54 protein-coding genes, 1 tRNA gene, 1 other RNA gene and 1 pseudogene (1 of these 57 running past the window's edge) are annotated in these 57,671 nt (G+C 31.5%); 25 read left to right on the plus strand and 32 right to left on the minus strand.

All coding sequences use genetic code 11. From position 1 onward, the window contains the following. From coaD to O9267_RS03145, 3 genes are all read right to left on the minus strand, one after another. Positions 1-282, minus strand: a 282-nt coding sequence (coaD, locus tag O9267_RS03135; RefSeq protein WP_298175876.1) for a pantetheine-phosphate adenylyltransferase, incomplete at its 3' end; no start/stop codon positions are given. After that, positions 282-893, minus strand: coding sequence for a hypothetical protein (locus tag O9267_RS03140; RefSeq protein ID WP_298175878.1), 612 nt, complete (start codon positions 891-893; stop codon positions 282-284). The genes O9267_RS03140 and coaD, both read right to left, overlap by 1 nt. A 2-nt stretch (positions 894-895) precedes the next feature. Then, complete coding sequence (locus O9267_RS03145) at positions 896-1,882, minus strand: D-alanine--D-alanine ligase (protein ID WP_298175881.1); 987 nt, start codon at positions 1,880-1,882, stop codon at positions 896-898. Between the two features lie 83 nt (positions 1,883-1,965). Here O9267_RS03145 and O9267_RS03150 point away from each other — a divergent pair, with 83 nt between their 5' ends. Together O9267_RS03150 and O9267_RS03155 are read left to right on the plus strand one after the other, a co-directional pair. Further along, entirely contained in the window at positions 1,966-2,610 is a 645-nt protein-coding gene (locus O9267_RS03150) for a PASTA domain-containing protein (protein ID WP_298175883.1), read from the plus strand. Further along, complete coding sequence (locus O9267_RS03155) at positions 2,600-3,640, plus strand: RluA family pseudouridine synthase (RefSeq protein WP_298175885.1); 1,041 nt, start codon at positions 2,600-2,602, stop codon at positions 3,638-3,640. The genes O9267_RS03150 and O9267_RS03155 overlap by 11 nt, the downstream gene beginning before the upstream one ends. A 99-nt stretch (positions 3,641-3,739) precedes the next feature. On the opposite strand, the gene O9267_RS03160 is transcribed toward O9267_RS03155, so the two are convergent. The 6 genes from O9267_RS03160 to O9267_RS03185 form a co-directional block, all read right to left on the minus strand. Beyond that, positions 3,740-4,282, minus strand: a complete 543-nt coding sequence (locus O9267_RS03160) for a hypothetical protein (protein WP_298175887.1) — start codon at positions 4,280-4,282, stop codon at positions 3,740-3,742. A gap of 64 nt (positions 4,283-4,346) precedes the next feature. Then, positions 4,347-4,640, minus strand: coding sequence for a hypothetical protein (locus O9267_RS03165; protein WP_298175890.1), 294 nt, complete (start codon positions 4,638-4,640; stop codon positions 4,347-4,349). Between the two features lie 351 nt (positions 4,641-4,991). Then, the gene (locus tag O9267_RS03170; RefSeq protein WP_298175892.1) at positions 4,992-6,050 is read right to left on the minus strand and encodes a nucleoid-associated protein; all 1,059 of its coding nucleotides are present in this window, start codon (positions 6,048-6,050) and stop codon (positions 4,992-4,994) included. 87 nt (positions 6,051-6,137) lie between these two features. Continuing rightward, entirely contained in the window at positions 6,138-6,533 is a 396-nt protein-coding gene (locus O9267_RS03175) for a four helix bundle protein (protein ID WP_298175894.1), read from the minus strand. Positions 6,534-6,583: 50 nt separating this feature from the next. Further along, entirely contained in the window at positions 6,584-7,123 is a 540-nt protein-coding gene (locus O9267_RS03180; protein ID WP_298175895.1) for a hypothetical protein, read from the minus strand. Between the two features lie 167 nt (positions 7,124-7,290). Next, entirely contained in the window at positions 7,291-7,746 is a 456-nt protein-coding gene (locus O9267_RS03185) for a YciI family protein (RefSeq protein WP_298175896.1), read from the minus strand. 127 nt (positions 7,747-7,873) lie between these two features. Here O9267_RS03185 and O9267_RS03190 point away from each other — a divergent pair, with 127 nt between their 5' ends. The 8 genes from O9267_RS03190 (at position 7,874) to O9267_RS03225 (ending at position 14,818) form a co-directional block, all read left to right on the plus strand. Further along, positions 7,874-10,042, plus strand: a complete 2,169-nt coding sequence (locus O9267_RS03190) for a TonB-dependent receptor (protein WP_298175898.1) — start codon at positions 7,874-7,876, stop codon at positions 10,040-10,042. A gap of 41 nt (positions 10,043-10,083) precedes the next feature. Continuing rightward, positions 10,084-10,488: a DUF2141 domain-containing protein gene (locus O9267_RS03195; protein ID WP_298175900.1), complete on the plus strand. Its 405-nt coding sequence runs from the start codon at positions 10,084-10,086 to the stop codon at positions 10,486-10,488. A gap of 170 nt (positions 10,489-10,658) precedes the next feature. Then, on the plus strand, positions 10,659-11,285 hold the full coding sequence (locus tag O9267_RS03200) for a hypothetical protein (protein ID WP_298175902.1): 627 nt from the start codon (positions 10,659-10,661) through the stop codon (positions 11,283-11,285). 133 nt (positions 11,286-11,418) lie between these two features. Continuing rightward, a complete protein-coding gene (locus O9267_RS03205) occupies positions 11,419-12,780 on the plus strand; it encodes a 2TM domain-containing protein (RefSeq protein WP_298175904.1) in 1,362 nt (453 codons plus the stop codon). A gap of 2 nt (positions 12,781-12,782) precedes the next feature. Continuing rightward, the gene (locus tag O9267_RS03210; protein WP_298175906.1) at positions 12,783-13,085 is read left to right on the plus strand and encodes a 2TM domain-containing protein; all 303 of its coding nucleotides are present in this window, start codon (positions 12,783-12,785) and stop codon (positions 13,083-13,085) included. A gap of 2 nt (positions 13,086-13,087) precedes the next feature. Next, positions 13,088-13,402, plus strand: coding sequence for a 2TM domain-containing protein (locus O9267_RS03215; RefSeq protein WP_298175908.1), 315 nt, complete (start codon positions 13,088-13,090; stop codon positions 13,400-13,402). Beyond that, positions 13,393-14,058: a DUF2306 domain-containing protein gene (locus O9267_RS03220; protein ID WP_298175910.1), complete on the plus strand. Its 666-nt coding sequence runs from the start codon at positions 13,393-13,395 to the stop codon at positions 14,056-14,058. The genes O9267_RS03215 and O9267_RS03220 overlap by 10 nt, the downstream gene beginning before the upstream one ends. A gap of 4 nt (positions 14,059-14,062) precedes the next feature. Beyond that, complete coding sequence (locus O9267_RS03225; RefSeq protein ID WP_298175912.1) at positions 14,063-14,818, plus strand: LytTR family DNA-binding domain-containing protein; 756 nt, start codon at positions 14,063-14,065, stop codon at positions 14,816-14,818. 128 nt (positions 14,819-14,946) lie between these two features. On the opposite strand, the gene O9267_RS03230 is transcribed toward O9267_RS03225, so the two are convergent. Then, positions 14,947-15,585 (minus strand): DUF1801 domain-containing protein, encoded by a 639-nt coding sequence (locus O9267_RS03230; protein WP_298175914.1) that lies wholly within the window; start codon positions 15,583-15,585, stop codon positions 14,947-14,949. A 133-nt stretch (positions 15,586-15,718) separates the two neighbouring features. Between O9267_RS03230 and O9267_RS03235 the strand changes: the two genes are divergently transcribed. Further along, positions 15,719-16,558 carry an NAD(P)H-hydrate dehydratase gene (locus O9267_RS03235; protein WP_298175916.1) on the plus strand — a complete coding sequence of 280 codons (840 nt, stop codon included), beginning with the start codon at positions 15,719-15,721 and terminating at the stop codon, positions 16,556-16,558. A 2-nt stretch (positions 16,559-16,560) separates the two neighbouring features. On the opposite strand, the gene O9267_RS03240 is transcribed toward O9267_RS03235, so the two are convergent. The 5 genes from O9267_RS03240 to O9267_RS03260 form a co-directional block, all read right to left on the minus strand. Then, positions 16,561-17,415 carry a L,D-transpeptidase gene (locus O9267_RS03240; RefSeq protein ID WP_298175918.1) on the minus strand — a complete coding sequence of 285 codons (855 nt, stop codon included), beginning with the start codon at positions 17,413-17,415 and terminating at the stop codon, positions 16,561-16,563. Between the two features lie 75 nt (positions 17,416-17,490). Beyond that, positions 17,491-18,780 (minus strand): threonine synthase, encoded by a 1,290-nt coding sequence (gene thrC / locus O9267_RS03245; protein WP_298175920.1) that lies wholly within the window; start codon positions 18,778-18,780, stop codon positions 17,491-17,493. A 151-nt stretch (positions 18,781-18,931) separates the two neighbouring features. Next, positions 18,932-19,852 carry a homoserine kinase gene (locus O9267_RS03250; RefSeq protein WP_298175922.1) on the minus strand — a complete coding sequence of 307 codons (921 nt, stop codon included), beginning with the start codon at positions 19,850-19,852 and terminating at the stop codon, positions 18,932-18,934. Positions 19,853-19,894: 42 nt separating this feature from the next. Further along, the gene (gene thrA / locus O9267_RS03255; protein ID WP_298175924.1) at positions 19,895-22,342 is read right to left on the minus strand and encodes a bifunctional aspartate kinase/homoserine dehydrogenase I; all 2,448 of its coding nucleotides are present in this window, start codon (positions 22,340-22,342) and stop codon (positions 19,895-19,897) included. A 96-nt stretch (positions 22,343-22,438) separates the two neighbouring features. Then, positions 22,439-22,855: a GxxExxY protein gene (locus O9267_RS03260; protein ID WP_298175926.1), complete on the minus strand. Its 417-nt coding sequence runs from the start codon at positions 22,853-22,855 to the stop codon at positions 22,439-22,441. A 507-nt stretch (positions 22,856-23,362) separates the two neighbouring features. On the opposite strand from O9267_RS03260, the gene hutH reads away from it, so the two are divergent. Continuing rightward, the gene (gene hutH / locus O9267_RS03265) at positions 23,363-24,865 is read left to right on the plus strand and encodes a histidine ammonia-lyase (RefSeq protein ID WP_298175928.1); all 1,503 of its coding nucleotides are present in this window, start codon (positions 23,363-23,365) and stop codon (positions 24,863-24,865) included. Between the two features lie 3 nt (positions 24,866-24,868). Then, positions 24,869-25,171: a DUF962 domain-containing protein gene (locus O9267_RS03270; RefSeq protein WP_298175930.1), complete on the plus strand. Its 303-nt coding sequence runs from the start codon at positions 24,869-24,871 to the stop codon at positions 25,169-25,171. 258 nt (positions 25,172-25,429) lie between these two features. On the opposite strand, the gene O9267_RS03275 is transcribed toward O9267_RS03270, so the two are convergent. The 4 genes from O9267_RS03275 to O9267_RS03290 are packed head-to-tail and all read right to left on the minus strand — an operon-like array spanning position 25,430 to position 28,991. Then, the gene (locus O9267_RS03275; RefSeq protein ID WP_298175932.1) at positions 25,430-27,487 is read right to left on the minus strand and encodes a carboxypeptidase-like regulatory domain-containing protein; all 2,058 of its coding nucleotides are present in this window, start codon (positions 27,485-27,487) and stop codon (positions 25,430-25,432) included. Between the two features lie 23 nt (positions 27,488-27,510). Beyond that, positions 27,511-27,879, minus strand: coding sequence for a DUF1304 domain-containing protein (locus tag O9267_RS03280; RefSeq protein WP_298175934.1), 369 nt, complete (start codon positions 27,877-27,879; stop codon positions 27,511-27,513). 12 nt (positions 27,880-27,891) lie between these two features. Then, positions 27,892-28,473, minus strand: a complete 582-nt coding sequence (locus O9267_RS03285) for a TMEM175 family protein (RefSeq protein WP_298175936.1) — start codon at positions 28,471-28,473, stop codon at positions 27,892-27,894. Positions 28,474-28,475: 2 nt separating this feature from the next. Next, positions 28,476-28,991 carry a YetF domain-containing protein gene (locus O9267_RS03290; protein ID WP_298175938.1) on the minus strand — a complete coding sequence of 172 codons (516 nt, stop codon included), beginning with the start codon at positions 28,989-28,991 and terminating at the stop codon, positions 28,476-28,478. An 86-nt stretch (positions 28,992-29,077) separates the two neighbouring features. Here O9267_RS03290 and yaaA point away from each other — a divergent pair, with 86 nt between their 5' ends. Then, complete coding sequence (yaaA, locus tag O9267_RS03295) at positions 29,078-29,836, plus strand: peroxide stress protein YaaA (protein ID WP_298175940.1); 759 nt, start codon at positions 29,078-29,080, stop codon at positions 29,834-29,836. Positions 29,837-29,904: 68 nt separating this feature from the next. Beyond that, positions 29,905-31,074, plus strand: coding sequence for a C1 family peptidase (locus tag O9267_RS03300; RefSeq protein ID WP_298175942.1), 1,170 nt, complete (start codon positions 29,905-29,907; stop codon positions 31,072-31,074). 158 nt (positions 31,075-31,232) lie between these two features. Here O9267_RS03300 and O9267_RS03305 read toward each other — a convergent pair whose 3' ends face one another. The 4 genes from O9267_RS03305 to O9267_RS03320 form a co-directional block, all read right to left on the minus strand. Further along, complete coding sequence (locus O9267_RS03305) at positions 31,233-31,802, minus strand: aminodeoxychorismate/anthranilate synthase component II (protein ID WP_298175944.1); 570 nt, start codon at positions 31,800-31,802, stop codon at positions 31,233-31,235. A 75-nt stretch (positions 31,803-31,877) separates the two neighbouring features. Beyond that, the gene (locus O9267_RS03310) at positions 31,878-32,441 is read right to left on the minus strand and encodes a YceI family protein (RefSeq protein WP_298175945.1); all 564 of its coding nucleotides are present in this window, start codon (positions 32,439-32,441) and stop codon (positions 31,878-31,880) included. Positions 32,442-32,469: 28 nt separating this feature from the next. After that, positions 32,470-33,102 (minus strand): NAD(P)H-dependent oxidoreductase, encoded by a 633-nt coding sequence (locus tag O9267_RS03315; RefSeq protein WP_298175947.1) that lies wholly within the window; start codon positions 33,100-33,102, stop codon positions 32,470-32,472. 6 nt (positions 33,103-33,108) lie between these two features. Then, positions 33,109-33,567, minus strand: a complete 459-nt coding sequence (locus O9267_RS03320; RefSeq protein ID WP_298175950.1) for a MarR family transcriptional regulator — start codon at positions 33,565-33,567, stop codon at positions 33,109-33,111. Positions 33,568-33,759: 192 nt separating this feature from the next. Here O9267_RS03320 and O9267_RS03325 point away from each other — a divergent pair, with 192 nt between their 5' ends. Then, positions 33,760-34,074 carry a rhodanese-like domain-containing protein gene (locus tag O9267_RS03325; protein WP_298175952.1) on the plus strand — a complete coding sequence of 105 codons (315 nt, stop codon included), beginning with the start codon at positions 33,760-33,762 and terminating at the stop codon, positions 34,072-34,074. Between the two features lie 38 nt (positions 34,075-34,112). Here the strand turns inward: O9267_RS03325 and O9267_RS03330 are convergent. From O9267_RS03330 to O9267_RS03345, 5 genes and pseudogenes are all read right to left on the minus strand, one after another. Next, a tRNA-Tyr gene (locus O9267_RS03330) sits at positions 34,113-34,193 on the minus strand. A 134-nt stretch (positions 34,194-34,327) separates the two neighbouring features. Beyond that, positions 34,328-34,738: pseudogene (locus O9267_RS14595) on the minus strand (TlpA disulfide reductase family protein); the annotation flags it as partial. Positions 34,739-34,753: 15 nt separating this feature from the next. Beyond that, a complete protein-coding gene (locus O9267_RS03335) occupies positions 34,754-35,509 on the minus strand; it encodes a DUF4369 domain-containing protein (RefSeq protein WP_298175953.1) in 756 nt (251 codons plus the stop codon). A 164-nt stretch (positions 35,510-35,673) separates the two neighbouring features. Then, positions 35,674-36,071: a transfer-messenger RNA gene (ssrA, locus tag O9267_RS03340) on the minus strand. Between the two features lie 91 nt (positions 36,072-36,162). After that, on the minus strand, positions 36,163-37,362 hold the full coding sequence (locus O9267_RS03345; RefSeq protein WP_298175956.1) for a serine hydrolase domain-containing protein: 1,200 nt from the start codon (positions 37,360-37,362) through the stop codon (positions 36,163-36,165). Between the two features lie 199 nt (positions 37,363-37,561). Between O9267_RS03345 and O9267_RS03350 the strand changes: the two genes are divergently transcribed. The 9 genes from O9267_RS03350 to O9267_RS03390 all read left to right on the plus strand — a co-directional run bounded on the left by O9267_RS03350 (position 37,562) and on the right by O9267_RS03390 (position 54,692). Continuing rightward, a complete protein-coding gene (locus O9267_RS03350; protein ID WP_298176264.1) occupies positions 37,562-38,764 on the plus strand; it encodes an NAD(P)-dependent oxidoreductase in 1,203 nt (400 codons plus the stop codon). Between the two features lie 74 nt (positions 38,765-38,838). Beyond that, the gene (locus O9267_RS03355) at positions 38,839-41,586 is read left to right on the plus strand and encodes a histidine kinase (RefSeq protein ID WP_298175958.1); all 2,748 of its coding nucleotides are present in this window, start codon (positions 38,839-38,841) and stop codon (positions 41,584-41,586) included. A 248-nt stretch (positions 41,587-41,834) separates the two neighbouring features. After that, on the plus strand, positions 41,835-44,810 hold the full coding sequence (locus O9267_RS03360) for a SusC/RagA family TonB-linked outer membrane protein (protein WP_298175960.1): 2,976 nt from the start codon (positions 41,835-41,837) through the stop codon (positions 44,808-44,810). A 40-nt stretch (positions 44,811-44,850) separates the two neighbouring features. Further along, positions 44,851-46,302, plus strand: coding sequence for a RagB/SusD family nutrient uptake outer membrane protein (locus O9267_RS03365; RefSeq protein ID WP_298175962.1), 1,452 nt, complete (start codon positions 44,851-44,853; stop codon positions 46,300-46,302). 41 nt (positions 46,303-46,343) lie between these two features. Then, on the plus strand, positions 46,344-47,258 hold the full coding sequence (locus O9267_RS03370) for a LamG-like jellyroll fold domain-containing protein (RefSeq protein WP_298175964.1): 915 nt from the start codon (positions 46,344-46,346) through the stop codon (positions 47,256-47,258). An 80-nt stretch (positions 47,259-47,338) separates the two neighbouring features. Next, on the plus strand, positions 47,339-48,748 hold the full coding sequence (locus tag O9267_RS03375; RefSeq protein ID WP_298175966.1) for a glucoamylase family protein: 1,410 nt from the start codon (positions 47,339-47,341) through the stop codon (positions 48,746-48,748). A 9-nt stretch (positions 48,749-48,757) separates the two neighbouring features. Continuing rightward, positions 48,758-51,058 (plus strand): beta-glucosidase BglX, encoded by a 2,301-nt coding sequence (gene bglX / locus O9267_RS03380; protein ID WP_298175968.1) that lies wholly within the window; start codon positions 48,758-48,760, stop codon positions 51,056-51,058. Between the two features lie 76 nt (positions 51,059-51,134). Continuing rightward, a complete protein-coding gene (locus O9267_RS03385; protein WP_298175971.1) occupies positions 51,135-53,024 on the plus strand; it encodes a discoidin domain-containing protein in 1,890 nt (629 codons plus the stop codon). Positions 53,025-53,255: 231 nt separating this feature from the next. Further along, positions 53,256-54,692, plus strand: coding sequence for a sugar MFS transporter (locus tag O9267_RS03390; RefSeq protein WP_298175973.1), 1,437 nt, complete (start codon positions 53,256-53,258; stop codon positions 54,690-54,692). A gap of 178 nt (positions 54,693-54,870) precedes the next feature. Here O9267_RS03390 and creD read toward each other — a convergent pair whose 3' ends face one another. The 4 genes from creD to O9267_RS03410 form a co-directional block, all read right to left on the minus strand. After that, positions 54,871-56,217, minus strand: coding sequence for a cell envelope integrity protein CreD (gene creD, locus O9267_RS03395; protein WP_298175975.1), 1,347 nt, complete (start codon positions 56,215-56,217; stop codon positions 54,871-54,873). Between the two features lie 107 nt (positions 56,218-56,324). Continuing rightward, a complete protein-coding gene (locus O9267_RS03400) occupies positions 56,325-56,780 on the minus strand; it encodes a Coq4 family protein (protein WP_298175978.1) in 456 nt (151 codons plus the stop codon). Positions 56,781-56,833: 53 nt separating this feature from the next. Continuing rightward, the gene (locus O9267_RS03405) at positions 56,834-57,130 is read right to left on the minus strand and encodes a transcriptional regulator (protein ID WP_298175980.1); all 297 of its coding nucleotides are present in this window, start codon (positions 57,128-57,130) and stop codon (positions 56,834-56,836) included. A 48-nt stretch (positions 57,131-57,178) separates the two neighbouring features. Next, positions 57,179-57,671 carry the 3' portion of a hypothetical protein gene (locus tag O9267_RS03410; RefSeq protein ID WP_298175982.1) on the minus strand. Its footprint extends 116 nt past the window's final position, so 493 of the gene's 609 nt are visible here — the last part of the coding sequence; its start codon lies off the right edge, out of view; its stop codon occupies positions 57,179-57,181.

A 57,671-nucleotide genomic window follows, 5' to 3' on the forward strand; every position in this document is an offset into this window, starting at 1 on the left:
ATCGGCAGGATTTCTTAAGCCACGCAAGATGAACTCTGCTTTTTCTTTTTTGCATAAATCAATAGTCAAACCTTCGTAAGTGATAACTTTTACTTTTGGCTCATCTTTAAAAGCTTCTTCGATAAAGCGTTTTCTGTCTTCAAGCGAAAACATGTATTTTTTTTCGGCATTGATTCCAATAGCAACAATCACTTCATCAAATAGTGAAATGCCTCTTTTGATAATGTCATAATGACCGTTAGTTATTGGGTCAAATGAACCTGGAAATATAGCTTTTTTCATTAGTCTCTATTTATTTCGTATATTGTGTTATTGTTGTACATATTTGATAACTCCTTTTTAGAAAATGTTTTTGGAGTGTTATAATTTTTTTCAATATTAATTTCCTCTAAACCTTTATAACTTGTCAATTTATATTTGTTTAATAACACAATAACACTATCTTTTTTTACATTTTCAACTTTTAAAGTTGTGTATTCGCCATTAAAGTTAGCTTTATAAATATCGTTCTTTTCAGGGTTTCTAATATAAACTTTTTCCAACTTTGTCATTTCAAATCCTGTATAAATGGCAAATGATACAATGGAAATTAAAACAAAAAAAACAGTAAACTGCCATAATGGTGTATTAATAGGTCTTTTCTCTTTTTCATAATTTATAGCTTGTTTAATATCTAGACTAGACTTATTCAAGCCAAATTCTATATGGCAATTATTACAAAATAGTTTAGTAATTTTTCTTTTAGGTAACATTGGAATCAAAAGAAAACTAACTATTCCTCCATAAATTCGATATTCTAAATTTCCTTTTTCTTTACATTTTGGACAACTGAATTGATTTAACTTTCCAGTTTGGAGCAATTTATCATTAACTTGCAAATGTACTTCAACCATTTTTATTTCTTCCAAATAGGTTTTCTTTCCAAAGCTAATTTAATTTCGTTATCCAACAAATCGCTCATTGGCATTTTTGAATAGTCAGCTTGTTGCGGAAAAATACTTTGCGGCGATAATCCCGGATTGGTATTGATTTCGATAAAATGCGGAATGTCATTCATAATAATAAAATCAGTTCTCGAAAAACCTGACATTCCTAGTGATTCATATACTTTTTTGGCGGTTTCTTCAACTCTAGTTTTGATTTCTTCGGTTAAATCGGCTGGCGTTACTTCTTCCGATTTTCCTAAATATTTAGCTTCATAATCAAAGAATTCGTTTTGCGAAATAATTTCAGTTATGCCCATTACTTTGGTTGCTCCATTGTATTTGATTACACCAACCGAAACTTCTCTTCCTTTTAGATAGGATTCTATCAAAATATCGTTGTCTTCTGCAAAGGCAAATTCTAAGGCTTTTGGCAAATCATCTAACGAGTTTACTCTCGAAACACCTAGTGAACTTCCAGATTGATTGGGTTTTACAAAAAAAGGCAATCCTAATTCTTTCACGATTTTATCGCCATCAATTTCATTTCCTTTAGATAAATAAATAGAATTAGCTTTCGGAATATTGAATTTTGATAAAACCGAAAGTGTATCACGCTTGTTAAATGTCAAACTCGATTGGTAAAAACTGCAACCAGTGTATGGCAATTCAAGTAATTCCCAATACGCTTGCATGTGTCCATCTTCGCCTGGTGTGCCGTGAATGGTATTTACGGCAACATCAAATTGTATCGTTTGATTGTCTTTTGTAAAAGTAAAATCAGCCTTATTAATTGGATATTTTTGTTGGTCAATCAAGCAATACCAACCTTCATTTAGTATGTGAACTTCAAAGGGTTTGTACTTGTTTTTATCAATATGATTTAAAATAAGTTGACCACTTCTAAGCGAAATTACCGATTCGTCAGAGTATCCACCCATTACAACAGCTACATTCATTGTATTTTTTTATTTAATTACTATACAAAAATAGCACAATTGTTGAAACTAAAAATTATATCTTTGCGATAAATATATTTTTTATGAGTTTACGAAATTATTTTACGAGTAGAGTATTTTTTATGCAAATGTTAGCAGCAATAGTAATTGTCTGCGTTATTTCCTATTTGTTTTTTCATTGGTTAACTTTTACTACCAATCATGGTGAGGAAATTACGGTTCCTAATTTGGCAAAATTAACCGAAGAACAAGTCGAAGAAAAACTAGATGATTTAGATTTAGATTACGTTTTGTTAGACAGTGTTGATTACAATAAAGATTTCCCTAAACACACAGTTGTAGAGCAAGATCCTTTGCCTGGCGCAAAAGTAAAAGAAGATAGAAAAGTATATATCAAAATTAATTCTTCTGGATTTAAAATGGTGACAGTGCCTAATTTAGTTCAAAAAACCTATCGTCAAGCGGTTCCAACGTTGCGTTCTCTTGGTTTAGAAGAAGGCGAAATCACCTATAAACCAGATATGGGGAAAGACATGGTTCTTGAAATGCGTTACAACGGAAAAAAACTAAATCCGGGAACGAAAGTCTTTAAATCATCCAAAATCGATTTGGTTTTAGGTGACGGAAAAGTACAATTTGAAGAAATGGAGCAAGATACAACGGCAACTTCTACCGAAACGCCTGTTGAAGAACCTCAAACAGAAACACCACCAACCGATGGACAATAATCAGATTGACGAAATTGTAGAAGACGAATTATTCGAACACTACCGATTTGATGTGCCCAATGGTCAAGCCTTGTTGCGAATAGACAAGTATTTGATGAATTTGATTCCGAATGCTACTCGTAATAAGATACAAACGGCAGCTACTAATGGCGATATTTATGTAAATGATATTCCAGTAAAATCGAATTATAAGGTAAAACCTTTGGATGTAATTCGTATTTTGTTGTCGCATCCACCATTTGAAAACCGTGTTGATCCCGAAGATATTCCGCTAGATATTGTTTATGAAGACGATGCGCTGTTGCTTATCAACAAACCGCCAGACTTTGTAGTGCATCCAGGTCACGGAAATTATACAGGTACATTGGTGAACGCATTGGCATTTCATTTTGAAAACCTGCCGATGAATAGTTCCGAACGACCAGGATTGGTGCATCGTATCGATAAAGACACTTCTGGATTGTTGGTTATTGCCAAAACCGAAGCGGCTATGACGCATCTTGCCAAACAATTTGAAGCCAAAACTTCTGAAAGAGAATACATTGCACTTGTTTGGGGAAATGTAAAAGAAGATGAAGGCACAATAGAAGGCAACATTGCACGCCACGTAAAAGACCGCATGCAAATGGCTGTTTTTGCTGATCCAGAAATAGGAAAACCGGCAATTACTCATTATAAAGTTTTAGAGCGTTTTGGATATGTTACGCTGGTTTCGTGCATTTTGGAAACTGGAAGAACGCACCAAATTCGTGTGCACATGAAACACATAGGACATACTTTATTCAACGATGCGCGTTATGGCGGCGATTTGATTCTGAAAGGAACTACTTTTACCAAATACAAGCAGTTTATTGATAACTGTTTCAAGATATTGCCACGACAAGCACTTCATGCCAAAACACTAGGATTTATGCATCCTACAACTGGCGAAATGATGCGATTTGACACCGAACTTCCTCAAGATATGCAAGATTGTATCGAAAAATGGCGCGGTTATTCGCAGAGCAATGCTAGTGAGGAAGAAGAGTAGGGTTTCGGTTTCTTTTTAGATGTTGATTCTTAAAATGTTTATTTTGTTACTGACACGAGCAAGATGCTCGCGCTAGCTGGGGATTTTGTTTTAGAATTATTACTTACCTGTTTCAATTTCATTAAAAATAGTAATTAGTTCATTTTTCACTCTTTTTTTTTTTGAAATTGAAACCCTATATGGCAAGAAAACAAAGGCAATAAATATAAAAAGTATAAAAAATATAGTTTGAAAATATTGATTTAGTATTGATTCAATAAGTATTGTTATTCCAATCACTGAAAGTATTGATAAAAAAATAATTCTTAGAATAAAAGAAAATGTTTCTGGTGCAATAATAAAAGTTTTAATTTTAAGATTTGAACCAACTTCGTTTATTTCTATTTCTGCTAAGTAGGTGCTTATTGTAAAATTTGAAACTTGAAATTTTTGTCTAAATTTTATTTTGTTTTGGTCAATTTTCCCGATGTATTTTTTATGACTTGCAACAAAAAGATCTAAAGCAGAAAAGACTCTATAAGAAGTATCATGTTTGATTAAATAGTTGAATTTCTCTATGAAAGCTTCTTTATTAGCTTTAATTTCATATTCAAAAACTTCTTGAAGATTGTATTTTTCTCGTATTCTATTTAAGAATTTCATGCATTGTTTTTAATTTTACTTTACTGGCAAGGTGTTCACGATAGCTAGTGATTTATATTTTGAACTAATAGCGTTTATAAATCTCAATTAAAAAATAACTAATAATAAATAGAAAAACACTGCTTATAGTTAATCCAATAATTTGTTCTATCGAAGCTCCTTCTTTTAAACCTGCTATGGTATATACAGCGCCAATTATAGCCAATCCGAAAGAGATTAGTATGAAAACTCCAATCAGTAAACTCCAAAATTCAGCATTCATTCCAGAAATCATAACTTGAAAAATTATAGCAACCACAAAAATAACTATTGCAAGAATGGAATAATTTAATCCTCTTTTTGATTTAGAATTTTGCATATTTTTGATTTAGAATTTTGTCTATTAAACGAGCCTATATTTTAAATCACAAACCAAACTCACTTAATACATATCCTACAAATATAAAAAAATCCTTACTTGAAAAAGTTCAAGTAAGGATTTAATTATTAACATTATATGGTTTAAAATTCCAAATAACAAAAAACAAATTCCAAATGTTTTGGTAAACCGTTATTGCATCAGTTTTTCATAGGTTCTCGATACAATTTTGCTCCACTGCGTTCCACAAAATCACTCGAAGTGACGATAAGGAAAGTAGATGTTGGGTTACAAATCTGCTTTCAGCTATCTACAAACTACTTTCTTCCAACTTCCAACTTCCAAATCAAACTAAGACTTCTGTTCCTTATTAAAGTAAACCAAGTAGTAATACATTTGTTTTTCTTCGTCCCAGCCTTTTTCTACATATTTCTCGGCGCTTTCTGGGTTGATGAAATCTAGTTTTATCTGAATATTGGTATCCAAGTTGATGACGTTTTTTATCGATTTTCGGGCATCACTTACCGCGGCATTGGCAATAGGGAATGAGGTAATATCTTCGATTGAGTATTTTTCGCCTTTATCAACCTTGTAGTTTTTGAATTCCGAAATCAAATCGGGATTGTCTATTACTTCGTTCATAAAATTGGTTTCTTCAAACGCATCGTTTTTGGCAAAATAATTCACAGAACGGTTCATGAACATTACTTCTTCTTTTTTATCTTCTGCTGGCAAAACAACATCTTTGGCAAATCCTTGACAGAATTTTAAATACTTTTTGGTAATAAAGTTTTCGTCTTCAAAAGCATCTACACTCAAGAAATGCTCTAACCAATAACGCGCATCGTAGCGATTGCTATCAACCGTTAGGATTTTGTATCCTTCTTCTTGTTTGTAGTTAAAGATAAGACAACCTTTATCTAGTTTGTTAAGGTTAATTCCGTGTTGCAAATGCATTTCGAGGTTAGAACCTTTTTCTTCAAACTTTAAAAAGTCGCTTTGAATTTCACTTTTAAAAATTCCAATAGCATCCACCACATTATTGTCGATGTTGATATTGGTTAAATAGGTAACATAAACTTCACCATTCTTAATGTGCGGATGATTGGATTGCTCAAACAAATGTTGCGTAATCTTTTTAGAAACGTCATGAATATTTGAAGGATTAGCAAAAACTTCTGCCGAAAAATTATACATTTCGTTGTAATCTAAGTCAATTTCGTGTGCAAACTGATAATAGTTTTCTTCTTTATCACGAAAAGGTTTCAAGAAAAACTCTTTCAATAACGGAGTAATTTCGTCGTTGATAGCAAAAGTGTTTTCCGATAAAAAGATAGCTTCGTTACGGCTTTTATTTCCAACTCTGTGAATAGATAAGCTGTCGATGTGTGTGTTATATAGGTTGATCATTTTTTTATTTGTTTAAGGGTTTAAAAGTTTAAATTGTTTAAAAGTTTAAAGTTGTTTAAACGTTTAAGGTTGTTTAATTTTGTTTTTTTAGGAGTCTATAAACTTTGTCCCTTTGTAATCTTTTTTGTTTAAATAGGTTATAAAATTGTGTATTTTGATGCTTAATTTTTCGTAATCAGAAACTAAAACGGTTAACTTTTGTTCGTCAATATACTCATTATCAAAAACCCGGTACAACTGTGATCTTGATTCACCAGCGGAACCTTTGGCAACAGATAAAAATTGACGAAACTCTCCATTTCCATTTCTTTCAAATCCTTCGGCAATATTGTCCATTATTGAACCAGATGAATCTTTAATTTGGTCTTTAAGTTTAAAATCGTTTCTTAAATCAGTTGTTTTACTAATTAAAATTATTTCTTTTGAAAGTCTTCTTGCTTCTATCCAAATTTCTAAATCTTCAAACTTTTTCACAGTAGCCATAAAACAACTTTAAACAATTTTAAACAAAATTAAACAAATTTAAACTTTTCTTAATTCCAGTTCTCCTCAAATCCGTAATCTTCAAAGCTGTCATCAGTTCCAAAAGCATCTAAATCATCTTCGTCTAGGTCGTCTTCAAATTCGTTATAAGCTTCTTCATCATCTTCTGCAATAAAGTGTTTTTCCATTGCTTCTGCTGGCATTTCGCCGTGTGAGAATAACAAATCTGGATAAGTAACACCAGCTTGAACTTCTTCAACTGCAGCCAATTCTACTAGGAATGTCCACATATTGATAAAGTCGTACACATAAATAATTTTGGTATTTTCCTCGTCCAGAATATCAGATAATTGGTAATCGCTCATAATACGGTTTTCACCCGGAACATCACCAGCATCAAACATCGGAATTTCATCTTCTTGATTCCATGTATCGTCACATGTATAAAACGAAGCTACTTCTAGTCCGTCAAATCCAAAACCGTTTACAATGGCATTGTGTAAATCCTCTAAAGTAGCGTCTTCTTGTATGGCAATATCTCTGAAAACATCCTCTTCGGCATCGAGAATTACTCTAAATTTATAAATCATAATCTTTATTTTTTTCGAATGCCAAAGGTAAAACTAAATTTCAGATTTCAGATTTCAGATTTCAGATTGTTGATAAGATTTTTTGTGTAGTAATGGCAAAGAAAGATTTACTCGAATTCCACGAATTTTCACAAATAAATCTTTATTTCGGTCACCAATTATTTGAATTACATTTTTGTTTTGACGATTTTTTTGTGCAATTCTTTTACTTTGCCCAATGTGGCACTACCGTACCAAGGTGTTAGTTCGGCTTCAAACATTTTGGCTTTTACAGCAGGATCTGAGTTAACCAAAATTTCGGCTTCTTCTATTGTGGTACAATTAAAAATGAAAATGCCTCTATAATTTCTGTCGTTTTTTCTAAACGGACCAGCTACTATCATTTTATTTTCATCGGCAAGTTTTTTCATATTTAGCATATGGCCATCAAAAAGTTTTTGTTTTTCTTCGGGTGTTGCTGTTGTGTTAGAACCTGTTTTTAGGATACAAAATACATACGCTTTCATTCCATATTGGTCAGCACCTAGTTCAGAGGCAAGACTTTCATCATATTCTGTATTTTCTTGTGCAAAGCTTAGACTAAAAGTAAATAAGGTGGCAAGGATAATAAGTTTTAGTTTCATGTTTTTTAAAATTTTATTCAAATATACAATTCATCCTTAAAATTCTACAATTCGGTAAACATAAGTTTCATAGATTTGTTTTTTGCTGCAACTTTGCTTCATCAAAACAAAACAAAACAAAACAACAATGCAATCAACAAATCAACAATCAACAAACAATCAGTGGTTACTACTAATCGCTTTAGTATTAGTAAGTATTTCAGGATTTTCACAATCTATTATTTCAGGAACTGTTTTAGACAACAAAAACAAACCAATTGAAGGTGCTAACATTTTTATAGAAGGAACTTATGATGGAGCAACTTCTAACGAAAAAGGACAATTCAGTTTTACTACCGATGCAAAAGGTAATCAAGTGTTAGTGGCAAGTTACTTAACATTCGAAACTTTAAAAATGCCAATTGTTGCCGAAGATTTTAAAGAAAAAACAATCAAACTGAGAGAAAGTGTCAATTCACTTGATGCCGTAATTATTACTGCAGGAACTTTTGATGCAGGCGAGAAAGCACGAGTTTCCGTATTGAAACCGCTCGACATTGTTACAACGGCTGGTTCTAATGGTGATATTGTTGCAGCTCTGCAAACATTACCAGGAGTAAATACAGTAGGCGAGGATGGACGACTTTTTGTTCGTGGTGGCGAAGCAGATGAAACTCAAACTTTTGTTGATGGAATTAGAGTAGCACAACCTTATGGAGCAACAACACAAAACTTACCAACTCGCGGACGATTTTCGCCGTTTCTTTTTAGTGGTATGTCATTTTCTACTGGTGGTTATTCAGCCGAATATGGCGAAGCTTTATCAAGTGTATTGTTGTTAAACACTAAAGAAGAAGAAACTCAAGAAAAAACAGATATTTCGCTTATGACAGTTGGTTTAGGATTGGCAAATACACAAGTTTGGGGCAAAAATTCGTTGAGTGTTAATACGGCTTATATCAACTTAGCACCATATCAATTAGTTGTACCTCAAAATATCGAATGGAACAGACCATTTCAATCGCTTTCTGGTGAAGCCGTTTACCGTCATAGTTTTGCCAACGGAATGTTCAAAATGTATGCAGCTTTTGATGCATCAGATTTTGATATCACACAAGAAACTATAAACGAACCCTATAAAACACGTGTAGATTTGAATAACAATAATTTCTATTTGAATTCGTCGTACAAAGGAAATTTTGGAGAAGGTTGGCAATTGACTACTGGCTTGAGTTTGGGTTACAGTAAAAACAAAGTTAATTTAGCATCCAACTTAATCAACAATGATGAAACAGCTTCACACTTGAAATTGAAACTTAAAAAATCATTTTCAGACAGAATTAAGTTGACTTTTGGAGCTGATTATTTCATTACCCAATTTGACGAAAATTTTAATGCAATATTTGATTCTGGTTACGATGCAAATATTGGTGCTATTTATGCCGAAACAGATATTTTCTTTTCCAAAAAACTAGCGGCTAAAGTTGGTTTTAGAGCCTCTAATAACGATTATTTAAAAGAAACGGCTGTTTCACCTAGAGCTTCACTGGCATACAAATCGGGTAAGTTTTCACAGTTTTCACTTGCTTACGGAAGTTTTACACAAGCACCTAGACAAGAGTATTTGAAATATGCCGATTATTTAACAAGTGAAAAAGCGGCACATTATATTTTGAATTACCAATACAGCAGAGAAAGAAGAACTTTTCGCTCAGAAATTTATTTAAAAGAGTATTCAGATTTGGTAAAGTATAATGGCAATTTTGCACAATTTGATAGCAGTTACAATAATAATGGTGACGGTTTTGCAAAAGGATTAGACGTTTTTTGGCGTGACGGAAAAACATTCAAGAATTTAGAATATTGGGTTTCATATTCGTATATCGATACTGAAAGAGATTATAAAAATTTTACAGATAAAGTTACACCCAATTTTGTTGCCGATCATTCGCTTTCATTAGTTGGAAAATATTGGATAGACAAATGGAAATCACAATTGAGTATTACACAAAGTATTGCTTCTGGACGACCATATAATAATCCTAATGAAACCGCTTTTATGAACGGAAAAACAAAAGCTTACAATACTTTAAGCATGAGTTGGGCGTATTTAATTACAACACAAAAGATTTTGTATTTATCGGTATCAAATGTCTTGAATACTCAAAATGTTTTTGGTTATGAATATGCAAACAATCCTGTGAATGGAGTTTATAACAGAAGAGAAATAATACCAGCAGCCAATCAGTTTTTCTTTGTTGGTTTTTTCTGGACTATAAGTGATAATAAAAAAGACAACCAGTTGAATAATTTGTAGAGTGATTAGTGAATAGTAAATAGTAATTAAATTAATAAGATATGAAAAATATAATTTTAGCTTCGTTTATAGCAGTTAGTGCATTTGTATCTGCTCAAGTAAATATTAAAGTAGAAGTTACTGGATTAAAAAATAACAAAGGACAAGTTATGATTGGACTTTATAATTCGGAAAAAGATTTTCTGAAAAAAACATTCAAAGGAAATGTTGTTCTTATAAAAGATAAAAAAGCGACTGTAACTTTTGCAAATTTACCAAAAGGAGAATATGCAGTTAGCATTTTTCATGATGAAAACAATAATGGAAAAATGGATTCTAATTTTATGGGAATTCCCAAAGAAGAGTATGCTAGTTCAAATGGAGCAAAAGGTTTTATGGGACCACCTAAATACAAAGATGCAAAGTTTATAGTAAAAGAAGACAAAACGATTTTGCTAAAAATTTAGTCTAATCAACAATTCATCATCAAAAAACGACAGTTCAGTCAGAATAAGTTTTACAACAATCAAAAGCATTCTATTTTTACATCAGAAATCAAAACAAAATCAATATCAATAACAAACTCAATATCAATATCAAAAAACAATTTTAACATTAAATTTAAAAATTAAAAATCATGACAAAAATTATCACTTCATTCGTATTTTTTCTTGCAACAGTAGTAACTGCAAATGCACAACAATTTGAACAAGGAATGGGCAAAGCCTTTGGGTTATGGAAAGAAGGAAAATCGGCAGAAGCAACTGCAATGTTTGAAAGAATTGCTTCGGCAGAAAAAAACAGTTGGTTGCCAAATTATTACGTAGCTTTAGTTAACACAACCGAAGCTTTCAATCCGGCAAACAGAGAAAAAGTTACTGCTTTACTTACCAAAGCGCAAGATGCTTTAGATGTTGAACTGGTAAAAGAGCCAAACAATGCTGAGCTTATGGTTATGCAAGCCTTGCTTCACACTGCTTGGGTAGCCTATGACCCAATGACCAACGGAATGAAATTATCTGGAACAATCATGGAATTGTACGGAAAAGCAATAGCTATCGATCCAAAAAATCCTAGAGCCGTTTTTGGTAAAGCAGAATATGAAATTGGTGGTGCTAAATGGACAGGAGCCGATGTAAAAGCACTTTGTAAAGATGTAGAACATTCAATCGAACTTTTTACTAACTTTAAACCAGAAACACCATTTCATCCAACTTGGGGATTTGATAGAGCGCAAGAAACAATGAAAAACTGTGGTAAATAATTAGAAGCGAATGGTTCGGGAGTTTTCAGTAATGGTAATTCCCGCTGCCTTTCCAAAACTCGCTAAAGAAGCGAGGTTTTTCCCTAGCATCGGGGCTATTTAGCAAATCATTTGAATAGAAAATAAAGTAAAAATGACACAAAAACTAATAAAAGAAATACCAAAAGCATTACTAATAAGTTTTATAATTTTTTTAGTTTTATTGTTTATTGAGTTTCTAATTGGTGGTATAAAATTTGACAATCCAAGTGAGTTAGGATATTCTATCGGAATGCGATTCTTTTATTCCATTGTTTATAGTATGTCGTTGTATTTGGTAAACGCAATTTTATTTATCAAACTAGATGCTTTTTTTGGAGAAAACCGATTTTCACCTAAACGTTTGATAATAGGCTTTGTGTTATCTTTTTTCCTTACATTATTTGTAATTTTCTTATTGCGAATTTTTGAAGATGTAATAATTGAAAAAAGAACTTTTGAATATTTTATTCAAAACGAAAGAGCAGCAAATTATATTGTTTCTTCTGTTATAGCAATTGTTGTCCTGTTGGGTATTCATACTTTTTATTTTTACAAAGCTTACAACGAAAATAGAGTTAAAGAACAAAAAATAATTGCTGGAACGGCTAACGCTAAATTTGAAAGTTTAAAAAATCAAATTGATCCACATTTTCTTTTTAATAGTCTAAATGTGTTAAGTTCATTGATAGAGGAAAATCCAGATAATGCTCAACAGTTTACAACTTCGCTATCCAAAATCTATCGGTATGTTTTAGAACAAAAAGACAAAGAATTGGTAACCGTAGCAGAGGAATTAGCTTTCGCAAAAACGTATATGAACTTGCTCAAAATGCGTTTTGAAAATAGTATTACATACGAGATTCCAACAGGTTTTGACAATCCTGAAGCTAAAGTGGTTCCGTTGTCATTGCAATTGTTATTAGAAAATACAATAAAACATAATGTGGTAAGTGAAAATAAACCACTGAATATCAAAATTTATATAAAAGATAATTTCCTAGTTGTGGAAAATAATCTACAAAAGAAGGAAGTATTACAAGACCGAAAAGGTGTCGGATTGCAAAATATAGTAAGTCGTTACGCCATTCTTTCAGAACGAAAAGTGTTGATAGACGAAAATGAAGAAACATTTGCAGTGTACCTTCCAATTTTAACAAAACAAATTAGTATCATGGAAACATCAAATACATTTAACGAAAACACATCTTATTTAAGAGCTAAAGAACGTGTAGAGAAACTAAAAGGTTTTTACGGAAATTTAGCTTCTTATTGCACAGTAATACCAATTTTAATATTCATTAATTTAACTACAAATAGCAACGGATTTCAATGGTTTTGGTTTCCAATGTTGGGTTGGGGTTTGGGTTTGACTTTTCATGCTTTTGAAACTTTTGGATATGGAAAAACTTGGGAAGAAAAGAAAATACAAGAAATATTAGACAAACAAAAAAACACCAACAACAAATGGAACTAATTATGGACTCAAATCAAGATTTTGAAAACTATCAAAAAGCAAAAAAACAAGTAGAAGAAATCAAAGGATTTTATTCGCACCTGCTTTCTTATGTGTTGGTTATGCTAGTTTTAGCGGGTATTAATATAAAATATTCGCCTAGTCATATTTGGTTTTTTTGGCCATTACTGGGTTGGGGTTTAGGATTGTTTTTTCATGCGGTAAAAGTCTTTAATTGGTTTCCTTTTTTGAGTAAAAATTGGGAAGAAAAAAAATTGCAGCAATTTATGGATGAAGAAAAAAATAGATCAAAAAAATACGAGTAATCATGACATCACAAGAACAAATTCAATATGAAAATGCACTTAAAAGAGTAAAAAAAGTTAAAGGTTTTTATACTCATTTAATAGTTTATGTAGTAATAAATATAATGATTATTATTGTAAATATTCAAAATCTTGATAAAGAAGACAGTTATTTTCAGATAGAAAATTTCTTTACTGCTTTCTTTTGGGGAATTGGACTTTTATCGCATGCACTTTCAGTTTTTGGTCCAAATTTATTTCTAGGAAAAGATTGGGAAGATAAAAAAATTAAAGAATTGATGGAAAAAGAAAATAGTAATCAACAAAAATGGCAATAATGATAAATTTGGAATATATTTTTAAAATTTTGCTTGTAATCCACATTATAGCAGGAAGCATTGGTTTAATTACTGGAACTATCAATATTGCTAGAAAAAAAGGGGATAAATTGCATAAAAATGTTGGTTTGTTTTTTCTTTACGGAATGGTAATCAATGGAATTGCAGGTTTATTGATGACATTAATTCACAGTAATCCATTCTTGTTTATCGTTGGAATTTTCTCAATTTATATGGCAGCAACAGGTCAACGATATCTTTCATTAAAAAAAATATTGAAAGGCGAAAAAGCCAAAACAATCGATTGGATTTTAAGTACATTAATGTTACTTTTTGGAATCGGATTTTTAATATATGGAATCCTTATTTTGCTTTCAAGTAATAATTTCGGAATCGTATTATTAGTTTTTGGATTTATCAGCATTTCAATGGTTTATCAAGATTTCAAAAATTATAAAGGTCAAAATTCAATAAAAAATTTTTGGTTATTGATACACATTCAGCGAATGATTGGTTCATACATTGCCGCAGCTACAGCCTTTTTAGTGGTAAATAATACGATCTTGCCAGGATTTGTAGCTTGGCTTTTACCAACAGTAATTCTAATACCATTAATATTTAAATGGTCAAATAAATATAAAATCGTTTCAAAATAAGCATATGAACATAATAATAATCGAAGATGAAAAACCAGCTGCAAGATTGTTGCAACGAAAGGTTGAAAAATTAGGATTGCAAGTCAATCAAATGCTTCATTCCGTGGAAGAATCAATCAATTGGTTTCAAAATAATCCACATCCTGATTTGATTTTTCTTGATATTCAACTTTCCGATGGTTTGTCTTTTGAAATTTTTGAAGCAATTGATATAAAAAGTGCTGTGATCTTCACAACTGCTTATGATGAATATGCTTTGCGAGCTTTTAAACTAAATAGTATAGATTATTTGCTAAAGCCAATTGACGAAGAAGATTTGGAAACGGCCATTTCTAAATTCAAAAATCAATTTCAAAAAAGTTCTATTGCTTCATTAGATTTTGAAATGATCAAAAAAATGTTGATCAATCCAATTGATAGAGAATACAAAAAGCGATTTACTATCAAAATGGGACAACAACTTAAGATGATTAATATTGATGAGGTTGAGTGCTTTTTTAGCGAAAACAAAGGCACTTATTTACACACTTTCGACAATAGAGATTACTTGCTAGACAACACATTAGAGCAACTAGAAACCGAACTCAATCCAGAAGATTTCTACCGAGTTTCAAGAAAATTCATTATTCCTTTGAAAGCTATTAAGGAAATTCAGCTTTATAGCAATTCACGTTTAAAAGTAATTTTGCCAACCTACAAAGAGGATGAGGTTATTGTAAGCCGTGAAAAAGTAGGAGATTTTAAAACTTGGTTAGGGTAGAAGATTTTAAATTGATTTTTTTTAGGAGCTATTTCCAGCTATCCACTCTATCTTTTTCTTTTTAAAGAAAAAAGAAAAAGGATGCCGTTCCTATCTGGGCTAGGGCATTGTAGTTAATATGTATGTTTTTATTTCCCATTTTTATGAGAGCCGTCACAGTTAGGAAGCCTTTTTGATAATCCGCAGACGCAATCATTTATTCCTTTTCCGTTTAGAATTCGTTGGATATATTTTTCAATTCTAGCTACTTTTGTTGAAGATTGTTTTGGTTCAGAAAAAAACATATTGTAAGCTCGTTGTCTTCCTGGTGTTAATGCTTCAAAAGCAGTTTTGAATCCTAAATCTTGGCTAAATTTGGTCAAAAGTTCTTCAGGAAATTCGAGCTCAGTATTTTTATCAAAAGTTACTTTCAAACCAGCCTTTTCCACTTCAATTGCTTCGTAAATATAGGCTTTTAAGACGCTTTCTAATTCAATAATTTGATTAACATTGGTAAATTTAGCAAAACGAGCAGATTGAGAGTTTTCTCCAGGTTTGACCAAAATACTATTGGTGTCACTTAATAACACTCCTTTAAAAAAAGTAAGCACACAATAGTCTTTGAATTCACCTATTATGACAATATTTTTTTGTTTAAAAGTATAGCAAGGCGAATTCCATTTAAAATCTTCTGTTAGCTGACAGTCAAGTAGAATTAATCTTAATTTTTCCATTTCTGCCTGCCATCTTTTTGCATTGCTTAAAAAGTCATCAACTTTTGGATTCATCTTATTTTTTTTAAACTTAGTATTACAAATATATCGAAAACTTAGAAATAAATTAATTCTATAAAAGAATCTTTTTGGGAATCAAAATTCATAAATTAGCAGTAAATTTATAGCAATAAAAGCAATCAGGATAATGATTAAAGTAACCAGAGAATTCATTCTTAACTTATACAAACCAATAGCAAAAGACACTCACAAAGGAATTCAAGGGCACGCACTTTTGATTGGTGGAAGTTATAGCAAAATGGGTTCTGTATGTTTGTCAAGCAAAGCTGCTTTGAGAACTGGTTGTGGATTGGTTACTGCTTTTATTCCAAAATGTGGTTATGAAATTGTTCAAATCTCAACTCCTGAAGCAATGGTTTTGACTGATGAAAATGAAAAGGTGCTTTCAAATATCATTTATAATTTTGAACCAAAAGCCATTGGAATAGGCATGGGAATAGGGCAAGACGTAGTTACCGAAAAGGCATTTTATAATTTTTTGCTCAATAACAAAACCGATTTACTTGTTGATGCTGACGGATTAAATATTTTGTCAAAAAACAAAAATTGGTTATCACTTTTACCGCCAAAAACTATTCTAACGCCACACAAAAAAGAACTCGAAAGACTAATTGGTACTTGGCAAACAGAAGAAGAAAAGTTGGAAAAAATCATCCAGTTTTCTTTGGAAAATGATTTGATTATTGTTGTAAAAGGCGCACCAACTTTAATTATTAGTGATTCTGAAATTTACCAAAACACTACTGGAAACCAAGCCTTAGCAACAGCAGGAAGCGGCGATGTTTTATCAGGAATTATAACGAGTTTACTAGCTCAAAATTACGAACCCAAAAATGCTGCAATTCTAGGTGTTTACCTTCATGGATTAACTGCCGATATTGCTGCGCCAGAAATGAGTTATCAAGCGTTTATTGCTAGTGATATTATTAGATATTTAGGAAAAGCATTTTTGAGTTTAGAAAATTAAATTTATTTAGTTGCTGTTTCTGTAAAATCTTCTCTAATTTTTTGTTGTTCTAAAATTGATTTTAAAAATGGTGCAATTTCATTTTTAATTTGTGATTCTGAAATATCTATTGCCTTTGGATTTTTAATTAGTTGCAACCAAGGTTTTGTTTCGTCAAACTTATAAGTTCCAAATACTAAAACTGGAGTTCCTTTAACTTGTACCTTTTTGTTGTTTTCAAGAATCCATTCATCTGCCCAATTGTATAGAAACTTGGCGTCTTTTTCTAACAATCGCAAACAAGAATGTGAAACAGGTAATCCAGGTAAACTGTATTCATGGAAGCCAACACCTAGTTTATTTTCGATATTGAAATTCCATTTTAATTCCCATTCGTCATCAAAAGTACTTGTTGTTTTTTCGGCTTTCCAATTGGTAAAAAATAATCCTAAAGGTGTTTTATCTTTTTTTCTGCCCATATTTGTTGGACCAGAATAGGTAAGAATTCCGTTTTCATAAGCTCCAAAAGTTTGCGTTGGATAGGAAAAAATCAAAATTTTAGATACATCTTTAAGATAATCCACTTCCAATGGAAAAGGCATATAAAATAGCACATCATGACTAAAATCACTTGGAATTACAATCGAATCAAGTTTTGATAAATTAGCTTTATCAGTTCGATTTATGGCTGTTAGAATTTCTATTTTTAAGCTATCATTTGTATTTTCTTTCAACCAACTTTTTGCATCTTCAAGTTTATAAGAAACTGATTCGGGTTGTTTTTTAACTATCTCTTTTTCAATGATTTGAACTTCTTTTTGCTTACAAGAAAACAAAGTATTAATTAATAAAGCGACAATAAACATCTTATATTTCATAGATTTAGGTTTTTAGTAAAAGTCAACATTTTGGATGCAAAACTCTTATACAATTCCCTAAAAAAGTTGTTTAATTTACTTGTTTAAAAAAGTTTTAAATTCGTCATAACTTTTAATTTTGATGCTAACTTTATCTTTACCTAAAACGCTTTCAATCTGTTTTGGAATTTCCAGCTTGACATTTAAAACAGGTTCAACAATATCTAAAAACTTAATTGGATGTGCAGTTTCTAGAAAAAAACCAATCGAGTTGGGTTGTTTTTCTAATTCTTTTCTCAAACCTAAATAACCGACTGCACCGTGAGGTTCGGCAATGTATCCTGAATTGGTATAAATGTTTTTCATAGCATATTTGGTTTCTTCATCAGTGTAAGTATAAGAAGAAAAATCCTTTTCAAATTCAGATAAATCATTATTATACATTTCTTGAATTCGAACGAAGTTACTCGGATTTCCAACATCCATAGCGTTTGAAATTGTAGCAATGGAAGGTTTTGCGTTATAAATTCCATTTTCTAAAAATCTTGGAATTGTATCATTGGCATTCGTTGACGCAACAAAATGGGTTAGCGGTAAACCTAATTTTTTAGCCATAATTCCGGCGCAAATATTTCCGAAATTTCCACTTGGGCAAGACACGATTAAAGGTTTGTTGTGTTTTTTCAATTCCTTATAAGCAAAGAAAAAATAGAACATTTGTGGTAACCAACGAGCAATGTTTATAGAATTGGCAGATGTCAGATTTTTGTGATTCAAATCGGCATCTAAAAACGCTTTTTTGACCATATCTTGGCAATCGTCAAAAACGCTATCGACTTCTAAAGCCGTAATATTTTGACCTAAAGTGGTTAATTGTCGTTCTTGAATATCACTAACTTTTCCTGAGGGATAAAGAATCACTACTTCAACGCCTTTTACACCAAGAAATCCGCTTGCAACGGCACCACCAGTATCTCCAGAAGTTGCTACTAAAACGGTATTTTTTTGATCTTTATTACGATTAAAATGCGCCAAACATCTTGACATAAATCGAGCACCAACGTCTTTAAATGCCATTGTTGGTCCGTGAAATAACTCAAGTGAATAGACATTTTCTTCTACTTTAATCAAAGGAAAATCAAATGACAAGGTTTCGGCAATGATTTGCTTTAATTCAGCTTCAGGAATTTCGTTGCCTACAAATTGTTGCATGGCATTGAAAGCAATTTCTTCGTTTGATAAGCTTTCAATATTCTCAAAAAAAGATTGTGGTAATTGATTAATTGTTTCAGGAAAATACAAACCTTTATCAGGTGCAAGTCCTTGAATAACGGCTTCTTGAAAAGAAACTTTACTATTTTTATTGTTTAAACTGTAATATTTCATTTTTATTATTTTTTAACCACATAGAAATCATAGGATTTGGATTGTGCGAAAAGTCGCTTCGCTTTACATAGGTTTCATAGTGATGTTTCTATGTTTAATAAAATGTCTATGAAGCCTTTCTTGCTATGTTTTTTCTATGTTTCTATGTGGTTTAAATTAATTTAACGCCATTCGGATTAATTCTTGAAATGTGCATATCAAATGCAATTCCTGTATTTTGATAGCTTTCACTCATGGCAAAAGCTACTTTTTCAGCTTTTTCTTGACCTTTACATAAGGCGAAAATTGATGGTCCAGCACCAGAAATTCCCGATCCTAAAGCGTCATTTAGCAAAGCTGCATTTTTCACTTCATCAAAATTAGGAATTAAATGTTTTCTTAAAGGTTCGATGATTACATCTTTTAGCGAACGACCAATTAAATCATAATCGGAAGTGTACAAACCAGCAATTAAACCACCAAGATTTCCTGTTTGTGTAATAGCATCTTTTAATGGAATCTTGGGTTGCAAAACCGCACGAGCATCAGCTGTTTTTACCTCAATATGCGGATGTAAAACTACAGCATACAATTCACTCGGACTTTCAATTCGAATCACATCTAAAGGATTGTAACCTCGAACTAAAGTAAATCCTCCTAGTAGGCAAGGAGCAACGTTATCGGCATGTTCACAACCACTTGCAATAGCTTCTCCTTTCATGGCAAAATCTACCAATTCGTGTTTTGAAAAAGGTTTGCCAAGCAATTCATTAATGCCAAAAACCGCTCCAGCTGCACTTGCAGAAGAACTTCCAATACCACTTCCAGCTTTAATTTTTTTATGGATTTCAATTTCGAAACCAAAGTCAATTTCCATATTTTTTATAATAGCTAAACCTGCAACACCAGCCACATTTTTTTCGGTTTCCATCGGTAAAGTAGCACCAATTATTTTTGTAATTCTTATGCCTTTTTCAGCTGTTTTTCGGATAATCATTTCGTCACCAATTCCTTCTAGGCAAAGACCTAAAACGTCGAACCCGCAATTGAGATTGGCGATTGTCGCTGGACAGAATATTTTTATTTCGTTCATTTTTTTATTTTTTGCGTGTAGAGACAAGGCAATGCCTTGTCTCTACACATTTCCAATTCGAATTACATCGGCAAAAATTCCTGATGCGGTAACGGCAGCGCCAGCACCAGCGCCTTTTATAATTAACGGTTGGTCGATGTATCTATCGGTGTAAAATTCTACGATATTGTCTTTTCCTTCCAAATTATAAAACGGACTTTCTTTCGGAATAAATTGTAAACCAACACTCGCTTTTCCGTTATCAAACGAAGCTACGAATTTTAATCGAGAATCTTTCGATTTGGCTTCGGCTAAAAGATTTTCAAAATGACTTGAATGTTTTGTTAGCGATTTGAAAAAATCTTCATTATTGTTGGTTTCCATGCATTCTTGTGGTAAAAAACAATTGTTTTCTATATGTTCCATTTCCATTTCGTAACCGCTTTCGCGAATTAGGATTAGAATTTTTCTAGCCACATCAACACCACTTAAATCAATTTTTGGGTCGGGTTCAGTAAATCCTTGTACTCCAGCTTCTTTTACAACATCATGAAAGTTATAGGAATCACTAAAATTGTTAAAAATAAAATTTAAACTTCCCGATAAAACTGCATTGATTCTATTGACTTTATCACCTGAAGCAATCAAATGTTTAAGTGTATCGATAATTGGTAAACCTGCTCCAACATTGGTTTCAAATAGGAAAGGAGCGTTGTATTTTCTAGATAAAGATTTTAAGTATTTGTAATTTTCAAATTGAGAAGAACATGCAATTTTGTTACAAGTTACTACCGCAATATTTTGTTTTAAAAATTGGTCATAAATCAATGCAATGTCATGATTAGCAGTAATATCTACAAAAATACTATTGCGCAAATTCAAACTTTTTGCTTTTGCAATAAATTCGGAAACGTTAGCATTTTCTCCATTTTCTATAAGTGATTTCCAATCTTTTAAGTTCATTCCATCTTCATTGAAAATTATTTTACGAGAATTGGAAAGTGCAATTACTCTAACATTAATTTTGAGATTTTCTTTCAAGAATTTCTTTTGTTGGTTAATTTGATCAATGAATTTCTCTCCAACATTTCCAACACCCATTACGAATAAATTCAACTGTTTGGTATTGTCTTCAAAGAAACGTTCATGAAGCGTATTCAAAGCTTTTTTAACATCTTTTTCGTTGATTACTACCGATATATTTCTTTCGGAAGCACCTTGAGCAATCGCACGAATATTAACGTTGTTTTTCCCTAAAGTACTGAACATTTTTCCGCTTAAACCTTGATGATTCTTCATGTTTTCACCAACTAAAGCTACAATACACAAATCTTTTTCAACAAAACAAGGATCAATTTTGTTTTGACTAATTTCTATTTGGAATTCTGTTTCAATTGCTTTTTTTGCCAAATCGGCATCTTGGTTTTGAATTCCAATACAAATAGAATGTTCAGAAGATGCTTGTGTGATAAAAATTACGTTGATGTTATTTTGAGAAAGCACAGAAAATAAGCGTTTGGAAGAACCAGCTACACCAATCATTCCAGAGCCTTCCAAAGTTAATAATGCAATTTTATCAATATGAGAAATTCCTTTTATTGGGTTATTGGAAGCTTGATTTTCATTTGAAATATATGTTCCAAAAGCTTGAGGTTCAAAAGTATTTTTAATCCAAATTGGAATCTGCGAATTCAAAACCGGTTGAATTGTTGGTGGATACAAAACTTTGGCGCCAAAATGCGACAACTCCATAGCTTCTTGATAAGAAATCGATTCGATTGGTTGCGCTTGTTTTACGATTTTAGGATTTGCTGTAAACATTCCATTCACATCGGTCCAAATTTCTAAAGCGTCCGATTTTGTTCCATTGGCAATAATGGCAGCTGTATAATCGGAACCGCCACGACCTAGAGTTGTTGTATTTTCAAGTTCATCAGAAGCAATAAAACCAGGTAAAAGAACGACTTGCGATTTATTGGAACCAAAATAATCAGCAATTAATTGATTGGTTAAATCAAAATCAACAGATGCTTTTCCGAAGTTAGAATTGGTTTTGATTAGCTCACGACTGTCTTTGAAAGTACTATTCGGAATGGTTTGTTGCAAAGCAATAGCAATAATTTGTGATGACAAAAGTTCACCAAAACTTGCAATAGCATCAGCAGTTCTTGGAGATAATTCGCCCAAAAGGAAACAGCCGTCAAGTAAGGTTTGCAGTTGATTGATTTGACTGTTAATCTTGATTAGCAATTGATTTTGATTTGAATTATCAACCAAATCAGCAATTGCATCAAAGTGTTTCTGTTTGATTTCGTCTATTGCATTTTTATACGATTCGTCTTTTAAAGCAGCTTTTTTGGAAGCATTGATAAGCATGTCAGTCACGCCACTTAATGCTGAAACCACTACAGCAAGTTTATTTTCATTGGCTTTTTGATTGACAATCTCGATTACGAGTTTTATGTTTTGGGCATTAGCTACAGAAGTGCCGCCGAATTTTAGTGTTATCATAGTTTTTATTTTTTTACCACATAGAAATCATAGAATTTTGATTGAAGCGAAGTAAGTCGCTTTGCTTTACATAGATTTCATAGCGCTTTATCTCTTTTATATGTTATTTGGCAAATTTTTATAATATTCATTTACATAGGTTTTTTGCCCATCTTTGAAGATGTTTGAACAATTAAAATTTATCAGTATTCCTTTTGGTGATTTTGTAAGCTTCATGTAATTTAAAATTTGTGCTTCAACAATTGGATGTATTTCTGTAATTGCTTTTAATTCTACAATAATCAAATTTTCAACTAATAAATCGCACCTAAAATCTGAAATTAGTTCTTTTTCTTTATAAATTACAGGAATTTTCATTTCAGATACATAGTTAATTCCTCTGATATTTAATTCTTCTTTTAAGCATTGATGATAAACACTTTCGAGTAAACCTCTTCCCATTATTTTATGAACTTCAATTGCAGCTCCAATGATTTTATATGTTAAATCATCAATTTGTTTTTGTGTAATCATAATTTTCTTTTTATACATATAGATAGCACTGTGTTTATACGCGTGTCTATTTGCCTTTAATTATTTATATCTATGTTTAAATGAAATACCTATAAAACCTTCTTAGCTATGTGACCACTATGTTTCTATGTGGTTAATAAAATTTTGCTCTCAATTGAAAGCCCATAGAAATTGGATAATATGTGAAAATTATACCCCAAATGGGGTTGTAGTCGTTGTAGATGTTGTGCCAACAAAAGTCACAACCAAAGAAGTGGTTGTTAAAAGTGAAGTGGTATTATTTTTGTTGTTCATCATACATTTCAAAAGTAGTATTTTTTGTTAATCAAAAAAATGTTGCTTGTATTTTTATGAATATCACAATTTTACATCGTTATCGCATTTGAAATAAATTATTTGAATCGTTATAAAAGCTAAAAATTATTGATTTGATAATAAAATAGAAGTTAAAATAGTTGTATTTTAACAATTGTTTGCTGAATTTTGAGCTCAAATTACATTCAAAAAATGGAGCATTCGCATTACATCAGTTCGGAAGTGTTGCAATTAGAGACTTTGCAAGACATTATAGCGCAACATAAACCAATTGCTTTATCGGAAGAAGCTAAAATTAATATTCAAAAATGCCGCGAGTATTTGGATAAGAAAATGGCTTCGCACGACAAACCGATTTACGGAATCAATACTGGTTTTGGCTCGTTGTGTAATGTGATTATATCTGATGAAAACTTATCGCAACTTCAAGAAAACTTAGTGAAGTCTCATGCCTGTGGAACTGGAGATGAAGTGCCTCAAGAGATTGTAAAAATCATGTTGTTGCTTAAAATTCAGAGTTTGAGTTACGGAAATTCGGGTGTTCAATTACAAACGGTTGAGCGTTTAGTTGATTTTTATAACAATGATATTTTACCTGTAATTTATACTCAAGGTTCGCTTGGTGCAAGTGGCGATTTGGCTCCGTTGGCTCATTTATCGTTACCTTTATTAGGTGAAGGCGAAGTGAATTACGAAGGATTTCGTCAACCAGCAAAAAAGGTTTTGGATAAAATGGGTTGGAAGCCAATCGTTTTGCAATCTAAAGAAGGTTTGGCATTGCTGAACGGAACACAATTTATGAGTTCGTATGGCAGTTATATTTTGTTAAAAGCGATGAAGTTTTCGTATTTGGCAGATGTGATTTCGGCGATTTCTTTAGAAGGATTTGATGGAAGAATCGAACCTTTTAATGAATTGATACATTATGTTCGTCCGCATAAAGGGCAGATTGTGACTGCTAAACGTATGACAGAATTATTGGAAGACAGTCAAATAATTGCTCAAGAAAAACAACACGTTCAAGATCCATATTCATTCCGTTGTATTCCACAAGTACATGGTGCTTCTAAAGATACAATAGATTATGTAAAGAAAGTTTTTAAGACTGAAATCAATTCGGTTACGGATAATCCAAATATTTTTGTTGGTGAAGATGTGATTATTTCTGGTGGAAATTTTCATGGTCAACCTTTAGCTTTGGCTTTAGATTTCCTAGCGATTGCTTTATCAGAATTAGGAAGTATTTCGGAAAGAAGAACCTATCAGTTGATATCTGGTTTACGTGGTTTGCCTGCATTTTTAGTAGATAATCCAGGTTTGAATTCAGGTTTTATGATTCCACAATATACCGCTGCAAGTATTGCTAGTCAGAATAAACAATTGGCAACTCCAGCAAGTATTGACAGTATTGTTTCGAGTAACGGACAAGAAGATCATGTTTCGATGGGAGCAAATGCGGCAACCAAATGCTTGAAAATCATGGAGAACTTGGAACGTATTTTGGCTATAGAATTGATGAATGCTTCGCAAGCTATTGAATTTAGAAGACCATTAAAATCAAGTGATTTTATTGAAATGTTCTTAAAATCGTATCGTGAAGAAGTTCCATTTGTAAAAGAAGATAGAATTTTACATTATGATATTGAAAAATCAGTAGCGTTTTTAAATAGCTTTTTAATTGATTTGGAAGAGTAAAACATGGATAGAATAAAAAAGTACAGCGATTTTTATGCTTTTTATTTGACAGAACACAGCAACAGAACTTCTAGAATTTTGCATTTTGTTGGAACTTTGTTGTTTTTTGTACTGATATCTTATTTTATCATCACAAATCAATACAACTATTTTTGGATCTTACCAATTGTTGGATATGGTTTTGCGTGGGTTGGACATTTCTTCTTTGAAAAAAATAAGCCTGCTACTTTCCAATATCCATTTTGGTCATTAATCTCCGATTTTAAACTTTTTTTTGAATTAGTGGTAGGAAAACAGAAATTTTAATTTTTCTGTAACAATTCCATCATTTCAAAGTCTACTAGTTTTTCAATAATCTAACCAATAACTAATCATGTAGTTTAATTTTATTAATCTCAATATATTTTTTATTTTTAATAAAGAATTATTTTTATAATATGATATTAAAAAATTGATAGTGTTTTAGAATAGTTTTATTTTAGAAACTAATAGTTCTTAATTGTTTATACTGATTGCAAATCCAAGCTATAGGGTTAAGCTTAAAATTTATTTGCTTAAATCTTTTTAGTTGCGTTTAATTATTTTTCCAAAAAAATCTTTTTCACCGACTATGACTTTAAGATAATAAATTGCATTTGGAAAATCAGATAAATCTATTTTATAGTCTTTTGATTTTTCTGTTTTATACAAAATTAACTTACCCGTTGTGTCATACAAATATAGCTCCGATACTTCTTTACTTGTTGTGATATTTATAAAGTTACTTGTTGGATTTGGGTAATATTTTAGATTGATTTCTTCTAAATTAGAAAGATTTTCTTCTATTTTTGTGTTCTTAGAATAATTTTTTTCTTCTGAATTGCAATTGTTTACAGAAGAAAATTGAATAATGATTCTTAATATCAAATCATTTAACAACTCTACTTTATAAGTTTCTGTTGATGGCTCAATATGATTATCTCCAATTCCACTATGGTTAGATATAAAAAGATAAGTTCCGTTAGTTTCTAATGCCAATGACCTCATTAAGTATTCAGTGCTTTTATCAATTCCACTGGCAGCAATTGGAATAATTCGTATGCCTTTTTCAGCTGCTTTTTTAGCTAAATTTTGTAGTTCAATTATGTTTTCTTCAGAATAATGTGGTGGAGCATCTAATAATAAAAATAATAGTTTTGCTCTTGCATCTTCATCCCAATTCATCTTTTCGATTGAATTTCCTAAAGCTTCTATAACGGCTTCTGGATAATCGCCACCGCCATTTGCATTTTGCATTTTAATGAACGATATAAGATTTTGAATATCTGATGTAAAATCGAAATTTTTCACCAAATATTCATCATCTTTATCTCTATAAAAAAGGCTGCCAATTGATAAATCAGCTCTTGGAAACTCCTTTTTAGTTCTTTCGATGACGTCGAATAATTCTGCTTGTAAATAACTTATTTCATCGCCCATCGAGCCTGTTGCATCAATTGCAAAAGCAATATTGATTTTGTTATATTCGGCACAGTCGTATTCATAAGTATAGAAGTTTATTCCTTTATGAAATTCTTTTGGTTTAATGGCTAAAATGGTTTGTTCTTCATCAATGATTTGCAGTTCAGTAAACGAACTTTTTTCTACTAATAAATCATTAGGATCAACCCATAATTCTGCACGACCAGTATTATCAGTTTTAGCAGTCCATACAATTTCATTTTCATTTTTTAAATGAACTGTTTTATTGATAATTGGAAAACCATTTTTATTTTTAAGAATAAGTGAATATCTATAAGTTGGATTGAGTTTCCAATGATTTTTCCATTGGTTTAATTCAGAAGTTGTTAATCCTTGCCAATATTCATAATGACTAAAATCGTTTACTTCACCAGCAGTTAATTGACCTGCTTTTTGAATTTTATTTCCAGCAACTTTTGAGGTTGACGCAGTTGTTGTTTCATCGGATGTTACTTTTATTCCAGCAATTGAATATCCCAAAGATTTTTTTTCTTTTTTAATTCCAAGACTTGTTACCACTACTTCACTTAATGAACTACCACTTTCATCTAAACGAACGTTCATTACTTTATTGTTTACCTTTATTATAACAGTTTTCAGCCCTAAAAAACTAATTTCTAACACATCTCCAATTTTAGCATCTATACCATAATAACCATCAAAATTTGTTTGAGTACCAATTTTAGTACCTTTTATTTTAACATTTGCTCCAGGTAAAGGACCACTATCATCGTAAACTTTTCCAGTAATAACATTTTTGAAAGGATTGCTTTTTAATACAGGTTTTTCAATTGGCGTTGGTTGTTGTATTACTATTTTTGGTTCAACTTCAAAATAAATTTTGTTTTTTTCTACGTTATTGATAGTATCTAATATAGTTTGCTTATTTAGATAACTAAACTTTAAAATATCTTTTGTTTTACCATTAATAATAAAACTACCATCTACATTTGATAATGTAACAAAAAAATTATTTTGATTGAGTATTTCAACATTTGACAATGGCTTTTTGTCTTCATCATAAACAGTTCCACTAATTTGTTGTGAATTACCGTTTATACAAAACAAAATAAACATTAAAAATAGAATAGATTTATTTCTTGGATGATTACTTTTTTTCATAGTTATAATTTTATGCAATGTTACTAAAAATTACTCAACACCAAACTCAAAACTCCCAAAGCTGCAGGAATCGCTTGAACAAACAAAATTCGTTTTGAAGCTGTCATGGCACCATAAATTCCGGCAACTAAAACGCAGATTAGAAAAAATAATGCTACATTTTTACTCCAAATCGAATCAGAAATTAAGAGTGACCAAATCAATCCTGCTGCGAGAAATCCGTTGTATAAACCTTGATTGGAAGCCATAACTTTGGTTTTTTCAAATTGATCTTCGGGAATAGTTTTGAATACTTTTTTGGCACGTGTTGTCCATGCAAACATTTCTAACCAAAGAATGTAAAGGTGAATAAAAGCAATAAATCCGACGATGATTTGAGATATAATGTTCATTTTTTTTAATTTTTAATTTTCTTCTTCTAGAATTTTTTCAATTCTTTTGTCTGGAATTAACCACATTATGGCAACGATAATGTATAAAATCCCTGAGATTAAAGTGTAATATTTGGTTAAAATTACAGCGATTATGTACAAAACTACGGAAACTTTTCCTTTAAAATCTTTACCTAAAGCTTTCGATAAAATGGAGTCTTTTCCATGGTTTGCAATTATTGTATATTGTAAAATAAAATAGGCAATAGCGTTCATTAACAATACAATTCCATAAAGCATCATTGGGAAAGAGGCAAAGTGGTGTTCACCAATCCAAGCAGTTGTAAAGGGAATTAAGGATAACCAAAATAGTAAATGTAAATTTGCCCAAAGAATTTTTCCATTAACATGTTTGACGGTATGAAGCATATGATGATGGTTGTTCCAATAAATTCCAACATAAATAAAACTCAAAATGTAACTCAAAAATTTATGAGATAATTTTAAAACGGATTCAAATGTAGTATCGTTCGGTACTTTAAATTCCAAAACCATGATAGTTATTATAATAGCTAAAACACCGTCGCTGAAGGCTTCAAGTCTGTTTTTGGTCATGTTTAATTGTTTAAATTTCCTAATGTTTTATGAATTTTTCTTTTGTGATGGGTTTGTTTTAAATGATTATCACCCGAAATAATGCTTATACTTCCGTCAATTTCGAACATAGCCAATTTTACATCTTTATAAAATTCAATTCCGTGTTCTCTCATGGCTTCTTTTAGTTCATCATCGGTTATTCCTAATCTTCCAATGGTTTTAAATTCGATTTTTCCATTGTGAATAAGGATTTCTGGTGTGTCTTGAACTAAATTTTTTATAAATTCTGATTTAGACATCACTTTTTTGAAAATATAATTAATTACAAAAAGCGCTAATGCCGCCACAATTCCGCCATAAAGCGAAGTATTATTTCCAACCATTGCATTTTGAACCGAATTACTAATTAGTAAAATCAAAATTACATCGGCAGTATTTAGTTGTGACAATTGCTTTTTGCCAAAAATTCGAAGCGCAATTATCATAAAAAAATAAACTGAAACACTTCTTAAAGTAATATCTAAATAGGGATTCATAATGTTACTGTTTGAAAGGTAAAATTAACTTATAATAATTAAATTACCTTTTAAATTTGTATTTTTGTTATCATTTTAATCAAATTATGAAAATAGTCATTTCTCCTTCTAAAGCTTTGGATTTTGAAAAACCTTTGCCAACTAGTAAGTTCTCGCAAAGCAAATTTTTAAAAGAAAGTAAAATCATTCATAAAATTATCAAGCAAAAATCGCCTATTGAATTGTCTGAATTAATGGATATTTCGGATAAGTTGGGTGAACTCAATTGGCAACGAAATAAAACTTGGAAAACGCCATTTACTCCAGAAAATGCTAGACCTGCGCTTTACGCCTTTGATGGCGATGTTTATACAGGTTTGGATGCTTATTCACTTTCAATGGAAAAAGTAGCTGTTTTGCAAGAGAAACTCCGAATTCTTTCTGGTTTATATGGAATTTTGAAACCATTAGATTTAATGCAACCTTACCGATTGGAAATGGGAACAAAATTAACCATTGGCGAAAGCAAAAACTTATACGATTTTTGGAAAGAAACAATTACAACTGCTTTAAATAAAGAATTGAAAAAAGGCGATTTATTTATCAATTTGGCGAGTAACGAATATTTTTCGGCTGTAGATCTGAAAGCTTTGAAAGTTCCAGTGATTACGCCAGAATTCAAAGATTACAAAGACGGAAAATTGAAAATGATTAGCTTTTTTGCCAAAAAGGCGAGAGGCTTGATGGTACGCTATATTGTTGATACAAATGCCGAAACTATTGATGATCTGAAAGGTTTCAATTATGAAGGTTATCGTTATGATGACAATCTTTCAAAAGGAAATCAGCTAGTTTTTACCCGATAAAAAATATGTTAAAATAAAAGTGAATTTGGGATAAAATTTTACTTTTACAAACTAAATAATTTATAAAAATGAGAAAAAGTCTATTAGTTGCGGGTTTATTTTGCTCAATGAGTTTGTTCGCACAAGATGATTTGATTAAAAAAGTAATCAATAACGCTTCACTAAATTCAAAATATGTGTTTTCGGATGTCAAAAATTTGGAAACTACTTCTGTGAAAAGTCAAGGTTCTGCTGGAACATGTTGGAGTTATTCTGGAAATTCTTTTCTAGAGACAGAAATGATTCGTATGGGAAAACAACCTGTGGATTTGGCAGAAATTTATACTGCAAGACACGTTTATTTGTCAAAAGCTAGAAATTATATTCTTTTTAACGGAAATATGGGTTTAGGCGATGGTGGCGAAACACATGATGTTTTGAATATTATGCGCAAATACGGAGCAATGCCGCAATCGGCTTATACCCTTGAAGATTACGGAAAAGGAACAGTAAAATCAGGTGAATTTCAAGATAAATTCAAAGCAATTTTAGATGAGTATATCAAAAATCCTAGTCCGACAAAAGGAACTTCTTGGGTTGCTGATATCAATAATTATTTAGATGAAAAATTAGGTAAATTGCCAGCAACTTTTACTTACGCAGGAAAAGAATACAATCCACATACATTTGCTAAAGAAGTAGTTGGAATCAATCCTGATGATTATATCGAGTTTTCTAATTATAAGGATTCACCTTATTACCAAAAAATGGTTTTGCCGGTGCCAGACAACTGGAGTTATGACCAATTATACAATGTTCCGATGACAGAATTGACCGACATCATTGATTATGCATTAGATAAAGGTTATACAGTTGCATGGTCTTCAGATGTTTCTGAGCCTTATTTTAGCTGGAAAAACGGAGTAGCTTTTGTACCAGATTTGGATTTATATAATATTACTGACGAACAAAGAAAAACTCTTTTTGATGGTCCAATGCCAGAAAAAGACATTAATGAAGATATACGTTTGGAAGGTTTATATAGTTTATACACAACTGATGATCACGCAATGCAAATAGTTGGTTCAGCTAAAGATCAAAATGGAAGAACATATTACAAAGTAAAAAATTCCTGGGGCGAAACCAATGATTATAAAGGTTATTTATATGTAACAAAAGCATTTGTGCAATTAAAATCGACTGGAATTGTGTTGCATAAAAATGGAGTTTCTAAAGCTTTGAAGAATAAATTGAAATAGAAAAAAAACACGAATTCCACTAATTTTCACGAATTAAAACTATCCAAAAGATTTCACAAATTTCTAATGTAAAGAAATTTTAGTGAAATAAAGAGAAAACATAATTAGTGTAAATTAGTGGAATTCGTGTGAAAATTAATTAGCATTTTTTTTGTAAACTAAGAATTCAACCAGTTTTCTAAAATCTGTTTTCCGTTTGGTGTTAAGATACTTTCTGGATGAAATTGAACACCTTTCACATCGAACTTTTTATGACTAATTGACATGATTTCTCCATTTGTATCTATTGAAGTAATTTCTAAATCTTCAGAATAATTTTCTTTTGAAATTACCCACGAATGATAGCGACCAACTTCAAATTTGGAAGGCAAATTTTTGAATAATAAATCGTTGGGTTCTATAACTTCAATTTCGGTAGCAACACCGTGAAAAACTTGATTGAGGTTTTCTAATTTTCCACCAAAAACTTCTCCAATTGCTTGTTGTCCAAGACAAATTCCTAATATGCTTTTAGTTGAAGCATAGGTTTTGATTACTTCCTTCAATAATCCAGCTTCATCAGGAATTCCTGGACCTGGCGATAGTAAAATTTTGGTAAAAGTAGCTATTTCATCCAATTCAAATTCATCGTTTCTATAAACGCTTACTTCACAGTTTAGTGCTTCTAGGTAATGCACCAAATTATAGGTGAAACTATCGTAATTGTCAATAACTAGCACTTTTTTCATTAGGCAAAGATAGTTTTAAATAAAAAAAACCTCCAAGTTTCCTTGAAGGTTTTTCTAACAAATTAAAAGTAACTATTAGAATTGTAATGTTACATCTAATTGGAATTCGTCGTTGATAGTTTTATCTCCTAAATTATCAAAGAAACTTCCAGAACCATATTTAATTCCGTATTTAGTTCTGTCAATTTTCAAAGAAGTTGAAGCTGTAGAACCTTTTACAGTAATATCAAATTTAATTGGATTTGTTATATCTTTGATAGTTAAATCTGCTGTTACAGCGTAAACACCATTTCCTTTATCAGCGATTTTTTTGAAAACTAATTTTGAAGTAGGGTATTTGTCAGTTCCAAAGAAGTCATCAGCTTTCAAGTGACCATCTAATTTTCCTTTGTATTCACCTGTCAAATCAGTTGTGTTTATTGAAGACATATCAACTGTAAAAGTTCCACCTTTTAGTTTACTTTTTTTGAAAACTAAAGCACCATCTTTTAAGTTAATTGTTCCATTGTGTTGACCAGTTACTTTTTTTCCAATCCACGCTACTGTACTTTTTGAAGCGTCAACTTTTTTTGTTTGAGCTGTTGCTAATGTTGATACAGCTACGAATAATGCAATTGCAATTGTTTTTAAATTTTTCATGATAATAAAAGTGTTAAATAGTTAATGATTATAAATTGATAAATAATTCTTCGTTTGATTTGCGCACTTTTGCGTAGTGTTGTGTCGCATCTTCTTCGTGACGGTAACCAACAGTTGCTACTAAGCTTGCATTTAATTTTTTTTCAGTTAGCCCTAAAATTTCATTGTATTTCTCAGCAACAAAACCTTCCATTGGAGTTACATCTATTTTGAGCTCAGCAGCAGCGCTTAATAAGTTTCCTAATGCAATGTAAGTTTGTTTTGAAGTCCAAGTATTTCTAACTTCAAGAGGCAATGTTGTTATATTTGATTTCATAAAATCAGCATAACCTTGAACCGATTCCATTGGAATTCCACGTGTTTCGGTTATATTTTTGAAATAAGCATCGATTTCTGTTTCTCCAATGTTGGTAATACTTGCAAATACTACTACAAAAGCAGCATCAACAATTTGAGTTTGACCCCAAGAAGCTGACAATAATTGTTGTCTTATTTCAGGATTTTCAATGATTAAAACTTGGTAAGGTTGTAGACCATAAGATGAAGCAGATAGTCTTATTGCTTCTTTTAATGTTTCTAAATCATCTTTTGATACTTTTTTAGTTGCATCAAATTTTTTGGTGGCGTAACGCCAGTTTGCATTTTCTATAAAATTGCTCATAATTATTTATTTTACTTGTCTATATTTTTCTAATAATGAAATTAATTGTTGAATTTCTTCTGGCAAAAGATTATTGGCGAAATTTTCTTCGTATTCTTTTACCTTTGGATCTAACTCTAATAGAATATTCAATCCTTTTTTTGTGATTTCTACCTCAATTTTTCTCCTATTTTCTGGACAAACATTTCGAGTTACTAATTCCTTTAGTAAAAGTTTATCTATCAATCGAGTAGTATTACTGTTTTTGGTAATCATTCGCTCTTGAATCACACACATATTAGCAGGATTTCCTTTTTGACCTCTCAATATTCTCAAAACATTATATTGTTCACCAGATAAATCATAAGGTTTTAAGATATCGAGAAACTTATCACCAATTACATTGTTAGTGTAAAGAATATTTAAAACAATTCTTTTGGAATCGTCCATTTTTACATTTGATTTTGTTATTTCCTCAATCCTCATAATTGTAAATACAATATTTGTATATACAAATGTACTTCTATTTTCAAACCAAACAACTTTTTGATTGTTATCTTTTTGTTAAAAATACTTAACCGTCACAAAATCAGTTAAATGATATTGTGATTTGGAATTTTGGAAATAATCTATTGTAGAAAATTCAAAATAAATTATATTTGAAAAAAATTGAAAACAATGAATTTATCACAAAAAGAGTGGGCAGAGCAATTGAAAAATGATGCAAACGCAGTTATTTTAGATGTAAGAACAGAAGAAGAATGGAATGAAGGTTTTATTCCTAATGCTGTTTTTAATGATATATATAAAGGACAAGGCTTTATTTATCGATTAGAAGAATTGGATAAAACCAAAAATTATTATGTGTATTGTAAAGCAGGTGGAAGAAGTGGTCAAGCCTGTTCTATAATGAATCAAATGGGTTTTGAAAATACATATAACCTTGAAGGTGGATTTATGAATTGGGAAGGCGAAGTTGCTTTTGAAGAATAAACAAAAAAACCGTATCAATATCGATACGGTTTTTTTTGTGGGGAGAGCAGGATTCGAACCTGCGAAGTTCACACAGCAGATTTACAGTCTGCCCTCGTTGGCCGCTTGAGTATCTCCCCGAAAGCGGTTGCAAATATAAAAACACTTTTGATGTTTGCAAACAATTAGTGTACTTAATTTTGCATTAATTTTTAAAACTTTGAAAACGAATTAAATAAAAAAAATCTCCCGAAGGAGATTTTTTAGTATTAGCTTATTTTGAACTAAGAACTTCTTGTATTTTAGCTTTTAATTCTTCACCAAAAAGATCTCTAGCAATGAATTTTCCATTTGCATCTAGCAAAAATGTTGTTGGAATTTGTTCTACTTCATATTGCTTTGCTATTGGATCTTTCCAACCTTTAAGGTTAGAAACTTGAGTCCAAGTGATTTTGTCTTTTGCAATGGCATCTTTCCATTTAGATAAATCTTCATCAAGAGAGACACCTATTATGTTTAATCCTTTTGAATGAAACTCATTATATAGAGCAACAACATTTGGATTTTCTCTTCGGCAAGGTCCACACCATGAAGCCCAAAAATCAATTATAGTAACTTTTCCTAAAGATTCTTTCAGAGAAATTAGTTTACCATCAGGAGATTTTGCAGAAAAATCAGGTGCTTGTTTACCAACTTTTCCTCATTTAGCTGGAGCTGGAGCAGCACCTTGCGGCATTGCTGGAGCTTGTGGAGCAGCAGTTGGATTTTTTATTTGATCTAACTTTGTTTTGATAGATTTACCTGGTTTAGTACCTTGTAATGATTTATCCAATTTATTATAATATTCTTCAATTTTTTTAACATCAGGAGCCATTTGGTTAAACATTCCTTCAATTATCAAAGCAGAAATAAATGCTTTTGGATGACTTGACACATAAGTATCAGATTGTTTAGCGAAATCTTCTTGAAACTTCATGTACTCAGCTCTAAGACTATTCATAACAACAGTATCTTTTTTCTGTTGCGCTTCTGTCATTTTAGCCATATTATCTTCTTGGAACTTCATCATTTTCTTTTGAATTTGTTCACCAGATTTTTTGTAACTTGTTAACTCATCATTATTATAAGTTCCAGTTACCTTAGTATTCATGATGCTATCTTTGTTGATAACCATTGTGATATCACCGTTTTCTAATATAAAAGGTACTTTTCCGTTTGCACCATCAACTTGAATTAAGTGAATTTCTGGTTCTACAGCTTTTCCTTCAAATGTGAACTTTCCGTCTTTAACTTGAACAGTATCAACCGCTTTCAATTGACCCATTTCATCTTGTTTTTCAAGAAATACATTTTTTCCGTTTTCGATACCTTTGATAGTTCCAGTAACCACATACTTATCTTTGTTACAAGATACCAGTAAACTTATTGTAGCTAATAATAAAGCAATTTTTTTCATTTCTTTTTAAAATATTAATTTAGAGGTGCAAAAGTATTTATTTTTTTTGGACTAACTATATTTATAACTTAAAATTATCATTGATTTTAAGAATTTGATTAAAAAGAAGTTTATAAAATAAAAAAATCGCAATCATTATTAAGATAAATGATTACGATTATTTTTTGTGGAGTCGCCGAGAATCGAACTCGGGTCCAAACAAGCAACCAAATGGCTTTCTACACGCTTATTTCCTGTTTAGGTTTTCGACGTTGGGCTAGGACAGAAACAACCACCAAACGCTTAGCTTTATCAGTGTCAAAATGGATTTAAAGCTTTACCATTTCTAGGTTTATATTTACGATTTACCTTGGCCAAACGCTATAAACCAAAGCTTTTGAGGTAAATCCTGCTTTCCTACCTTGTAGGAGCGTGGCTAATCTTACTATAATTCAGATTATGCAGCAAGAGCGTAGTTTCCTTCGCCGTATAAAAGTTTTGAGTCCATTTATTAACGAGAATTGACTCAGTTCTCGACGTGCTTACAATTTAGTTCCACTCGCTGTCAAAACCAGTCGACCCCAGTAGATTTTTATTTTAGACATCTGAATTCTAATTTCAGAAGTTTTAAAATAGCTTGCAAATATAGTGCCTTTTTTATGATTTGTAGAAAATTATTCTTCCTCGTCTTTGAAAACAAATGGATAATCACCAAATAAAGGTGCAAGTTTTCTAATCGCATATACATTTCGAGTAAATCTATTCGATAATGCAATTATGGTTACTCTTTCGTTTTTTAAAGTTACAAACGAGGAAGTATTTCCGTGCCACCAGCCATTGTGAAAGTAATATTTTTGTCCAGTTTCCCATTCAATCATTCTCATTCCAAGCCCGTAATTTTTTTCTCCTTTGCTTTCGTAACTGTAACCTTGATACATTTTCTTTTTCAATTCAGGATTTAAAAAAGTAGGTGCATTTATCGCCAGATCAAATTTCAATAAATCTCTTGGTGTCGAATAAATGTTTTTGTCACCGTAAACTCCATCAAGAAAATCTATAGCAAATTTAGAACCATTGCCTCGATAAGAAGGCGTAGATTTTTCTATATCTTTTTCGACATCAAATACATACGAGTTTTTCATTCCAAGCGGATTGAAAATCATTCTTTTCATAGCATCTTTATAGCTCGTTTTGGTAATTTTTTCAATTATCAAAGCTAACATGGCATAGTTGGTATTACAATAACAAAAATGCGTATCTGTAGGATAATCTAATTGCAGGTTTTTTTCTGAAAAAAGATTTAAAATGGCTTGATTAGTAAGTGTCTTACTCGAATCCCAAATGGTTTTGTCGTCAGTAAAATAAGCGTAATTTCGCAATCCACTTCTATGATTCAATAAGGTTTGAATAGTAATTTCTGTATATGGAAAATTTTCTAAAATGGTATTCACTTTTTGATCTAATTCAATTTTTCCAGCATCAATAAGTAATAAAATTGCTGTTGCAGTCAATACTTTACTAACAGAAGCAATGTGAAGTGGAGTATTTTGATTCATTATAGTTTTGGTTTCCAAATTTCCAAAACCATTGTATTTTTCATAAATAATTTGACCATTTCTAGCGACCAAAAAGCTTAAATTATCGGTATCATCTTTCCAATATTTATCACAAAATTCTTTTGCTGGAGCTTTCTTTTGAGCTATGTAACCTTTAGAAAGTCGTGCTAGTTTTTCAGCTGAGGGTTTAATTGTGGGCAATGTTTCATTTGAAATTTCAGTCAAAATAGCATCTGTTTTTTCTTGTTTGGCACATGAAAAAAACAGAAAAAGTGATGTAACGATAAAAATCGTTTTAAGGTTAAATTTGGTAGTCATTGGTTAGCTTAAAAAGCAAATATAAGCAAACAAATAGCGCATTAAATCCTTTAAATAAAAGAAGTTTTCAAGAAAATAAAATGTTAAATTGTTAATTAACTGAAATTCAATAGCAACAGAGAAGTTTATTTTGCAACTAAAAGTTTTGAAAACGATGTAGTAAAAACTACTTTTGATGTCGAAAAATAAAGCATTTAAAATGAAATTTGGAATTATAAAAGAACGTAAAATACCTGTTGATAGAAGAGTTGTTTTTACACCAGAAGAATTAGTAAGATTAAAAACGGAACATTCAGAAGCACAAATTAAAGTTGAAAGTTCAGATATAAGAGTGTTTTCAGATGAGCAATATAGTAATTTAGGGCTAGAAGTTGCAACAGATATGACCGATTGCGATGTTCTTTTTGGAGTAAAGGAAATTCCAGTTGATGCATTAATTCCAAATAAAAAGTACTTTTTCTTTTCGCACACTATCAAAATGCAACCTTATAATAGAAAATTGTTGCAAGCTGTTTTAGAAAAAAATATTGAACTTTATGACCATGAAACTATCGTGGATGCTAACAATAAAAGACTAATTGGCTTTGGTCGTTATGCCGGAATTGTTGGAACTTACAACGCATTTAGAGGTTTCGGAATCAAGTTTGATTTATTCAATATTCCAAAAGCAGAAACGTTGCATGGAAAAGACGAATTAGTTGCCAAATTAAAACGACAAATTCTGCCAAATATCAAAATTGTGGTGACAGGTCACGGTAAAGTTGGTATGGGAATTAAGGAGATTTTGGATGGAATGAAAATAAAAGAAGTTTCATCTGATAATTTTTTGAACAAAATATATTCTGAACCCGTTTATACTCAAATAGATGTTTTAGATTATAATAAAAGAAAAGACGGTCAAGTTCTAAACAATCAAGATTTTTACAAGAATCCACAAGAATATGTGTCAGATTTTGAACGATTTACAAAAGTTTCAGATATTTATATAGCAGGACATTTTCATGGAAATGGTGCACCAGATATTTTGACAAGAGAAATGCTCAAAGCGGCTGATTGTAAAATTCAAGTTGTTGCTGATGTTTCTTGCGATGTTGATGGACCAATTGCTTGTACTATAAAAGCTTCAACTATTGCTGATCCGTTTTTTGGATATTTACCTAATGAACACAAAGAAGTTCCATATTCGTATCCTGGTTCTATAATGGTAATGTCTGTCGATAATTTGCCTTGCGAATTGCCAAAAGATGCTAGTGAAGGATTTGGTGAAATGTTTATGAAACATGTAATTCCAGCTTTTTTCAATGGCGATAAAGACGGAATTTTACAACGAGCCAAAATGACTGAAAAAGGTAAGTTAACAGAACGATTCAAGTATTTGCAAGACTATGTTGATGGAAAATAAACAAAAAATCTCGATTAATTTCGGGATTTTTTGTTTCTAATAAAAGCGTTATATTTGAAGATAAAATAAGACTAATGTTGAAGAAGATAGCAATAAAAATAATTTTTATATTCTGTTTTTCAATTGTTTCTACAGCTCAAGAAATGTTGCCTTTTGTTGAAAATTTCACCAAATCAATTTACAATGGCGACAATCAAGTTTGGGATGTAACTCAAGGTAATGACAATGCAATGTATTTTGCCAATAATCACTTTTTTCTTCGTTACAATGGTGTAAAATGGGAAAAATATACCTTGCCAAATCAAACGGTTATTCGCGCTGTTTTTTCTTATAAAGACAAAATTTATTGTGGTTCTTACAACGAATTTGGATATTGGAAAAGAGAAAATGGAGTGATGATTTACCGTTCATTATCACAAAACAAAAATCTATTTAGTGGTATTTCTAACAACGAAGAAATATGGAAAATTTTTGAATTTGATGGAAAAATTTACTTTCAATCTTTCAATGAACTATTTATTTTATCTAATGATAGAATTGAAAAAATAAGAATACCATTTCAAATTTCATATTGTTTTCCAGTTAAAAACAAACTTTATGTTGCTTCTGTAAATAGAGGAGTATTTTTATTGCAAAATAAAAAATTTACACTTGTTGATGGATTGAAATTAGATAATACCATTATACATTCTATTCAAGAAAATAATTCGAAAACATATATTTTTACTAAGAAAAATGGTGTTTATATTTATGATAATCAAAAACTTTCTGTATGGAATAATCCATTAAATAATTCATTAAAAACCGAATTAATTATTGCGGCTAAGTTCATTGATAAAGACAGATTAGCTATTGGAACTGCTTTTAAAGGATTATATGTAGTTAATATTAAAACGAATGCTTCTTATAATATAAATCGAAATAATTCTTTGACAAACAACTCAATTTTGAATATTGGTTTTGATAAAGAAAATGATTTGTGGCTCGGAATGGACAACGGAATTGCTCACATTGAAATAAATTCTCCTTACTTAAATTTGACCGACAACACGGGTGTTTTGGGTTCTGTTTATGCGATGGCAAGTATTGAAAATGGTTATTTATTAGGTTCAAATCATGGTGTTTTTAAGTATCAAAATAAGAAACTAGATTTTCTTGAAAATTCTCAAGGCCAAGTATGGCAAATCAATAAAGTAGGTTCAAAATATCTTATTGGACATAATGATGGAACACTTCTTTATGAAAACAATCAAATAAAGAAAATTAACGATGTTACTGGCGGTTGGAAATTTCTTAAAAGTAACTTTAGTAATGATTATTTTCAAGCTAATTATGCGGGAATAATTGTTTATAAAAAAGACAATTTTTCTAGCTATAAACCTCTAAATAATATTACAAAACCTATCAAAAATCTCGCGCAAAACAAGTTGAATGAAATTTGGGCTGTTGATAATTATAAAAGTTTGTATAAAATTACATTTAACGGAAATTTTGAAACCAATAAAGTTGAAAATATTACACAGAGTAGTGGCATCAAGAACGATTTTGGCGTAAAGCTTTTTAACTATAAAAGTGAAATTCTTTTTTATATCAACAATTCTTGGTATCAATATGATCAAATAGCTAATAAGTTAGCAGTTAATGAGTTGTTTAATAATCATTTTAAAGATATATCCGAAATAATTCCGATTGACACTAATAGGTTTGTAATCGTCAAAAAAGGCTTGTTTTACTTAATAAAGCAATCAAATAACAGTTTTGATTGGGAGTTGATTCCAGAGAAATATTATAGAGGAAAAATAATCAACCAAGACACTAATATTCTAATTGAAGGAAATAAAATCATCTTTAATTTAGACGATGGATTCTTTTCCTATGAACCTAAAAGTAAAAAAAATATAAATGATACAAAAATCTACGTTGAAGGTTTTTGTAATGGTATTCTGCTTTCAAATAATGAGAATGTAGCAAACAATCAAACAGTAGAATTAAATATCATAACGCCGTATTTTGGATATTACAAACCAAATTTGTTTTATTCAATAAACAGTGATTCAGAAATAGTTCCTGTAACAGATAGTAAAGTTGTTTTGAATAACCTGGATAGTGGTCAAAAAGAGATTACGATATATTCATTAAATGGTTCTGCTTATAAAAGCATAACAACTTACAATTTTAGTGTTTCAAAGCCTTGGTATATTTCATTTTGGATGATTCTGTTATATGCAATTCTTATTTCAGGCTCATTTTTCCTATACTATCGATGGAATAAAATTAGATACTCCGAAAAAATTAAACTAAAAGAAGAAGAATTAAAGCATCAAAAGGAAATCCTTCAGTTAGAGTTAGATGCAGAGAATAAATTAAAAATACAAGAGTTTGAAAAGCACATACTTGAAATCCAAGTACAAACAAAAGCATCTGAAGTAGCGGGTAAATCACTCTCTATTGCCAAACAAACCGAAATGATTGAAGGAATTCAATTGTTGCTTGAAAAAGAAAATGACATCAGCAGTCTTAAAAGTAATATCAGAAAAACAATTAAGCTGAATTCTATCAATAAAAAAGAATGGGAAACTTTTGAAAATAATTTATTCAAGAGCCACGAAGATTTTATAAATAGATTAGCAATCAAATATCCTAGACTTTCCTCTAAAGATAAAAAACTATGTATTTACTTAAAGATGAACTTGACTTCAAAAGAAATTGCACCCTTGATGGGAATTTCATATAGAGGAGTTGAATTGCATAGATATCGATTGAGAAAAAAATTAGAAATCGAACAAGAATCCAATCTTTCTAGTTTTATGAATACAATATAATTAATAATATTTTTGAGTTTTTCATAAAATTAACCACTTTTTTTTAGAAACTTCAAACTCATCATTACTACATCAATTTAATTTATTTTGATAGGTTATTTTTGTTTTTTATTTAAATTAAAATACTGAAAATTAATATTTTAATTTTTTTAATGTCAAATATGATGTACTCGTGTAGTGATTTCTCAATTGCAACTATATCGATGTAATTAGTATATTTGTGTATGTTAAAATATACATAATTATATATGAAAAATATTTCTATTATTTTATTAGTATTTCTCGCATCATTTCAGTCCTTTTCTCAAACTATAAAAGGGAATATAATTGACGATAAAGGAATGCCAATACCTGGTGCAAATGTTACCAACACAAATGGGTTGAGTAGTGCTTCTTCTGATTTTGATGGTAATTTTATTATCAATGGAAAAGCAGGTGATAACCTAAAAATTTCTATGATTGGTTATACAGCAGTTACAGTCTCCGCAAGTCAAGACATGTCAGTAAGACTCAAAGAAGAAACGACTACATTGCAAGACGTTGTTGTGGTTGGTTATGGAACAAAAAAGAAAGGTTCAATAACTGGTTCAGTAGTTCAAATAAAATCCGAAGATATAACTAAAACACCTGCACAATCGGCAATTCAAGCCATTCAAGGTAAGGCAGCAGGTGTGAACATTGTTGCTAATGATGAACCAGGTTCAAATCCTTCAATCCGTATAAGAGGTTTAGGTACAGTATTAGGAGGAAGAGATCCTTTGTATATTATAGATGGTTTAGAAACTAATGGTTTAAACGGTTTGAGTCCAAATGATATTGCTACTATAGACATTTTAAAAGATGCATCTTCTCTTGCAATTTACGGACAAAAAGGATCTAATGGAGTTGTAATTATTTCTACTAAAAAAGGTAAAAAAGGTGATGTAAAAGTAAATTATTCTTCTTTTATAGGTAAAAAATTTATTCAACGTGAGGTTGAGTTAGGTGATTCTTATTTGTATGCATATTACAATAATACTGCATTAGGTTCTGCTTCTTATTTTAACTTTAATCAGCCAAATAATACCAATTGGTTAAAAGAAATAACTTCAACTGGAGAAACAATAAATAATTCTGTTTCTGTTTCGGGTGCTTCTGAAAATGCTAATTATTTTTTCGGAGCTACCAATTATAAAGAAAAAGGTATTTTGAACGGAACTAATTTTGAAAGAACTAATTTGAATTCAAGAAATGAATTTAAAGCCCTAGATTCTAAATTAAAAGTAACGCAGAATCTTAATTTTACTATTAGTAATAGCGCTAACAAACCTTTGAGTGCTTTTACAAATGCTTATAAACAATCACCAATAGTTCCTGTATTTTTTCCTAATGGTCGCTACGGACAACCAATTTTAAATAAAGACACTGGTTTAATTGATATTAATGGTAGCGATAGGTTTAATAATGTTGCCAATCCAGTTGCTCAGTTAGATTTATTTAATGAAAAACAAAGAAGTCTAAATTTATTTGGAAATGTTGGAGTTGAATTAAAATTGCATAAAAACATTGTTTATAATTCCAATTTTGGAATGTCATATTATACGCTTAAAAAATATAATTATTCATCAAACAGAGATATCTATCTGACTACAAATGCAACACAGACTGTACAAGATTACATAAATACATTTGGTGTAAAAACACCAATTATGAACACTCTAGAACAAACTAGAGAAGAAGGATACAGTTGGAACTGGGATAATTACGCTACTTTTCATAAACAGTTTAATAAAAACGATGTGAAAATTGTAGTTGGTATGTCTAGAACTACTAAGGGACAAAAAGATTTTCTAATAGGAAAACGAACAAATGTTCCAGAGCAAGAAAGTTATTGGAATTTGAATTTATCTTCAAATAATGATTTGATAGCTCCTAACGAAAGTGTAAAAAATAGTATTGACACACCTATAGTTTCTATTTCTTATTTTACTAGAGCGGAATATGAATACGATGACAAATATATTGTTTCTGCTATTGTTAGAAGAGAAGGAGTAAGTAATTTTCAAAGTGCCAAAAAATGGGCAATTTTCCCTGCAATATCAGCTGGTTGGGTTATAAGTAAAGAAAATTTTCTCATGAACAATTCTATTATTAATTTTTTAAAACTTAGAGCAGGATACGGTGAGGTTGGTAATAGTAATACTGGAGCATCTTTAAATTCAATTACATTTAATGGTTCTAATTACACTTTTGGAGATAATCAGGCAATTAATTCTGGATTAAATGTCCCAAATGTTGTAGATCCAAATTTATCTTGGGAAACAATGAAAGAAGTTGATTTTGCCTTAGACTTTAAACTTTTTGAAAATCTTACAGGGACAATTGAATATTATAATAGAAATTCGTCTAATGTTATTTTGCCTGTTAAATTACCTACAGTTTTATCTCCTAATTCGGTCTATGTAAATACTGGTGTTGTTAACAATACTGGAGTTGAATTATCTCTTAATTGGGACAAGAAAATTAACGATAATTGGTCCTATTCTATTGGAGGGAATGTTTCTAATAATACTAATAAGCTTAAAGAGGTTTCAAATTCTTATTTTGCAGATTATATAGGAGGTTCGTTGGGTAATGGTCAAACTACTAAGCAAGTTCTTGTAGGTGAGGCATTAGGAAGTTTTTATGTATATCCAACAACTGGTTTTAATAGTGATGGTGCTTTTACTTATGGTTCTGAAAGAGTAAATGCAGGTTCTTATATCCCAAATTTAACTTATGGTACAAACCTAACTATAAATTTTAAGAAAGTTGATTTAACAGTTTCAGGTTATGGAGTTGGTGGAAATAAAATCTATAATGGAAAAAAAGCCCAACGATTTGGTGGCGAAAATATTGAAGCATCTTTATTAGATAGTTTCTGGTTACCTTCAAGCCCAAATGCGGTTAATCCAAAACCTAGTAATGAAATTCCAGTAGCTTCAACTTATTATATTGAAGATGGCTCTTTTTTCAGAATTAATAATATTACAATAGGTTATACTTTACCAAAAGTTTCTGAAAATATTGATAAAGTAAGATTGTATTTTACAGCTATAAATCCATTTATTTTTACAAAATATAGCGGTTATTCACCTGAAATTGTTGGAGATAAAAATGCTGATCCACTGGGAACTGCCGGAATTGAATTGGATGCATATCCAACCAATAAAACATTTTTAGTTGGTTTAAATGTCAATCTATAAGATGTGTTTAATGCATATTCAAAAAATTAAATTTAATAAAATGAAAAATCATAAATATATAGTAACAGTTGTATTCTCGTTAGTATTATTTGCTTCATGTGAGTCTGATTTAGATGTAGTAAGAACAGATAATCTTACGGAAGATGATTTTCTAAATAACCCAGATAATGCTATCAAGTTAGTTAATGGAGTTTACGAAAAACAATTAAGTTATAACATGTATTCGTTTCCTTGGATTGGAATGACGAGTATAACATCTGATGATGCAGATAAAGGTTCAACTCCAAGTGATTCAGGCTCCGACAAACATAAAATGGACAATCTTACTTTTGAAGCAAGTGATATTTCTATCAAAGATGTTTGGAATGGTCGCTATGAAGGGATTTATAGAGCGAATACAGCTTTGTTTTACCTAAATCAGCTTCAAATTTCGGAATCGCTTAAAAATAGATTGATTGGTGAAACAAAATTTTTAAGAGCTTTGTTTTATTTTGATTTAGTAAGATGTTATGGTGGTGTGCCCATTGTTGCAAAAGTTGTGGATATAAATAATGTTGAAGAAATTAATGCTACAGTTTATACAAGAAAATCAAAAGAAGAGACTTATTTGCAAATTGAAACAGACTTACTAGATGCTATTGATAAACTACCATTAAAAGGACAATATTCATCGAATGATACTGGTAGAGCTTCAAAAGGTGCAGCTCAAGCACTATTGGCAAAAGTATATTTATACCAACAAAAATGGCAACAATCTTTTGATATGGCTGGTAATGTTATTAATTCTAATCAATATGATTTACTAGGAAATTATGAAGATGTATGGAGAGAAGTTGGAGAAAACAAATCGGAATCTATATATGAAGTACAAGCATCACTAACAAATGGTCTTGTTGATTATACTAATGTGCAAGGTCCAAGAGGAACACCAGATCTTGGTTGGGGATTCAATTCACCATCATTAAATCTTACTAATTCATATTTAGCAGGTGATGTTCGTAAAGCAGCAACAATTATGTTTGTACCTTCTACACTTTGGGATGGTTTTATTGCACCGACTTCATGGACTAATCCAAGATATAATTATAAAGCATATCAAAGTAGTATTTCCGAATCATGGGACGGAAATCGTGGAAACACCGCTAAAAATCATAGAATACTAAAGTACAGTGATTTATTATTAATTAGAGCTGAAGCAGCACTAAATCTAGGTAATGAACCCGAAGCAGTAGATAGAGTAAACGAAATTAGAGAAAGAACAGGTTTAGCCGATGTAACTTCTATAACAATGGACCAATTATTAGACGAAAGAAGATGGGAAATGGCAATGGAGTATGATCGTTGGTTCGATTTAATTAGAACAGGTAGAGCAGTTTCCAAGATGGCTGCAGATGGTAAAACCTTTATTACAGGAAAACATGAAGTTTTTCCAATACCAGCTGATGAATTAATAAAAAGCGGCGGTAGATTATTACAAAACCCAGGATATTAAAATCAACAATAAATTAATTAACATTTTTAAACATTAAAATTATGAAAACAAACAAAATTTTATTAGGCGCATTAGCATTTGGAATTGCTTTTACATCACTAGTTAGCTGTGGAGATGATGATGAATCTACACCAACATTACCACCAATTGGAGGATTTAACAGCGCAGATGAAGTAGGAGCAGCAGATTTAGTTGCTTATTGGCCATTGAATGGTACAGGTGTTGAAGCTAAATCAAATACTGCTCCAGCAACAACTGTTGGAACAACATGGGAGACTGGTGCCAAAGGACAAGGCGCTAAACTTGTAGATGGATATATGACATTTCCTGAGATAGCTTCTTTGAATAATATCCCTAATATGACAATTAGTTTGTGGGCGAAAGTTTCAAGTAATAAAGGAACTGCAAATGCTCATGCAACTTCATTATTTCAATTATCAAGATTAGAAGGAACTTCAACGCATTGGGCTGGAAATTTTACATTGATGGCTGAAACAGGAAATTGGGGTGGTGACACATTACAAGTTAAAGGGTTATCTGTTACTAAAAATCTTGATTTATCAAGTAATTGGCAGGATGTTGCCAACCAACCTAAGCCAAGCCCAGAAGATATAATTGCTGGACATGAAAAAAATGCAAATAAGGTTGCTGGTACTTGGGCTCATTTAGTTTGTACTTGGGATGGAACAACAAAAAAATTCAAAGTATATTCTAATGGGCAAAGAATATCAAATGTTAAATGGGAAGATAGAACAGCTAGCCCTGGGGCATTTAGCTTTTTTACACCTACAAAACCTATAATTGGCGCTTTTGGGACTAACATTCCTGGTGGTCTTGCACCTGATGGATGGCAAAAACCAATGACAGGAAATGTTGATGAAATCCGTGTATGGAAAAAAGCATTAAATGCTGCTGACATCAATGCTCTTTATGAACTTGAAAAAGCAGGAAGATAATTTTTTTTAAATTTTATTATTTAGTAAAAACCTCATAGATAGATTATTTCTATGAGGTTTTTTAAAACAAATCTAACTATATGAAATCTCTAATAGCTATAATAACATTAAATTTATTGCTTTCTTGTACTTCTTGTACAAGTTCAGATAAAACTACTGAAACACCAGTTGTTGTAACACCAGAAGAACCTGTAATTCCTATTATAAACGACCCTGTTACTCCAATTTCTGATAGTGATGCTTTAGATTTGGTTCAAAAAGAATGTATTAAATATTTTTGGGAATATGCACATCCAGTTTCCAAACTAGCTAAAGAACGTTATCATACCGACGATCCTACCAACGATGCCAATATTGTTACTACTGGTGGTTCAGGTTTTGGTTTAATGACTATTATTGCAGGTGTAGAACGAGGTTTTGTCAATAGGGCAGAAGCTGTTTCTAGACTTACAACAGCATTAAATTTTCTTGAAACTGCAGATAGATTTCACGGTGCATGGCCGCATTGGATGAATGGTACAAATGGCGATGTCATTCCGTTTGGAACAAATGACAATGGCGGAGATTTAGTAGAAACGGCCTTTTTGTGTCAAGGTCTAATTACTGTTAGAGAATACTTTAAAAACGGAAATACAGAAGAACAAGCTCTCGCCATTAAAGCAGATGATTTGTGGAAAGGTGTTGAATGGGATTGGTACACCAAAGGAGAAAATGTATTGTATTGGCATTGGTCACCTGACAAAGGCTGGATTATGAATTTTAAATTGGAAGGTTATAATGAAGCATTGATTGTTTATGTTTTAGCAAAAGCTTCTCCAACACATCCAATTAGTAACAATAATCCTTATACGCAGGGTTGGGCAAGAAATGGCGGTATAAAAAGTACAGCACAACGATTTGGAATTCCAGTTATTTTCAACCATAATGGTGCTAGTGGTAATGTTGGTCCTATGTTTTGGGCACATTATTCTCATTTAGGATTAGATCCAAGAGGTTTGACAGATCAGTATGCAGATTATTGGAGTTTGAATCAAAATCACGCCAAAATTATGTTAGAACATTGTAAAGCAAATCCAGGAAGTTTCACTGATTATTCAGATAAATGTTGGGGATTAACGGCTTCGTATACCAGAAATTCTAATGGTTCTACAGGATATACTGCACATCAACCTAATAATGACAAAGGAGTCATCACTCCAACTGCGGCTTTATCAAATTTCCCTTATACACCAGTAGAAAGTATGAAGTTTTTAAAATACCTATATGCCGAACACAGAGCAAGATATGTGGGTGTAGCAGGACCTTATGATGCTTTTTCACCTGAATACATTTGGAAAACGCCTCGTTATCTAGCAATAGATCAAGGTACAATTGTACCAATGATTGAAAATTATAGAACGGGTTTATTATGGAATTTATTTATGCAAGCACCCGATGTTAAAAGCGGATTAATAAGTTTAGGATTTTCATCAACACAACACGGATTTTAGAATTATTATATGAAAAATAGTTTTCTCTTATTTATATTTTTGGTAAGTTTTTTAACTTCCAATGCACAAAAAAAAGCATCAAAGCCTGTGACAATTGCTCCTAAAGATATTTTTATTAAGGAGTTAATGTCTAAGATGACTTTAGAAGAAAAATTAGGACAGCTAAATTTGCCTTCATCTGGAGATATAACAACAGGTCAAGCCAAAAGTTCTGATATCGCCAAAAAAATTGAAGAAGGAAAAGTTGGAGGGTTATTTAATATCAAAACTGTAGCAAAAATAAGAGAAGTTCAGAAAATTGCTATCGAGAAAAGTAGGTTAAAAATTCCTCTAATTTTTGGAATGGATGTAATTCATGGTTATCAAACTACTTTTCCAATTCCACTTGGCGTTTCTTCAACATGGGATATGAATTTAATCAAACAATCAGCAAGAATTGCAGCTATTGAGTCAAGTGCTGATGGGATTAATTGGACATTTTCTCCAATGGTTGATATTTCTAGAGATCCACGTTGGGGAAGAGTTTCAGAAGGTAGCGGTGAAGATCCTTTTCTTGGAAGTCAAATTGCAAAAGCAATGGTGGCAGGTTATCAAAATGATGATTTATCCAAAACAACGTCAATCCTTTCTTGTGTAAAGCATTTTGCCTTGTACGGAGCACCTGAAGCTGGTAGAGATTACAATACTGTAGATATGAGTCGTATCAAAATGTATAACGAATATTTTCCACCATATAAAGCGGCGGTCGACGCTGGTGTTGGTTCGGTAATGGCTTCTTTTAACGAAATTGATGGAATTCCTGCAACGGGTAACAAATGGTTGCTCGATACTGTTTTAAGGAAACAATGGAATTTCAATGGTTTTCTAGTTACTGATTATACAGGAATACCTGAAATGATTGATCATGGTATGGGCGACTTACAAGCCGTTTCTGCACTTGCACTGAATGCTGGTATTGATATGGATATGGTTGGTGAAGGCTTATTAACAACTCTAAAAAAGTCTTTAGCCGAAGGAAAAGTTACTGAATCAGCGATCGACAATGCCTGCAAGCGCATTTTAGAAGCTAAATATGACTTGGGACTTTTTCATAATCCATACAAAAACTGTGATGAAAATAGAGCCAAAAACGAAATTTTCACACAAGAAAACCGAAATTTCGCTCGAAAAGTTGCAGCAGAATCTATGGTCTTACTCAAAAACGAAAAGCAAGTTTTACCACTAAAAAAAGAAGGAACTTTTGCAGTGGTTGGACCATTAGCCAATACCAATGTCAACATGGCAGGAACTTGGAGTGTTGCCACCAAACAAGATGAGTCTGTTTCATTTCTAAACGGATTCAAATCGGTTGTTGGAAAAACCGCTAAAGTTTTATATGCACAAGGTAGTAATCTAGATTATGATGCAGATTTTCAAGCAAAAGCTACTATGTTTGGTAAAGAAATCCCTCGAGACAATCGTTCAAAAGAGGAAATGATAAAGGAAGCATTAGAAATTAGTAAAAATGCAGATGTTATTATTGCTGTTATAGGTGAAGGTGCCGAATTGAGTGGAGAAAGTAGTAGCCGAACCAATTTAGAAATTCCTCAAGCACAAAAAGATTTAATTTCAGAACTTGCCAAAACAGGAAAACCTATCGTTTTAGTTTTATTTACAGGAAGACCACTAGTATTAGTCGATGAAAACGAAAAATTCTCAACTATTCTAAATGTTTGGTTTCCAGGTAGCGAAGCTGGATTAGCAATTTCAGATGTGCTCTTTGGCGATGTTAATCCATCTGGAAAACTTACGGCTACTTGGCCTAGAAGTGTTGGTCAAATTCCAATTTACTATAGCTATAAAAACACGGGTCGTCCGTTAGGAAATAGTGAAGGAAAATTTGAAAAGTTTAAATCAAATTATATCGATGAACGAAACGAACCCTTGTATCCTTTTGGTTTCGGATTAAGTTATACAAAATTCGAGTATTCCAACATGAAGATTTCTTCCACCAAAATGGTTGCAAATGATAAAATTACTGTTTCTATTGATGTGAAAAACACTGGAAACTTTGACGGAAAAGAAGTGGTTCAAATGTATACAAGAGACTTGGTGGGCTCAGTGACAAGACCAGTAAAAGAATTAAAAGGATTTGAAAAAGTTGAAATCAAAAAAGGGGAAACCACAACCATTTCTTTTCCAATTACTGTAGAAGATTTAAAGTTCTACAATTCAGACTTAAATTTTGTAGCCGAACCAGGAAACTTCGAAGTTTTTATCGGAACAGATTCGACTACTAAAAATAAATTAACCTTTGAATTAGTTAATTAATTATTGTTAAGTTGCTGCAAAGACCTTGAATATCTACTTTCAAGGTTTTTGTTCTTTAATTAAAATAGTATTTTCTATGAGCTATTTCCTGCTATCCATTCCAAGCAATTGTGCAAAAACCTTTTTTTCTAATGACAAAAAAAGAGCTTCTTGGGTCGCTTTTTTTTGCCAAGAAAAAATAGATTTTTCACACAATTGGCTTTCCATTTCTATCAGGGCTAGTCTAGTCTTAACATTCATCTTTTCGTTCCAAAACGCAATTTCTCAACAGATAACCTATTGCAATCCTATCAATATTGACTACGGTTATACACCATTCAAATGGTTTTCTGAACAAGGCAAACATCGTGCAACAGCAGATCCAGTTATTGTAAATTTTCAAAAAAAATATTTCTTGTTTTCAACCAATCAAGAAGGATATTGGTGGAGCGACAATATGCTCAACTGGAATTTTATTTACCGTAAATTTCTTCTAGACAACAAATACACCCACGATTTAAATGCTCCTGGAGTTTTTGCCATGAAAGATACTTTGTATGTTTACGGCTCAACACATGAAAAAGATTTTCCAATATGGAAAAGTACAAATCCAACCAAAGATGATTGGAAAATTGCAGTTGATACACTAAAAGTTGGTGCTTGGGATCCAGCTTTTCTTTATGATGAAGAGAAAGACAAACTATTTCTTTATTGGGGTTCAAGCAACGAATTTCCACTTATTGGTACAGAATTAAATACAAAAACACTGCAATCAGATGGATTTATAAAACCATTAATTTCTCTAAAACCAAACGATCATGGTTGGGAACGTTTTGGCGAATACAACGACAATACATTCTTGCAACCTTTTATGGAAGGTGCTTGGGTTACCAAATATAAAAGCAAGTATTATTTACAATATGGTGCACCAGCAACAGAGTTTTCAGGCTATGCTGATGGAGTTTATGTTAGTGAAAATCCTTTAGAAGGTTTCAATTATCAAAAACACAATCCATTTTCGTATAAACCTGGAGGATTTGCTCGTGGCGCTGGACATGGTGCAACGTATCAAGATAATTATGGGAATTGGTGGCATACTTCAACCATTATTTTAGGACAAAAAAACAATTTTGAACGTCGAATCGGAATTTGGCCAAGTGGTTTTGACAAAGATGATGTCATGTATTGCAACACAGCTTATGGCGATTATCCAACATTATTGCCTGAATTTGCAAAAGAAAAAGATTTTACAAAAGGATTATTTTCAGGTTGGATGTTGCTCAATTATAATAAACCTGTTCAAGTTTTGTCAACTCTTGGAGGAAATCAAGCTAACTATGCCGTCGATGAAGACATGCGAACCTATTGGTCTGCAAAAACAGGTGAAAAAGGCGAGTGGTTTCAAACCGATTTAGGTGAAGTTTCAACAATTAATGCCATCCAAATAAACTATGCCGATCAAGATGTTGAATTCATGGGAAAAACATTAGGTAAATATCATCAATACAAAATTTTGGCTTCAAATGACGGAAAAAAATGGACAACACTTGTAGATAAAAGTCAAAACAAAACCGATGTTCCACACGATTATATCGAATTGGAAAACCCATCAAAAGCTAGATATTTAAAATTAGAAAATATCAAAATACCAACAGGAAAATTTGCATTAAGTGGTTTCAGAGTTTTTGGAAATGGAAATGGCAAAGCACCCGAAATGGTTCAAAAATTCGTTGCTTTACGCGCTGATGCCTCTAAAAATGGAGAAAGAAGAAGTTCATGGATTCGTTGGCAACAAAATCCAGATGCAGATGGTTATGTTATTTATTTCGGAAAATCTCCTGATAAATTATATGGAAGCATTATGGTTTATGGGAAAAACGACTATTTTTTTACAGGAATGGACAGAACCGATACCTACTATTTTCAGATAGAAGCTTTCAATAATAATGGTGTTAGTAAACGAACAGAAATAAGTAAATCGGAATAATTACTTCCTAATTTTACGCAAACGTTGTAATTTTATTGAATATTCTTCAAAAATGAAGTTATGAAATCGTTTTCGTTAATAACTTATTCCTGCTTTTCATTCAGTAAAATGATATAAATGTATATTTATGAAAAATTTCATCTTGCTATTTTATCACATTCTTACTATTTAGTATTTAAAATGAGATTTTAGCAACTTGAAAAATTTATAACCAAAATAAACAAACAAACTATGAATTCAGAACAAACCAAAACCAATTGGGCACAATTTATTCCATTAGTAACCGTATTCTTCTTTTGGGGATTTGTTGCGGCAAGTAATGATATTTTAATTCCCGTTTTCAAAAAAGCTTTCGATTTAACACAAGGACAAAGTCAGTTAGTTTCAGTAGCATTTTATGTTGCTTATACTGTTGGTTCAATTATTTATATGATAATTTCTTATCTAACCAAAGGAGATTTAATCAATAGAATTGGATACAAAAATTCATTAGCGTTAGGATTGGTTATTTCTGCTTTAGGAACTTTATTGTTTTATCCAGCTGCTAATACAGGTTCATTTCCATTAATGCTTTCAGGATTGTTTATTGTTGCTTTAGGGTTTTCGTTGCAACAAACAGTGGCAAATCCATTGGCAATTGCACTTGGGCCTATAACTACAGGTTCTCAGCGTTTAACTTTAGCTGGTGGAATCAATAATCTAGGAACAACAATTGGGCCGCTTATTGTAAGTTTTGCCATTTTTGGAGCTGCTTCTTCTGGAAATACAGATATGAGTATTGAAAGTGTAAAAGTTCCTTATTTAGTTTTAGGAGCTGCATTTTTAATAGTAGCAATTCTTTTAAAAATGTCTTCTTTGCCAGATAAACCAGCTGCTGTTGTTGAATCTGCCGAAGAATCTGGAGCTTCAAGAAGTTCAGCTTTAAAATACCCACAATTGATTTTGGGAATGATTGCCATATTTGTTTATGTTGGTGTTGAAGTTTCTACAGCAAGTAATTTACCAGCCTATATGGAGAAAAACTTAGGTTTCTTGACTAAAGATATTGCTCCGTTTATCTCTTTATATTGGGCAAGTTTAATGATTGGTCGTTGGACTGGCGCAGTTGAAGCTTTTACTGATAATATGAGTTGGCAAAAGATTTTACGATTTGTTGCGCCATATTTAGCTTTTGGTGTTTTCTTGGCTGTAAATAAATTTATGGAACATGATTTAACGCCATTTTATGTTTATGGTTTAATAATTCTTGTATTAATCTTGGCTGATATTGCTAGTAAAGGAAACCCTGCCAGAATGTTACTAATTTTTTCAGTTTTAGGAATTTTAGCTTTAGCAATTGGTATGACAACAGACGGAATGATTAGTGTTTATGCCATTACTAGTGTTGGATTATTCTGTAGTACATTATGGCCATGTATTTTTACGTTAGCAGTAAGCGGATTAGGAAAACACACTAGCCAAGGAAGCAGTTTCTTAATTATGATGATTATGGGTGGAGGAATTGTAAGCTGGTTGCAAGGAACTGTTGCGGACTCTATCGGAATTCAATCTAGTTATATAGTTGGTGTTCTTTGTTTTGCTTATCTAGCTTTCTATGGTTGGAAAGTAAGCGGAATTTTGAAAGATCAAGGTATCAATTTCGACAAAAAAATAAGTGGTGGTCACTAGTAAATAGTTTTCAAGTACTTACCATATAAATTTAAAACTCCGAAAGAATGAAAGTTCCTTCGGAGTTTTGATTTTTATTCAAATGGTTGGCTATTTAGCCCCGATAGGAGCAGTCTGCCGTGCAGCGCGGATAGCGGGAATTACATTTACTAAAATGCCCGAGCCATTCGCTCCTAAATTATTTCCACTCAATTTTTCTAGAAAAGTACATTACGGCTGCTAAGATGGCAAACAAACCGATGCTACCCACTAATAAAGCATAATCTTCAAGTTGAATGATTACGAAAATAAAGGTGTAAAGTACTGAAAGTGAAATTCCGATAAAGGCTGGAAATTTTCTGTTTTTTAGGATTGAAACGGAATAAAGTGTTATCAAACCAACAACGGAAACACCGGCAATGACGTAGGCTAAACTAAAACTACTGTGTTCGGTAATCGAAATCAATAAAGTGTAAAACATCACCAATGCAATTCCAATCATGGTGTATTGAAAGATATGAATGTTGATTTTGCTAACCGATTGTATCAAGAAAAAGATTAAAAATGTCAAGCCAATTACAAGAAAACCGTATTTGGATGCACGTTCATTTTGTTGGTATTGATCGACGGTTTCGAGCAATTTTACTCCAAAAACATATTCGTTCAAATCGGGCACTTTGGTAGTGTATTGTTGAGAGAAAGAACGATTGATGTCTAAAATTTTCCAATCGGCATGAAAACCCGTTTTGCTGATTTTTTTGGTCGAATTATTGGCAGCAAAACTTCCATTAAAGCTTGGAGATTGCCAGTCAGAATCGATACTAACAGTAGTGGTTTTCCCAATTGGAATGAACTGAATGCTGTCGCTTCCGTTGTAACTCATGGTAAAATTGAAGTCAATATTATTATTGGTAGCCAATGCTTTATAATCAAAACTATTGGTTTCTAGAATGCCATAATAAGTATCTTCAGCAGGTTTTGATTCGAAAGCTTCATTCTGATTGTTTAATTTTATTTTCAAATCACTTTTGATGCTTTTCAGATTGGTGGTTTTGACAATTACAGATGCTTTTTCCCAAAGTACATCGGCTTCATTTATTTCGAGTTTTTCAAAATTGGGTTTGGTAAAATTACCCTCAAATTTCATGTTAGCTGTAAAAACTACGTTGTTATAAATACCTCTTTTTAGTGAAGTATTTTTCTTGACATCAGAAGTATTGTTTAGTTTTTCTGGAAAAAAATAAGCGTATTCAATACTTGTATAACGCTGAATGCTTGTCTTTTTAGTTTTCTCGTCTTCAACCGTAGTTTCTGTTACAGATTTGTACGGAATTCTTAAAATTGGTCCATAAAAAGTGATTTCTTTTCCCCAAAGTTCCGATACTTCGGTTACGACTTCTTTTTTGCGAAGATTTCGTTCTCTTATCAAATCTTGAACGAAGAAAAGCGGAATGAGCAAGACTAAAGTTAGCAAGCCAACCATAATCATTTTGGCAGTTGTGGATTGAAAAAAACTTTTGTTAGTTTCTGTTTCTGAATTTTGCATAATGTATTGATTTTAAAGTTGATATTCTGATTTTTAAACCATTTAGAAAGTTAAGGTTATTAAGTTTGAACTTAATTTACTTAATGTTCTTAATGGTTTTTAAATTTTTATTTGATATTTAATGTTTGTTTTAAAACTGAAATAGGTTGCAATAGCAATTTTTGGTACTCTAAATCATAAAGACGATGTGCTTTTTTGCCTTTTTGATAACATTCATAAAAGCGTTTGTAGTGAGTAGGATAGAAGGCAGTTCCCGATAAAATAACGAGAACTAAATACAAACTTTTTTTGCCATTTCCGAGTAAAAAATATTGCATGGCTATTTCTTCTGAAACTGATGTTCCTATGTTTGTTAACACATGAAAAACATCATGATCTTCTAATTTGGGTTGCATCTGAAAATTGTTTTTTAGAATAAAATTTCCATAATGAAAACCAAGTGATTGCTCGTCATATCCAATTAATTCGTCAGGTTTAATATTCCACGGAATTGATTTCTTGAAATATTTTTGATATTTTTTTTTAGTCATTTCGTATAAGGTTTCAAATATTTTATCTTTCATTTTAATTTTTAAAAGAACTTTGAAATTCAAAGTAAATTAATAAAAAAATAGTGTTAACTTTTTGAAATTAATTTTTCAAGCGCATCGATATGAGCCGTGAAAGCTTTCTTTCCATCTTGTGTTGCGATATATCTTGTATTGGGTTTTTTTCCAATAAATTGTTTTTCTATTTGAATGTAATTTTCAGCTTCTAACGCTTTTGTATGTGATGCCAAATTTCCATCGGTAACACCAAGCAATTCTTTGAGCATATTAAAATCGGCACTTTCATTGACCATTAATACCGACATAATCCCGAGACGTATTCGGTGATCAAAGGCTTTGTTAATATTTTGTATAATGGTTTTCATGTTTTTACAAGTCTAATTTCTGCATTCTAAATTCTGCTTTCTCAAAAATTAATTTCTATCATATTTATAATGCATAACACTTCCGTAAAGTATATGACAAACACCAAAACCTATTGCCCAAAAGTACAAACCATAACCAGAAAATTCGGTTGCTACTAATCCCAAAGCTACTTGAGTCAATCCAAGATAGCGAACATCGCGCAGTGTATATTTACTTGCATTTACGCAGGCCAAACCATAAAATATAAGCATTACAGGCACAATAAGACCATAAGAACCATTTCTCAATAGTAAAAAAGAAAAAAGTCCACCAGTAACTAACGGAATGCAAAAATTGACAACCAATCGTTTAGAAGTTGGATTCCAAACTTTCTCATTCATTTTCTTTGCTTTTCTTACTGTAAATATATACGCAGTTACAATCGATAAAATCAAAACAATTGCTGCCGTTATAATTAAGTTCTTAAAAGTTGAACTTTCTAAAGTTACATATTGTGATGTACTGTTTTCAATTAAAAGGTTAGCTATAAAAGCACCAATT

Source organism: Flavobacterium sp. (assembly GCF_027531705.1).
Classification (GTDB): Bacteria; Bacteroidota; Bacteroidia; order Flavobacteriales; family Flavobacteriaceae; genus Flavobacterium.

Coding starts and splice junctions, on each gene's coding strand:
- O9267_RS03145 (WP_298175881.1), bottom strand. CDS start 1,882: ATGAATGTAGCTGTTGTAATGGGTGGATACTCTGACGAATCGGTAATT.
- O9267_RS03370 (WP_298175964.1), top strand. CDS start 46,344: ATGAAAACAAACAAAATTTTATTAGGCGCATTAGCATTTGGAATTGCT.
- O9267_RS03325 (WP_298175952.1), top strand. CDS start 33,760: ATGAATTTATCACAAAAAGAGTGGGCAGAGCAATTGAAAAATGATGCA.
- O9267_RS03300 (WP_298175942.1), top strand. CDS start 29,905: ATGAGAAAAAGTCTATTAGTTGCGGGTTTATTTTGCTCAATGAGTTTG.
- O9267_RS03405 (WP_298175980.1), bottom strand. CDS start 57,130: ATGAAAACCATTATACAAAATATTAACAAAGCCTTTGATCACCGAATA.
- O9267_RS03345 (WP_298175956.1), bottom strand. CDS start 37,362: ATGACTACCAAATTTAACCTTAAAACGATTTTTATCGTTACATCACTT.
- O9267_RS03195 (WP_298175900.1), top strand. CDS start 10,084: ATGAAAAATATAATTTTAGCTTCGTTTATAGCAGTTAGTGCATTTGTA.
- thrC (WP_298175920.1), bottom strand. CDS start 18,780: ATGAAATATTACAGTTTAAACAATAAAAATAGTAAAGTTTCTTTTCAA.
- O9267_RS03140 (WP_298175878.1), bottom strand. CDS start 893: ATGGTTGAAGTACATTTGCAAGTTAATGATAAATTGCTCCAAACTGGA.
- O9267_RS03200 (WP_298175902.1), top strand. CDS start 10,659: ATGACAAAAATTATCACTTCATTCGTATTTTTTCTTGCAACAGTAGTA.
- O9267_RS03375 (WP_298175966.1), top strand. CDS start 47,339: ATGAAATCTCTAATAGCTATAATAACATTAAATTTATTGCTTTCTTGT.
- O9267_RS03315 (WP_298175947.1), bottom strand. CDS start 33,102: ATGAGCAATTTTATAGAAAATGCAAACTGGCGTTACGCCACCAAAAAA.
- O9267_RS03280 (WP_298175934.1), bottom strand. CDS start 27,879: ATGAACATTATATCTCAAATCATCGTCGGATTTATTGCTTTTATTCAC.
- O9267_RS03205 (WP_298175904.1), top strand. CDS start 11,419: ATGACACAAAAACTAATAAAAGAAATACCAAAAGCATTACTAATAAGT.
- O9267_RS03165 (WP_298175890.1), bottom strand. CDS start 4,640: ATGCAAAATTCTAAATCAAAAAGAGGATTAAATTATTCCATTCTTGCA.
- O9267_RS03270 (WP_298175930.1), top strand. CDS start 24,869: ATGGATAGAATAAAAAAGTACAGCGATTTTTATGCTTTTTATTTGACA.
- O9267_RS03235 (WP_298175916.1), top strand. CDS start 15,719: ATGATTAAAGTAACCAGAGAATTCATTCTTAACTTATACAAACCAATA.
- O9267_RS03170 (WP_298175892.1), bottom strand. CDS start 6,050: ATGATCAACCTATATAACACACACATCGACAGCTTATCTATTCACAGA.
- O9267_RS03175 (WP_298175894.1), bottom strand. CDS start 6,533: ATGGCTACTGTGAAAAAGTTTGAAGATTTAGAAATTTGGATAGAAGCA.
- bglX (WP_298175968.1), top strand. CDS start 48,758: ATGAAAAATAGTTTTCTCTTATTTATATTTTTGGTAAGTTTTTTAACT.
- O9267_RS03385 (WP_298175971.1), top strand. CDS start 51,135: ATGAGCTATTTCCTGCTATCCATTCCAAGCAATTGTGCAAAAACCTTT.
- hutH (WP_298175928.1), top strand. CDS start 23,363: ATGGAGCATTCGCATTACATCAGTTCGGAAGTGTTGCAATTAGAGACT.
- O9267_RS03160 (WP_298175887.1), bottom strand. CDS start 4,282: ATGAAATTCTTAAATAGAATACGAGAAAAATACAATCTTCAAGAAGTT.
- O9267_RS03285 (WP_298175936.1), bottom strand. CDS start 28,473: ATGACCAAAAACAGACTTGAAGCCTTCAGCGACGGTGTTTTAGCTATT.
- O9267_RS03390 (WP_298175973.1), top strand. CDS start 53,256: ATGAATTCAGAACAAACCAAAACCAATTGGGCACAATTTATTCCATTA.
- O9267_RS03150 (WP_298175883.1), top strand. CDS start 1,966: ATGAGTTTACGAAATTATTTTACGAGTAGAGTATTTTTTATGCAAATG.
- O9267_RS03335 (WP_298175953.1), bottom strand. CDS start 35,509: ATGAAAAAAATTGCTTTATTATTAGCTACAATAAGTTTACTGGTATCT.
- yaaA (WP_298175940.1), top strand. CDS start 29,078: ATGAAAATAGTCATTTCTCCTTCTAAAGCTTTGGATTTTGAAAAACCT.
- thrA (WP_298175924.1), bottom strand. CDS start 22,342: ATGATAACACTAAAATTCGGCGGCACTTCTGTAGCTAATGCCCAAAAC.
- O9267_RS03305 (WP_298175944.1), bottom strand. CDS start 31,802: ATGAAAAAAGTGCTAGTTATTGACAATTACGATAGTTTCACCTATAAT.
- O9267_RS03260 (WP_298175926.1), bottom strand. CDS start 22,855: ATGATTACACAAAAACAAATTGATGATTTAACATATAAAATCATTGGA.
- O9267_RS03290 (WP_298175938.1), bottom strand. CDS start 28,991: ATGAATCCCTATTTAGATATTACTTTAAGAAGTGTTTCAGTTTATTTT.
- O9267_RS03155 (WP_298175885.1), top strand. CDS start 2,600: ATGGACAATAATCAGATTGACGAAATTGTAGAAGACGAATTATTCGAA.
- O9267_RS03360 (WP_298175960.1), top strand. CDS start 41,835: ATGAAAAATATTTCTATTATTTTATTAGTATTTCTCGCATCATTTCAG.
- O9267_RS03320 (WP_298175950.1), bottom strand. CDS start 33,567: ATGAGGATTGAGGAAATAACAAAATCAAATGTAAAAATGGACGATTCC.
- O9267_RS03240 (WP_298175918.1), bottom strand. CDS start 17,415: ATGAAATATAAGATGTTTATTGTCGCTTTATTAATTAATACTTTGTTT.
- O9267_RS03190 (WP_298175898.1), top strand. CDS start 7,874: ATGCAATCAACAAATCAACAATCAACAAACAATCAGTGGTTACTACTA.
- O9267_RS03310 (WP_298175945.1), bottom strand. CDS start 32,441: ATGAAAAATTTAAAAACAATTGCAATTGCATTATTCGTAGCTGTATCA.
- O9267_RS03180 (WP_298175895.1), bottom strand. CDS start 7,123: ATGATTTATAAATTTAGAGTAATTCTCGATGCCGAAGAGGATGTTTTC.
- O9267_RS03355 (WP_298175958.1), top strand. CDS start 38,839: ATGTTGAAGAAGATAGCAATAAAAATAATTTTTATATTCTGTTTTTCA.
- O9267_RS03250 (WP_298175922.1), bottom strand. CDS start 19,852: ATGAACGAAATAAAAATATTCTGTCCAGCGACAATCGCCAATCTCAAT.
- O9267_RS03225 (WP_298175912.1), top strand. CDS start 14,063: ATGAACATAATAATAATCGAAGATGAAAAACCAGCTGCAAGATTGTTG.
- O9267_RS03350 (WP_298176264.1), top strand. CDS start 37,562: ATGAAATTTGGAATTATAAAAGAACGTAAAATACCTGTTGATAGAAGA.
- O9267_RS03210 (WP_298175906.1), top strand. CDS start 12,783: ATGGACTCAAATCAAGATTTTGAAAACTATCAAAAAGCAAAAAAACAA.
- creD (WP_298175975.1), bottom strand. CDS start 56,217: ATGCAAAATTCAGAAACAGAAACTAACAAAAGTTTTTTTCAATCCACA.
- O9267_RS03400 (WP_298175978.1), bottom strand. CDS start 56,780: ATGAAAGATAAAATATTTGAAACCTTATACGAAATGACTAAAAAAAAA.
- O9267_RS03220 (WP_298175910.1), top strand. CDS start 13,393: ATGGCAATAATGATAAATTTGGAATATATTTTTAAAATTTTGCTTGTA.
- O9267_RS03365 (WP_298175962.1), top strand. CDS start 44,851: ATGAAAAATCATAAATATATAGTAACAGTTGTATTCTCGTTAGTATTA.
- O9267_RS03230 (WP_298175914.1), bottom strand. CDS start 15,585: ATGAATCCAAAAGTTGATGACTTTTTAAGCAATGCAAAAAGATGGCAG.
- O9267_RS03275 (WP_298175932.1), bottom strand. CDS start 27,487: ATGAAAAAAAGTAATCATCCAAGAAATAAATCTATTCTATTTTTAATG.
- O9267_RS03215 (WP_298175908.1), top strand. CDS start 13,088: ATGACATCACAAGAACAAATTCAATATGAAAATGCACTTAAAAGAGTA.
- O9267_RS03185 (WP_298175896.1), bottom strand. CDS start 7,746: ATGAAACTAAAACTTATTATCCTTGCCACCTTATTTACTTTTAGTCTA.